This window comes from Dactylosporangium sp. NPDC049525 (assembly GCF_040676755.1).
Lineage (GTDB): Bacteria > Actinomycetota > Actinomycetes > Mycobacteriales > Micromonosporaceae > Dactylosporangium.
The window spans coordinates 170871-227092 of sequence record NZ_JBFAPO010000006.1 but is presented as its reverse complement, the minus strand read 5'-3'; the positions used below and the strand labels follow the sequence as shown (position 1 = coordinate 227092).

The 56222-nt window shown below is 72.6% G+C and carries 53 protein-coding genes and 1 pseudogene (2 of these 54 cut by a window edge); 29 read left to right on the top strand and 25 right to left on the bottom strand.

The genetic code is table 11. From position 1 onward, the window contains the following. Window positions 1-96, bottom strand: the start of a protein-coding gene (locus AB0K00_RS12910; RefSeq protein ID WP_363519481.1) for a DNA recombination protein RmuC. Its footprint begins 1101 nt before the window's first position; only the first 96 of its 1197 coding nucleotides appear in the window; its start codon is at window positions 94-96; its stop codon lies beyond the left edge, outside the window. A gap of 39 nt (window positions 97-135) precedes the next feature. On the opposite strand from AB0K00_RS12910, the gene AB0K00_RS12905 reads away from it, so the two are divergent. After that, entirely contained in the window at window positions 136-900 is a 765-nt protein-coding gene (locus AB0K00_RS12905; protein WP_363519479.1) for a hypothetical protein, read from the top strand. A 29-nt stretch (window positions 901-929) separates the two neighbouring features. On the opposite strand, the gene AB0K00_RS12900 is transcribed toward AB0K00_RS12905, so the two are convergent. From AB0K00_RS12900 to AB0K00_RS12890, 3 genes are all read right to left on the bottom strand, one after another. Continuing rightward, window positions 930-2870, bottom strand: coding sequence for a tetratricopeptide repeat protein (locus tag AB0K00_RS12900; RefSeq protein ID WP_363519477.1), 1941 nt, complete (start codon window positions 2868-2870; stop codon window positions 930-932). A 155-nt stretch (window positions 2871-3025) separates the two neighbouring features. After that, the gene (locus AB0K00_RS12895; protein WP_363519474.1) at window positions 3026-3511 is read right to left on the bottom strand and encodes a methylated-DNA--[protein]-cysteine S-methyltransferase; all 486 of its coding nucleotides are present in this window, start codon (window positions 3509-3511) and stop codon (window positions 3026-3028) included. Further along, complete coding sequence (locus AB0K00_RS12890) at window positions 3511-4908, bottom strand: AlkA N-terminal domain-containing protein (protein ID WP_363519471.1); 1398 nt, start codon at window positions 4906-4908, stop codon at window positions 3511-3513. The genes AB0K00_RS12895 and AB0K00_RS12890 overlap by 1 nt, the downstream gene beginning before the upstream one ends. A 192-nt stretch (window positions 4909-5100) precedes the next feature. Here AB0K00_RS12890 and AB0K00_RS12885 point away from each other — a divergent pair, with 192 nt between their 5' ends. Further along, the gene (locus tag AB0K00_RS12885) at window positions 5101-5661 is read left to right on the top strand and encodes a hypothetical protein (protein ID WP_363519469.1); all 561 of its coding nucleotides are present in this window, start codon (window positions 5101-5103) and stop codon (window positions 5659-5661) included. 66 nt (window positions 5662-5727) lie between these two features. Here the strand turns inward: AB0K00_RS12885 and AB0K00_RS12880 are convergent, their stop codons facing one another. Then, entirely contained in the window at window positions 5728-6540 is an 813-nt protein-coding gene (locus AB0K00_RS12880; protein ID WP_363519467.1) for an AAC(3) family N-acetyltransferase, read from the bottom strand. A gap of 33 nt (window positions 6541-6573) precedes the next feature. Here AB0K00_RS12880 and AB0K00_RS12875 point away from each other — a divergent pair, with 33 nt between their 5' ends. Next, window positions 6574-7404 (top strand): sugar phosphate isomerase/epimerase family protein, encoded by an 831-nt coding sequence (locus tag AB0K00_RS12875; protein ID WP_363519465.1) that lies wholly within the window; start codon window positions 6574-6576, stop codon window positions 7402-7404. Here AB0K00_RS12875 and AB0K00_RS12870 read toward each other — a convergent pair. The 3 genes and pseudogenes from AB0K00_RS12870 to AB0K00_RS12860 all read right to left on the bottom strand — a co-directional run. Then, window positions 7391-8275, bottom strand: a complete 885-nt coding sequence (locus AB0K00_RS12870) for a hypothetical protein (protein ID WP_363519463.1) — start codon at window positions 8273-8275, stop codon at window positions 7391-7393. The two genes, AB0K00_RS12875 and AB0K00_RS12870, sit on opposite strands and share 14 nt — an antisense overlap. 85 nt (window positions 8276-8360) lie before the next feature. Next, complete coding sequence (locus tag AB0K00_RS12865) at window positions 8361-8846, bottom strand: SigE family RNA polymerase sigma factor (RefSeq protein ID WP_363519461.1); 486 nt, start codon at window positions 8844-8846, stop codon at window positions 8361-8363. Window positions 8847-8848: 2 nt separating this feature from the next. Further along, a pseudogene (locus AB0K00_RS12860) lies at window positions 8849-9127 on the bottom strand (hypothetical protein); the annotation flags it as partial. A 367-nt stretch (window positions 9128-9494) separates the two neighbouring features. On the opposite strand from AB0K00_RS12860, the gene AB0K00_RS12855 reads away from it, so the two are divergent. Beyond that, window positions 9495-10667 carry an endonuclease/exonuclease/phosphatase family protein gene (locus tag AB0K00_RS12855; RefSeq protein WP_363519457.1) on the top strand — a complete coding sequence of 391 codons (1173 nt, stop codon included), beginning with the start codon at window positions 9495-9497 and terminating at the stop codon, window positions 10665-10667. A gap of 9 nt (window positions 10668-10676) precedes the next feature. Beyond that, the gene (gene ychF, locus AB0K00_RS12850) at window positions 10677-11762 is read left to right on the top strand and encodes a redox-regulated ATPase YchF (RefSeq protein ID WP_363519454.1); all 1086 of its coding nucleotides are present in this window, start codon (window positions 10677-10679) and stop codon (window positions 11760-11762) included. Between the two features lie 86 nt (window positions 11763-11848). Here the strand turns inward: ychF and AB0K00_RS12845 are convergent, their stop codons facing one another. Beyond that, entirely contained in the window at window positions 11849-12160 is a 312-nt protein-coding gene (locus tag AB0K00_RS12845) for a 4a-hydroxytetrahydrobiopterin dehydratase (protein ID WP_327006267.1), read from the bottom strand. Window positions 12161-12366: 206 nt separating this feature from the next. On the opposite strand from AB0K00_RS12845, the gene AB0K00_RS12840 reads away from it, so the two are divergent. Then, a complete protein-coding gene (locus tag AB0K00_RS12840) occupies window positions 12367-12765 on the top strand; it encodes a (deoxy)nucleoside triphosphate pyrophosphohydrolase (protein ID WP_363519687.1) in 399 nt (132 codons plus the stop codon). After that, on the top strand, window positions 12762-13265 hold the full coding sequence (locus AB0K00_RS12835) for a DUF1990 domain-containing protein (protein WP_363519451.1): 504 nt from the start codon (window positions 12762-12764) through the stop codon (window positions 13263-13265). Before AB0K00_RS12840 ends, AB0K00_RS12835 begins: the two co-directional genes overlap by 4 nt. A gap of 22 nt (window positions 13266-13287) precedes the next feature. Here AB0K00_RS12835 and AB0K00_RS12830 read toward each other — a convergent pair whose 3' ends face one another. The 6 genes from AB0K00_RS12830 to AB0K00_RS12805 form a co-directional block, all read right to left on the bottom strand. Further along, entirely contained in the window at window positions 13288-14313 is a 1026-nt protein-coding gene (locus AB0K00_RS12830) for a succinate dehydrogenase/fumarate reductase iron-sulfur subunit (protein WP_363519448.1), read from the bottom strand. Then, the gene (locus tag AB0K00_RS12825; RefSeq protein WP_363519446.1) at window positions 14313-16178 is read right to left on the bottom strand and encodes a fumarate reductase/succinate dehydrogenase flavoprotein subunit; all 1866 of its coding nucleotides are present in this window, start codon (window positions 16176-16178) and stop codon (window positions 14313-14315) included. The genes AB0K00_RS12830 and AB0K00_RS12825 overlap by 1 nt, the downstream gene beginning before the upstream one ends. An 11-nt stretch (window positions 16179-16189) precedes the next feature. Further along, entirely contained in the window at window positions 16190-17014 is an 825-nt protein-coding gene (locus tag AB0K00_RS12820) for a hypothetical protein (RefSeq protein ID WP_363519444.1), read from the bottom strand. Window positions 17015-17100: 86 nt separating this feature from the next. Further along, the gene (locus AB0K00_RS12815) at window positions 17101-18474 is read right to left on the bottom strand and encodes a metallopeptidase TldD-related protein (protein WP_363519441.1); all 1374 of its coding nucleotides are present in this window, start codon (window positions 18472-18474) and stop codon (window positions 17101-17103) included. Between the two features lie 329 nt (window positions 18475-18803). Beyond that, on the bottom strand, window positions 18804-20240 hold the full coding sequence (locus tag AB0K00_RS12810; protein WP_363519439.1) for a TldD/PmbA family protein: 1437 nt from the start codon (window positions 20238-20240) through the stop codon (window positions 18804-18806). Window positions 20241-20293: 53 nt separating this feature from the next. Beyond that, window positions 20294-20578, bottom strand: coding sequence for a 4a-hydroxytetrahydrobiopterin dehydratase (locus AB0K00_RS12805; RefSeq protein ID WP_363519437.1), 285 nt, complete (start codon window positions 20576-20578; stop codon window positions 20294-20296). A 35-nt stretch (window positions 20579-20613) separates the two neighbouring features. Here AB0K00_RS12805 and AB0K00_RS12800 point away from each other — a divergent pair, with 35 nt between their 5' ends. After that, window positions 20614-21456 (top strand): hypothetical protein, encoded by an 843-nt coding sequence (locus tag AB0K00_RS12800; protein ID WP_363519436.1) that lies wholly within the window; start codon window positions 20614-20616, stop codon window positions 21454-21456. On the opposite strand, the gene AB0K00_RS12795 is transcribed toward AB0K00_RS12800, so the two are convergent. Further along, window positions 21434-23530, bottom strand: coding sequence for a prolyl oligopeptidase family serine peptidase (locus AB0K00_RS12795; RefSeq protein WP_363519433.1), 2097 nt, complete (start codon window positions 23528-23530; stop codon window positions 21434-21436). The two genes, AB0K00_RS12800 and AB0K00_RS12795, sit on opposite strands and share 23 nt — an antisense overlap. Before the next feature lie 93 nt (window positions 23531-23623). On the opposite strand from AB0K00_RS12795, the gene mshB reads away from it, so the two are divergent. The 3 genes from mshB (at window position 23624) to AB0K00_RS12780 (ending at window position 25928) form a co-directional block, all read left to right on the top strand. Then, on the top strand, window positions 23624-24523 hold the full coding sequence (gene mshB / locus AB0K00_RS12790) for an N-acetyl-1-D-myo-inositol-2-amino-2-deoxy-alpha-D-glucopyranoside deacetylase (RefSeq protein ID WP_363519430.1): 900 nt from the start codon (window positions 23624-23626) through the stop codon (window positions 24521-24523). Window positions 24524-24798: 275 nt separating this feature from the next. Then, window positions 24799-25395, top strand: coding sequence for a hypothetical protein (locus AB0K00_RS12785; protein WP_363519428.1), 597 nt, complete (start codon window positions 24799-24801; stop codon window positions 25393-25395). Window positions 25396-25463: 68 nt separating this feature from the next. Further along, window positions 25464-25928, top strand: a complete 465-nt coding sequence (locus AB0K00_RS12780; RefSeq protein WP_363519425.1) for a hypothetical protein — start codon at window positions 25464-25466, stop codon at window positions 25926-25928. Here AB0K00_RS12780 and AB0K00_RS12775 read toward each other — a convergent pair. After that, window positions 25925-26896 (bottom strand): GNAT family N-acetyltransferase, encoded by a 972-nt coding sequence (locus AB0K00_RS12775; RefSeq protein WP_363519423.1) that lies wholly within the window; start codon window positions 26894-26896, stop codon window positions 25925-25927. The two genes, AB0K00_RS12780 and AB0K00_RS12775, sit on opposite strands and share 4 nt — an antisense overlap. A 106-nt stretch (window positions 26897-27002) precedes the next feature. On the opposite strand from AB0K00_RS12775, the gene fdxA reads away from it, so the two are divergent. Together fdxA and dapC are read left to right on the top strand one after the other, a co-directional pair. After that, window positions 27003-27329, top strand: coding sequence for a ferredoxin (gene fdxA / locus AB0K00_RS12770; RefSeq protein WP_363519420.1), 327 nt, complete (start codon window positions 27003-27005; stop codon window positions 27327-27329). A 5-nt stretch (window positions 27330-27334) separates the two neighbouring features. Then, complete coding sequence (gene dapC, locus AB0K00_RS12765; protein WP_363519684.1) at window positions 27335-28438, top strand: succinyldiaminopimelate transaminase; 1104 nt, start codon at window positions 27335-27337, stop codon at window positions 28436-28438. Window positions 28439-28479: 41 nt separating this feature from the next. Here dapC and dapD read toward each other — a convergent pair whose 3' ends face one another. Then, entirely contained in the window at window positions 28480-29418 is a 939-nt protein-coding gene (gene dapD / locus AB0K00_RS12760; protein ID WP_363519417.1) for a 2,3,4,5-tetrahydropyridine-2,6-dicarboxylate N-succinyltransferase, read from the bottom strand. Window positions 29419-29451: 33 nt separating this feature from the next. Here dapD and dapE point away from each other — a divergent pair, with 33 nt between their 5' ends. Next, window positions 29452-30519: a succinyl-diaminopimelate desuccinylase gene (gene dapE, locus AB0K00_RS12755; RefSeq protein WP_363519414.1), complete on the top strand. Its 1068-nt coding sequence runs from the start codon at window positions 29452-29454 to the stop codon at window positions 30517-30519. A 252-nt stretch (window positions 30520-30771) separates the two neighbouring features. Here the strand turns inward: dapE and AB0K00_RS12750 are convergent, their stop codons facing one another. Next, a complete protein-coding gene (locus tag AB0K00_RS12750; RefSeq protein WP_363519412.1) occupies window positions 30772-31569 on the bottom strand; it encodes a DUF3152 domain-containing protein in 798 nt (265 codons plus the stop codon). Window positions 31570-31608: 39 nt separating this feature from the next. On the opposite strand from AB0K00_RS12750, the gene AB0K00_RS12745 reads away from it, so the two are divergent. The 10 genes from AB0K00_RS12745 to nudC all read left to right on the top strand — a co-directional run bounded on the left by AB0K00_RS12745 (window position 31609) and on the right by nudC (window position 45823). Next, window positions 31609-32403: a TIGR00730 family Rossman fold protein gene (locus AB0K00_RS12745; RefSeq protein WP_363519409.1), complete on the top strand. Its 795-nt coding sequence runs from the start codon at window positions 31609-31611 to the stop codon at window positions 32401-32403. After that, on the top strand, window positions 32403-32969 hold the full coding sequence (locus AB0K00_RS12740) for a TIGR00730 family Rossman fold protein (RefSeq protein ID WP_363519406.1): 567 nt from the start codon (window positions 32403-32405) through the stop codon (window positions 32967-32969). Before AB0K00_RS12745 ends, AB0K00_RS12740 begins: the two co-directional genes overlap by 1 nt. 12 nt (window positions 32970-32981) lie before the next feature. Then, window positions 32982-36179, top strand: coding sequence for an ATP-dependent DNA helicase (locus AB0K00_RS12735; RefSeq protein WP_363519403.1), 3198 nt, complete (start codon window positions 32982-32984; stop codon window positions 36177-36179). Continuing rightward, window positions 36176-39697 carry a UvrD-helicase domain-containing protein gene (locus AB0K00_RS12730; RefSeq protein WP_363519401.1) on the top strand — a complete coding sequence of 1174 codons (3522 nt, stop codon included), beginning with the start codon at window positions 36176-36178 and terminating at the stop codon, window positions 39695-39697. The genes AB0K00_RS12735 and AB0K00_RS12730 overlap by 4 nt, the downstream gene beginning before the upstream one ends. A gap of 149 nt (window positions 39698-39846) precedes the next feature. Beyond that, window positions 39847-40008, top strand: coding sequence for a hypothetical protein (locus AB0K00_RS12725; RefSeq protein ID WP_363519399.1), 162 nt, complete (start codon window positions 39847-39849; stop codon window positions 40006-40008). A gap of 45 nt (window positions 40009-40053) precedes the next feature. Further along, complete coding sequence (locus AB0K00_RS12720) at window positions 40054-41025, top strand: hypothetical protein (protein WP_363519396.1); 972 nt, start codon at window positions 40054-40056, stop codon at window positions 41023-41025. A 57-nt stretch (window positions 41026-41082) separates the two neighbouring features. Beyond that, window positions 41083-42258 (top strand): S8 family serine peptidase, encoded by a 1176-nt coding sequence (locus tag AB0K00_RS12715; protein WP_363519394.1) that lies wholly within the window; start codon window positions 41083-41085, stop codon window positions 42256-42258. A gap of 30 nt (window positions 42259-42288) precedes the next feature. Further along, window positions 42289-43584, top strand: a complete 1296-nt coding sequence (locus tag AB0K00_RS12710; RefSeq protein ID WP_363519681.1) for a pitrilysin family protein — start codon at window positions 42289-42291, stop codon at window positions 43582-43584. After that, the gene (locus AB0K00_RS12705; RefSeq protein ID WP_363519392.1) at window positions 43581-44912 is read left to right on the top strand and encodes a pitrilysin family protein; all 1332 of its coding nucleotides are present in this window, start codon (window positions 43581-43583) and stop codon (window positions 44910-44912) included. The genes AB0K00_RS12710 and AB0K00_RS12705 overlap by 4 nt, the downstream gene beginning before the upstream one ends. Continuing rightward, window positions 44909-45823 (top strand): NAD(+) diphosphatase, encoded by a 915-nt coding sequence (gene nudC / locus AB0K00_RS12700; RefSeq protein ID WP_363519389.1) that lies wholly within the window; start codon window positions 44909-44911, stop codon window positions 45821-45823. Before AB0K00_RS12705 ends, nudC begins: the two co-directional genes overlap by 4 nt. Here nudC and AB0K00_RS12695 read toward each other — a convergent pair. Further along, the gene (locus AB0K00_RS12695; RefSeq protein ID WP_363519386.1) at window positions 45804-46412 is read right to left on the bottom strand and encodes a hypothetical protein; all 609 of its coding nucleotides are present in this window, start codon (window positions 46410-46412) and stop codon (window positions 45804-45806) included. The genes nudC and AB0K00_RS12695 overlap by 20 nt on opposite strands. Window positions 46413-46451: 39 nt before the next feature. Next, complete coding sequence (locus tag AB0K00_RS12690; RefSeq protein ID WP_363519384.1) at window positions 46452-46697, bottom strand: mycoredoxin; 246 nt, start codon at window positions 46695-46697, stop codon at window positions 46452-46454. A 76-nt stretch (window positions 46698-46773) separates the two neighbouring features. On the opposite strand from AB0K00_RS12690, the gene AB0K00_RS12685 reads away from it, so the two are divergent. The 3 genes from AB0K00_RS12685 to AB0K00_RS12675 all read left to right on the top strand — a co-directional run bounded on the left by AB0K00_RS12685 (window position 46774) and on the right by AB0K00_RS12675 (window position 50156). Next, entirely contained in the window at window positions 46774-48870 is a 2097-nt protein-coding gene (locus AB0K00_RS12685) for an ATP-dependent DNA helicase UvrD2 (protein ID WP_363519381.1), read from the top strand. Window positions 48871-49009: 139 nt separating this feature from the next. Then, on the top strand, window positions 49010-49654 hold the full coding sequence (locus AB0K00_RS12680; RefSeq protein WP_363519378.1) for a hypothetical protein: 645 nt from the start codon (window positions 49010-49012) through the stop codon (window positions 49652-49654). A 118-nt stretch (window positions 49655-49772) separates the two neighbouring features. After that, window positions 49773-50156 carry a WhiB family transcriptional regulator gene (locus tag AB0K00_RS12675; protein ID WP_363519376.1) on the top strand — a complete coding sequence of 128 codons (384 nt, stop codon included), beginning with the start codon at window positions 49773-49775 and terminating at the stop codon, window positions 50154-50156. A gap of 304 nt (window positions 50157-50460) precedes the next feature. On the opposite strand, the gene AB0K00_RS12670 is transcribed toward AB0K00_RS12675, so the two are convergent. The 3 genes from AB0K00_RS12670 to AB0K00_RS12660 all read right to left on the bottom strand — a co-directional run bounded on the left by AB0K00_RS12670 (window position 50461) and on the right by AB0K00_RS12660 (window position 53303). Beyond that, complete coding sequence (locus AB0K00_RS12670) at window positions 50461-51813, bottom strand: AarF/ABC1/UbiB kinase family protein (RefSeq protein WP_363519374.1); 1353 nt, start codon at window positions 51811-51813, stop codon at window positions 50461-50463. A 9-nt stretch (window positions 51814-51822) separates the two neighbouring features. Then, window positions 51823-52890, bottom strand: a complete 1068-nt coding sequence (locus AB0K00_RS12665) for a TOMM precursor leader peptide-binding protein (RefSeq protein ID WP_363519371.1) — start codon at window positions 52888-52890, stop codon at window positions 51823-51825. 260 nt (window positions 52891-53150) lie between these two features. Then, a complete protein-coding gene (locus AB0K00_RS12660) occupies window positions 53151-53303 on the bottom strand; it encodes a DUF5679 domain-containing protein (protein ID WP_190251171.1) in 153 nt (50 codons plus the stop codon). Between the two features lie 377 nt (window positions 53304-53680). On the opposite strand from AB0K00_RS12660, the gene AB0K00_RS12655 reads away from it, so the two are divergent. Further along, entirely contained in the window at window positions 53681-54205 is a 525-nt protein-coding gene (locus AB0K00_RS12655) for a M48 family metallopeptidase (RefSeq protein WP_363519368.1), read from the top strand. Further along, complete coding sequence (locus tag AB0K00_RS12650) at window positions 54202-54804, top strand: hypothetical protein (RefSeq protein WP_363519365.1); 603 nt, start codon at window positions 54202-54204, stop codon at window positions 54802-54804. Before AB0K00_RS12655 ends, AB0K00_RS12650 begins: the two co-directional genes overlap by 4 nt. Before the next feature lie 216 nt (window positions 54805-55020). On the opposite strand, the gene AB0K00_RS12645 is transcribed toward AB0K00_RS12650, so the two are convergent. Continuing rightward, window positions 55021-56222: the 3' portion of a zinc-dependent metalloprotease gene (locus tag AB0K00_RS12645; RefSeq protein WP_363519363.1), read on the bottom strand. Its footprint extends 217 nt past the window's final position; only the last 1202 of its 1419 coding nucleotides appear in the window; its start codon lies off the right edge, out of view; it ends in the stop codon at window positions 55021-55023.

Below are 56222 nucleotides of genomic sequence, written 5' to 3'. Positions count from 1 at the left end.
CGCCCGCGACCGCGCGGCGAACCAGCCGAGCGCGGTGCCGGCGGCGAGGCCGATGAGGAGGCCGAGGATCAGGAGGAGTTCCACGGGTATCAGCATGCACGAGGGGTGTGACAGAAAATGGGTACCGTCGAAGCCATGGGAACCTGGATCGTCCTCATCGTGCTCGTGCTGGCCGTGGTGGCAGTCGGCGCAGTGGTCGTCTCGACACGCAGGAAGCGCGAGCTCTCCGACGCCCGCGAGGACGCCTTGCGCTGGTACGAGCGGCTCGGCGGCCAGGTGATGAACCTCTCCGGCGACGCACCCGCGGTCCGGCAGGCGCTCGCCGATGCCGGGGAGCGCTACACCGCCGCCGGCGCGCAGCTGGAGCGCTCGACGTCGGTGAAGCAGTACGAACTCGTCCGGGAGACGGCGCTGGAAGGGCTCGCGTACGCGCGGGCGGCCCGGGTGGCGCTCGGCATCGACCCGGGCCCGGACCTGCCGCCGCTCGCCGGGGCCCGCGCCGGGCAGCTCACCAGGGAGCGCGAGGTCGACGTGCAGGGGCACCGCTTCCGGGCCGGACCGCAGCCGGGGGACGCCACGCCGTACTACTACCCGGGCGGGCAGGTCGCCGGGCGGGGCGTGCCGGCGGGCTGGTATTCGGAGCCGTGGTGGAAGACGGCACTGGTCGCCGGCGCATGGGGGGTCGGCTCGCTGCTGGTGTTCGACGCGCTGTTCAGCCCGTCATGGGGCGACTCCGGCTACGACGCGGGCTACAACGCCGGCTTCGACCAGGGCTACGACGAAGGCACCGACGCCGACCAGAGCGGCGACGGTGGAGATCCCGGAGATGGCGGGGACGGCGGAGACACAGGCGACGCAGGATTCGGAGACGCCGGCGGTGACTTCGGAGGCGACTTCTAGAAAAGGGGCGACTCCTAGAAAGGCAGGCGTCAGTACCGGCTGCCCTGCGCCCCTCGCGCCGCCCGCTCTGCGAGCGCCAGGTCCGACGCCGCCGCCCGCGCGAACGGGCTGCTCGCCCCCAGCAGCTGCGCGTACACCGACTGCGCCGCCCGGTACTCGGTCACGGCCTCGTCCAGGCGCCCCAGATCATGCAGGACGCTCGCCAGCCGGTGCCGGGACACGGCAGTGTCCAGATGCACCGGCCCCAGCAGGTGCAGCCGGCTGCCCAGCACCGCCCGGTGCTCCGACTCGGCCTCCGGCAGCCGACCCGCGTGGTGCAGCGCCGAGGCGAGGAGGCTGCGGCTCATCAGCGTGTCGCGGTGTTCGGGGCCGAGCAGCCGGGCCCGGGCCCGCATGACCGTACTGTGCTCGTCGATCGCCCGGTCGAGCTCGCCCATGTCCTGGTACACCTTGGCGAGGTTGCTCCGGCTGATCAGCGTCTCCTGGTGGTTACTGCCGAGCACCCTGGTCCGCGCCTCGAGGACCCGCTGGTGCTCGCCCTCGGAGCGGGTCAGGTCGCCGAGCTGGTGGTAGATCGTGGCGAGGTGGCTGCGGCTGGTCAGCGTGTCGGGGTGGTCCTCGCCGAGGATGCGCATCCGGGCGGTGAGGACCTCGTCGCACTCGACCAGCGCCTCGGCCAGCCGGTCAAGGTCGCGCAGCACGGTGGCGTGCTGGTCGCGGGCCGTGAGCGTGTCGGGGTGGTCCCAGCCGAGGGCGTGCGCGCGGGCGTCGACGATCTCGCCGTACGCGTCCTTCGCCTCCTGCAACTGGCCGCGCCAGTGCAGGTCGGTCGCCCGCTGCCAGGTCGCCGAGTCGTCGTAGACGCGCGGGGCGGGGGAGGGGCGGCGGCGCGGCTCCGGCGTCGGCCACTCGATCGGGTCGGGCTCGGGCTCCGGTTCGGGCCTGGCGTGCTGCAGCTCGCGCTGCGCCGGGATCGAGGTCGTGGCGGGTCCGAAGACGGGCGCGGCGGCACCGAAGGCGGGCCCGGGCGCCGGCGGCCGCATCACCGGCGGCCGCGGCGGCGCGGGCGGGGGCGGGGCGGGCTGGCGGGGCGGCTCGGGACGGGACGGGATGCGCACGGACTGCTGCGGTTCGAAGATCTCGTCGTCCACGTACGGGTCGGGCTCCGGCTCGAACGAGTCCGGCGAGAACCGTTCGGGCACGAACCGGTCCGCGGGCACGGTCGGGGCCGGCCCGTTGGCGGCGGGCGACAGCACGACCTCGGGCACGTCGATCGGCGATTCGAGGCCGCGGCGGCGCAGTTCGCGCTTGAGGGAGACGATCGCGTCGGAGATGCCGTCGCTGTGGTCGCCGATCCGCCACGCGACGGCGATCACCGGCCGGTCCAGGGCGATGCTCAGCTGCCGCACCGAGCTCAGGATCGAGTCGTCGGGCGAGGCGTTGACGATGACCAGCGCGGCCTGGAACGCGGCGGTCTGGCCGACCAGCAGCGCCTGGTAGGTGCTCTGCATGCGGGCGATGGAGAAGCCGGTGCCGGCCCGGATGTCGACGATGATGTGCGACTCGGACATCGCGATCGGGCCGAGGAAGTAGCCGAAGACGGGCTGGAGTTTCTGCCCTTCGCGCCCGGCCGCCTCATACAGCGCGGCGTTCGCCGCCTCGTGATACGCAATCGCCTGCGGGGCATGACCGCGGATGAGCTGCACGAAGCGGTCGTAGGCACCCTCGGCGTCGCCGTCGAGCTGGGCCTTGCCGGCGGAGGCGAGCCGCTCCTCCCGGTCGGCGGAGCGGACCACGATCGTGCCCCCGGACAGGCCCGCGAGCCCGACCAGGACGCCGGCCGCCACGAGGGCGGCGGCGCCTGCGGTGCTGCGGAACTGCATCGTGGTGAGCACGCCCAGCGCGACCAGGGCCAGCCCGACGAACACGACGGTGAATCGGGTCTGGCTACTCCATCGTCCGCCAGTCATCGGTCCTCTTCTACGCGATGTTCGCGATGATGCAAGCCCGCAGCAACGAAAAAGATCCGCAGCGTGACAAGAATCCTCCCACGAATGAACCAGTCCACGGTAGATCGCGTCCGTGAACCCCGCCATTCATGTAGTGGGGAATGTAAAACTGTCAATTACGCGACAGAACGCTCGTGGGCGAGCAGCCACTGCTTGACGGGCAGTCCCCAGCGGAAGCCGCCGAGCGTCCCGTCGGTGCGCAGTACGCGGTGGCACGGCACGAACAGGGCGGCCGCGTTGCGGGCGCAGGCCTGCGCCGCCGCGCGGATCGCCGGCGGCCGACCGGCCAGCGACGCGAACTCCCGGTATGTCACCGGGGTTCCGGCGGGCACGGTGCGGAGCACGTCCCAGGCGTGCGTCAGGAACTCCCCGCCGCCACGCTGGGCCACCGGCACGGCGTCGATCGCGTGCAGGTCACCGTCCATGTAGGACAGCGCCGCCTTGCTCGCGTCGCCGACGTCCGGGACCTCGCGCAGGGACGCCACGTCGACAAAGGGCGCCAGCCCGGCAATCGAGGTGAAGCCGCTGGCCAGTACCGCACCGTCGCCGTCAACGACGATCGTCAATGGTCCCGCGGGCGTGGAAGTGGTCGAGTACAACATCAGAAACTCCTCCAGAGTCGGATCACGGCGTAGGAACGCCAGGGCCGCCAGCGCTCTGCGTGCGCGGCCAGTGAACGAGGGTCGTCGGGCAGGCCGAGGGCGCGCGCGCCGCGCAGCACCCCCAGGTCCGTGGGCAGGAACGCGTCGGGGTCGCCGAGGGCGCGCATCGCCGTGTACTGGGCCGTCCAGTCGCCGATGCCGGGCACCTCCTTGAGCCGGTCGGTGGTCTCGTCGCGGTCGCCGCTGCCGTCCAGGTACAGCTCACCGGAGGCGACCGCGGAGGCCAGCGCGCGCAACGTGCGCCGTCGCGCGACCGGCATCGCGAACGCTTCGTCCGGCAGCTCGAGCAGCTCCTCAGCGGTCGGGAAGGTCGCACCGGTGACCAGCTTGCGCAGCACGGACCGGGCGGCCGCGACCGAGATCTGCTGCCCGACCACCGCGCGCACGGCGATCTCGAAGCCGTCGGTGGCGCGCGGCACCCGTACCCCGGCCTCCTTCAACACCATCGGCGCCAGGAACGTGTCCTCACCCAGCACGGCGTCGACGGCCGCAGGGTCGGCGTCCAGATCGAACAGCCGCCGGCAGCGGGCCACCGCGGGCGCCAGGTCGCGCAGGTCTGCCAGGCGCAGCGTGGCCGCGACGTGACCGTCACCGGGCCGCAGGACGACCGTCCCGGCACCGTGTGGCAGGCGGAGGTTGCGCTGGTACGAGTCGCCCTCCCGCCCGTCGATACCGTCGATCGCCCGGTCACCGAGGAACGACAGCAGCGCCTCGGCGTGCAGCGGCGCGCGGAACGGCAGCCGTACCGACACCACCCCCGGGTCCTGTTCCGGCTGCGTGCGCCGCACCCGCAGGTCCGACGGCGTGCGGCCGTAGATCTCCCGGATCGTGTCGTTGAACTGGCGGACGCTGCCGAACCCGGCCGCGAACGCGATCTCGGCGAGGCCGAGGCGGGTCGTCTCGATCAGCACCCGGGCCGTCTGCGCGCGCTGCGCCCTCGCGAGCGCGAGCGGGCCGGCGCCGACCTCCGAGGTCAGCATCCGGTGCAGGTGGCGTTCGGTGTACCCGAGCCGCCCGGCCAGCCCCGGCACGCCGCCGCGGTCGACGACCCCGTCGGCGATCAGGCGCATCGCCCGGCCGACCACGTCGCCGCGCACATCCCAGGCCGGCGAGCCCGGCGCCGCGTCCGGCCGGCAGCGCAGGCAGGCCCGGAACCCCTCCCGCTGCGCCGCCGCCGCGGTCGGCAGGAAGCGCACGTTCTCCGCCTTCGGCACGATCGCCGGGCACGACGGCCGGCAATAGATCCTCGTCGACTTGACCGCCGTGACGAAGACCCCGTCGAACCGCGCGTCGCGGCTGGTCGCCGCCCTGCGGCAGGTATCGAAGTCCAGTTCCATGCCTCCTATCCTGCCTCGCAGGTCGGCCCCTCGGCTGGCGGCTTTCGGACCTGGGTGTCGAGGCGTCGGCGGCGGTGTCCGGTTCCTGACCGCCCGCTGGCACGTTTGCGGGATTCAGCCGATCGGAGGGTTGTCTAAGTTGGTCTCACCAGCGAGAAACAAACGGCCCCCAGCCGAGATGGAGATAGCCCCATGAGTGAGTACGACACCGACGCGACCGCCGGCACCGGCGAAGCCGACTACGCCGACCAGGGCGCCGACGCAGGCTACGGCGAGTCCGAGATCATCACGCTGCAGGGCCAGGACGGCTCGACGATCTACGCCGTCGACGTCGACCACGACGGTGACGCCGAGGCCGCCGGCTACGACAAGGACAACGACGGCCAGCTCGAGGAGATCGCGCTCGACACCGACAACGACGGCACCCTCGAGACCAGGATGGTCGACCTGGACGGCGACGGCACGTTCGACGCCGTGCTCACCGACACCGACGGCGACGGGGTCACCGACGTCGCGGCCCTGGACGCCAACGGCGACGGCATCGTCGACCGCGTGGTCGCCGACACCGACGGCGACGGCCTCATCGACACCGACGTCAAGGACACGGACTTCGACGGCGTCGCGGACTCCGTCTCCCAGGACACCGACGCGGACGGCGACAGCGACGTGACCGTCACCGACACCGACGGCGACGGGACGTTCGAGACGGTCCGTTACGACGACCCGACCACCAACCCGCTCGCGCAGGCCTGACCTCGCACCGCGTCGCACGGATCGAGCCCGGCAGACCCGATCAGGGGGTCGGCCGGGCTCGCCCGTTCACTGCTGGTGGCGGCGCGACAGCCACGTCGCGCCGAAGTCGACCAGCGCCCGCTGGCGCATCAGCCGCGCCGTGCCCGACCCGACCGGCCCGACCCGCTCCAGCCCCGTGATCGCCGCGAAATCCTTGCCGAGCGGCTCGAACAGCGACGTGTCGTCGGCCAGCTCCACGTATTCGACCCAGCGCCGCTCGCCGTCGACCAGTATTGGCGAGCCCTGCCGCAGCTGCGTCTTCGGCCCGGCCGCGCGGTACTCCGCGAGGTGCAGCGACGTGTTGTTGTCGTGCCCGACGCCCAGCAGCAGCACCCAGGCGTCCGCCTCGTAGAGCCGCGCGAGCGGGGAACCCTCGCCGAGCCCGTTGTCCAGCGTGTGACCCGCGACGATGCGCTCGGCGTCCGGCCCGCACGCGGCGAACGACACCGTCGGATGCGTGCTGCGCAGTACACCCGGAAAATGGCGGAAACATTCGACGACGGCACCCATGAAATAGGTCGGCGTGGTCCGTGGATCGAAGGCCGGGGTCTCGGCTCGGATGACGTCCCACCAGGACTGCGGCACCGCCGGGTTGCCCCAGTCGGCCGGCTCGGTGAGCTGCCGCGAATGCGTCGGCATGACCAGCGTGCCGCCGGCGCCGACCGCCTCCAGCAGCGCGGTCACGACCGCCTGCGCGCCGCCGGCGACCCAGCCGAGCTGCGACAGCGACGCGTGGGCGATGACGGTCGCGCCGGTCGGCAGGCCCAGGGTGGCCAGCTGCGCGACCATGCCGCGGACGGTGCCCGGCACGGCCGCCCTGGCGACGGCGTCCTCCTCCACAACGGGCACTCTATCCGGTGAATACTGTTCGTCATGGTCGAGTGGGTACTGTCCGGGTTCGGCGATGAGATCGACGATGATCCACGCGTGCAGTTCGCGGTGCTGCAGGCGCTCGGCGCCTCGCACGTCGAGGTCCGCAGCGCCTGGGGGGTGAACGTGGCCGACTTCGACACCGAGCTGACCACGCGCCTGGCCACGGTGCTCACGGACCGGGGCATGGCGGTGTCGGCGGTCGCGTCCCCGATCGGCAAGACCGACGTCTACGGCGACGCCGACGTCGAACTGGCCCGGCTCCGCGCGGTCATCGCGCTGACGCAGCGGCTGCAGAGCCGCTACGTGCGGATCTTCTCCTTCTACCGGCCGGCCGGCGTCGACGTCGCGGCGACCCGGGACACCGTGCTGCGGCGGCTGCGGGCGTTCGCCGACCTCGCCGAACGCGAGCAGGTGGTGCTCGTCCACGAGAACGAGAAGGACATCTACGGCGACGTGCCGGACCGCGTGCTGGACCTGATCGAGTCGGTCGGCTCGCCGGCGCTGCGGGTGGCCTGGGACAACGCCAACTTCGTGCAGGTCGGCGTCCGCCCGTTCAGCGACGGCTACGCGATGTTGCGGCCGCACCTGGAGTACCTCCAGGTCAAGGACGCGAGGTTCGCCGACGGTGCGGTCGTGCCGGCCGGGGAGGGCGACGGCGAGCTGCGGCAGACCGTGACGGCGCTGCGCGAGGACGGCTGGACCGGCTATGCGTCCCTCGAGCCGCACCTCGCCGACCCCGCCGACCCGGCCAGGACCGGCCCCGCGGGCTTCGGCCGGGCCGCGCGGGCGTTCGCGGCCCTGACCGCCGGCGCCGGGATCACGTTGCGCTGATCACCAGGTCCGGGTCCACGGCGAGCTGGATCATCTGGTCGAGCGTGATCGGCAGGTCGGCGCGGCTCCCCGAGCGGAAGACGCTGAAGTTGCGCACCTCGATGGTGATCCCGGTGCCGTCTGCCGTGGTGACGTCGATCCGGGCGATCTTCTTGGCGCCGTCGACCTGGAAGCGCGGCATGGCGACGATCTTCTCGCCGTGCGGCCCGGTCCGGATCTCGCACTCGGCCTTGTCGGTGGCCTCACCGGGACAGTCCTGGAACTGGCCGATGCCGGAGCCGGCCCGCAACGGCAGGCCGTTGACGTCGACGGTGCCGATCGGCTTGCCCACGCTGATGACGACGCTGCTGACGCCCTGCCCGTCCTGCAGGTCCGGCCCGACGCTGAAATAGCCGGAGTAGCGGTTGTCCGGCCCGGGCGAGATGTTGAACTCGAACGGGCCGGTGACCTTGCCGTTGACCGGCGTGTCGAGGAACGTGGTGCCCTTCGGCGCGACCGGGCGCAGGCGCCGCTCGAACGCGGCGCTGAGCCTGGCGACCTGCGCGGCGTTCCACGTCTCGGCCGGGACGCCGGGGGTCGCGGTGGTGCCGTAGCCCGGTATCGGCGACATCTCCACGCTCGGTGCCGCCGTCGCCGTGCCGCGCGACGGCTTCCGGCTGGTCGGCGGGTCGGGGATCCCGGCCCGGTCCGGCGGTGCCGTGCCCACCAGGACCGCGACCACGGTCAGCGCCGCGGCGACGGCCGTCCCGGCGCCCGCCGCGGCCAGCCGGCGCCTGACCCGCCCGCCGCGCACGATCCTGTCGACGTCGACCCGTGACGGCGGGCCGGCCTCGGCGTCGATCGCCGCATCGAACCGCGCCCGCATGCTCATGCCGTCACCTCCGCTGCGCTCCGGCGCCGGCCTGAGCTGAAACTGTGCCCATGATGAGCGGCCCCTCCGCTGCGCTCCGGACCGCTCATGCCTCCTCCTTCACCGCACGCAGCGCCGTCAGACCCTTGGCGGCCTGGCTCTTCACCGTGCCGGTGGTGATGCCGAGCAGGTCCGCGGTCTGCTCCACGGACAGGTCGCAGTAGTAGCGCAGCACCACGACCGCGCGGCGCCCCGCCGGCAGGCGCTGCAGCAGGTCCATGAGGTCCTGCCGGTCCTCGACCCCCGACGCGTCGACGTGGACCCGGGCGTCGGCCTGGTCGGGCAGCACGTCGAACGGGTCCTCGCGGTGCCACGGCCGCCGCCGCTCGTCGAGCCAGGCGTTGGTCAGCACGCCGCGGGCGTAGGCGGCTGGGTTGTCGGCGGCGCTCACCCGGCGCCAGTGCCGGAACAGCTTCGTCAGGGTGATCGACACGAGGTCGTCGGCGGCGTACCAGTCGCGGCACAGCAGATACGCGGTCCGGCGCAGCTGGTCGCCTTGTGCGGCGACGAACGCGCGGAACTCGGCCTCCATACCTAGGACGACGACAAGGGAGGCGTCGCGGGTTGCCGCTGCCGGGCGAGCAGCCCGGCGAGGTGGACCTCGATGCCCTCACGGAGGCTCTCCGGAAACGTGACCTCGGCCGGCGGATAGCCCATCTCGGCCGTGACCTGCGCGACCGCCGGCGTCGGCCGGACATACGGCCAGAGCCCGGCGACGATGACGAACACCGCGCCGGCGAAGTGCGTGGCCGACGCCTCCGAGAGCTCGGGCACCCGGCCCCGGACGATCGCGGCGAGCCGCTGGGAGTTGGCGGTCGCCCGGCGCGACCGTCACCGACCTGCAGGTCACCGGCCCGACCCGGGGCGGCTCGAAGGCCCGCGGCGCCCGCGCCCTGAATGCGGTCACCCGGCGCATTCCCGGGTTCTGGCAGCAGGTCGACACCGGCATCCTGCCCGCGCTGCACGCCGCGACCAGCCCCGACGCGCTCGGCGGCGGCTACTACGGCCCGAGCGGCTACGGCGAGCTGACCGGCGCCCCGGCACCCGCGAAGATCCCGGCCGCCGCGCTGCGCGAGGACGACGCCCGCCGGCTGTGGGCGGTGTCGGAACGGTTGACCGGCGTCGGTATTGCCGTGTAGCCGACTGTGGTTTCGCGAGGTCGTTGCTACGGTCCGTAGTCATGCGGCTCGCGACGTACAACGTGGAGAACCTGTTCGCCCGGGCCCGGGCCCTCGATCCGGTCGACCCGGGGAAGGGACAGCCGGCGCTGTCCGCGTACGAGGAGTTCAACCGGATCGCGGCCCACCCGGTCTACTCCGACGAGGACAAGGCCGCGATGCTCGCCGCCCTGGAGACCCTGCGGGTGTTCGTCCGGACCCGCGCCGGCCGGCGGGCCAACCCGGACCTGTTCGGCAACGCGTTCGCGGTGCTCCGGGAGAACAAGGGCGACTTCCTGGCCGCGCCCGCCAACGCCGAACCTCACATCGTCGCCACCGGCCGGGCGTCCTGGAACGGCTGGGTCGACCTCATCGTCGACCCCGTCGACGAGCTCTCGACCCGCATGACCGCCCGGGTCGTCGCCGACGTCGGCGCCGACGTGCTGTGCGTCGTGGAGGCCGAGAGCCGCCCGTCGCTGGTGAAGTTCAACGACGAACTGCTCGGCCACCGCTACGACCACGCCATGCTCGTGGACGGCAACGACCCCCGCGGCATCGACGTCGGCCTCTTCTGCGTCGCCGGGATCGAGATCGACTGGGTCCGCAGCCACGTCGACGTGCCCGACCCCGCCTCCGACCGGCGCCTGTTCAGCCGCGACTGCCCCGTGTACCGGCTGCTCCTGCCGGGCGGTGCCGAGCTGTACATGGTGCTGAACCACCTGAAGAGCCAGTCGTTCACCAGCGGCGACCCGGATCCGCTGCGGACCCGCCAGGCGACCGAGGTCCGCGCCGTCTACGACCGGCTCCGCGCCGCCGGTGCTGAGTTCGTCGCGGTCGTCGGCGACTTCAACAAGCGCCCCGACCACGCCTCCCTGCGCCCCCTGCTCGGCCCGGACTCGCCGCTGGTCGACGCCTACTCCCTGGACGCGTTCTCCGGCCTGTTCGACCCGCTCGACGTCAACCGCGAGCGGCCCGGCAGCTTCCAGTCATGCACGATCGGCAACCGCCTCGACTACATCCTGCTCTCGCCGGAGCTCGCCGCGCGGGTCACCGACGGCGGGGTCTTCCGGCGCGGGCTGTGGGGGACGCCGTCCAACGTCAAGCGGCCGAAGCTGTGGGACGCGTACCCCGAGATCACCGGCGCCAGGCACGCCGCGTCCGACCACGGTGCGGTCTGGGTCGAGGTTGACCTGTAGCTTTTACGCGTGGCACTCAGCATCGGGATCGTCGGCCTGCCCAACGTCGGCAAGAGCACCCTGTTCAACGCGCTCACGAAGGGCGACGCGCTCGCCGCGAACTACCCGTTCGCGACCATCGAGCCCAACGTCGGCGTCGTCGGCCTCCCCGACCAGCGCCTCGCCCGGCTCGCCGAGCTGCACGACTCGCAGAAGATCATCCCGGCGCCGGTGTCCTTCGTCGACATCGCAGGCCTGGTGCGCGGCGCGTCCAAGGGCCAGGGCCGCGGCAACGCGTTCCTGGCCAACATCCGCGACGCCTCCGCGATCTGCCAGGTCGTGCGCGCCTTCGCCGACCCCAACGTGGTCCACGTCGACGGCAAGATCTCCCCGTCCGACGACATCGAGACCATCAACACCGAGCTGCTGCTCGCCGACCTGCAGACGATCGAGAAGGCGCTGCCCCGGCTGGAGAAGGAAGCGAAGGTCCAGAAGCACCGCGCCGGCGTCGCCACCGCCGCGAAGGCCGCGGCCGAGCTGCTCAACGGCGGCACCACGCTCTATGCGGGCGCCTCGAAGGCGGGCATCGACATCGCGGACCTGCAGGACCTGCACCTGCTCACCGCGAAGCCGTTCCTGTATGTCTTCAACGTCGACGAGGCCGGTCTCGCCGACCCCGCGTTCCTGGACGAGCTGCGCGCGCTGGTCGCCCCCGCCGAGGCCATCTTCCTGGACGCCAAGATCGAGTCGGAGCTCACCGACCTGGACGAGGCGGAGGCCCTGGAGCTCCTGGAGTCCATCGGCCAGCTGGAGCCGGGCCTGCACCAGCTGATCCGGATCGGGTTCCGCACCCTCGGCCTGCAGACGTATCTCACCGCCGGCCCGAAGGAGACCAGGGCCTGGACGATCCCGATCGGCGCGACCGCACCCGAGGCGGCGGGGGTCATCCACTCGGACTTCCAGCGCGGCTTCATCAAGGCCGAGGTGGTCAGCTTCGACGACCTGATGGCCGCCGGCTCGCAGAACGCCGCGAAGGCCGCCGGCAAGGTCCGTATCGAGGGCAAGGACTACGTCATGCAGGACGGCGACGTGGTCGAGTTCCGCTTCAACGTCTAGCGGGAAGCAGCCCGTCCAGATCAATCGTCAGTCGGGCAATGCGGTCACGGCCGTCACCGTAGCGGTCGGTGACGGCAGTGTTGCAATCAGGCGGCGCCGGCGATGATGGTGCGGTAGAGGTCCTCGATCCGGGCGGCCAAGGTAACCTCGCCGGGCGACAAGTCCGACATGCCCGGCACCCGCAGGCGGATCTGGGTGCGGCCGTCGAGGCGGCGCACGTCCGGACGCACCTGGAGGGCGTCGGCGACGATCTTCATACGCTCTGTGAGTGCCGCATGCTGGGAATCGTCCAGGTGCAGCGTCCGGCGAATTTCTTCGCCGTCGTGCGTCCAGCCTTGCAATAAGGCCAGCGCATCGCTGAGATAATCACGGTGCTGTTCGCTCCGCCGGGCCCGCATAACGACCTACCCTCCCGCGGCATCGTTGCCGGCTTGTGGCCGTTTCGAAGCCTGCCCGTCATCAACGGTGACTGCAAGTCTCCTGTGCGACTGGTGGATCTGTCCACGGCCACATTTCCCTCGTCTGGTGAACAACAGGGCAGAGCCCGCCACCGGAACTTCATTTCGATCTGGCACCCTGGTTGCCCGTGCAGACCGAACGGTTGATGCCAAGGATCATCGTCGGAGCCGCGATCATCTCGAATGGTCGCGTCCTGGCCTGTGAGCGCGCGTTACCGCCCGAAATGGCCGGTAGATGGGAGTTTCCAGGAGGGAAGGTGGACCCCGGGGAGACCGAGGAACAGGCGCTGGTCCGCGAGTGCCAGGAAGAGCTCGGTGTCGACGTCGAGGTAGGTGTCCGGGTCGGCGGCGACATTATGATGCTCGACGGCGCTGCGATCCTCAAGGTTTACCTTGCGCGACTGGTGAACGGGGCGACGCCCGTACCGCTGGAACACAGCGACATCAGATGGCTCGCCGGTGACGAGCTCGACACCGTCCCGTGGCTGCCGGCCGACGCGCCGATCGTGGTGGCGCTCCAGCCGTTGCTACCTTCGACCGCGTGACCGTCACCTACCCCGAGGTCGGGGCGACCCGTGAGGGCCCCCTACCGCCCGGCTACCTGCACGTGACACGCCGGGTGAGGGTCGGGCAAGGGCACGAGGCGTTCGCCGCCGCAGCGGCCGCCCTGGCCCGCTGGCACCCTCAGCGCGGTGCCGGCCTGCGGCTGCGCAGCGACGCCGACCGGGTCGCGCTCGGCGGGCGGTTCTCGACTGGGATCGGCGTCGGGCCGCTGCGGCTGTGGGTGCCGTGCCTGATCGTGTGGATCGTCGACGAGCCGGAGCGGTACGGGTTCGGCTTCGGCACGCTGCCCGGGCACGTGGAGACCGGCGAGGAGTCGTTCCTGCTGACCGTCGAGCCGGGGGGCGAGGTGTGGTTCGAGATCAGGGCGTTCAGCCGCCCGGCGAAGTGGTGGGTCCGCCTCGGCAACCCCGTCGCGAAGCTGGTCCAGTCGCGGGTCACCGACCGGTACGCCAAGGCCATGCAGAAGGCGCCCCTCGGATGAGGGGCGCCCTGCGGTTCCTTGCCTAGTGGCCGTCCCCGGACGGGGCCGACGGGTGCTGGTAGCGCAGCTGCTCCGGCGGCAGCGGGAACACCTGGTCGTCGCCGAACGGCGAGCCGGCCGCCGCCCGGTCCAGGGTGAGCTCCGCCACCACGAGCTTGCCGTCGGCGCCCAGCGGCGGCTCCAGCGGCACGGGGCCTTCCTGGTGCCAGTTGCTGCCGGTGTCCGCGACCGCGAGATCGCCCGATGCGGTCTTGGCGCTGGTCACGGCGTGCGCCGGGACGGGCTGCTCGTCCAGCTGGTCACGACGGAAGATCTTGCGTCCGAGCCAGGTCACCGGGTCGTACCTCCGATCGACAACACGTTCCTTCATCGGGATGATCGCATTGTCCGTGATTTTGATGTGCTCGGGGCAGACCTCGGTGCAGCACTTGGTGATGTTGCAGTAGCCCAGACCCTGCTCCGCCTGCGCGAGCTCCTTGCGGTCGTCGCGGGCGTCGAGGGGGTGCATGTCCAGCTCGGCGGCCCGGATGAAGAACCGGGGCCCGGAGAACGCGGCCTTGTTCTCGTCGTGGTCACGGATCACGTGGCACACGTTCTGGCACAGGAAGCATTCGATGCACTTGCGGAACTCCTGCGAGCGCTCCACGTCGACCTGCTGCATCCGGTACTCACCGGGTGCCACGCCCGCCGGCGGCGCGAACGCGGGCAGCTCGCGGGCCTTCTGGTAGTTGAAGTTGACGTTCGTGACCAGGTCGCGGATCACCGGGAACGTCCGCAGCGGCGTGACCGTGACGGTCTCCGCCTCCTCGAACGTCGACATCCGGGTCATGCAGCCCAGCCGCGGCTTGCCGTTGATCTCCATCGAGCAGGAGCCGCACTTGCCGGCCTTGCAGTTCCACCGCACGGCCAGGTCGGGCGTCTGCGTCGCCTGCAGCCGGTGGATGACGTCGAGCACGACCTCGCCCTCGTTGACCTCGACCTGGAAGTCCTCCAGCGAGCCGCCGGTGTCGTCGCCGCGCCAGACGCGGAAGTGGCGTTTGGTACCCATCACAGCTCCTCGTCGGTCATGTACTTGGCGAGCTCGGTCTGGTCGAACAGCCCCTGCAGTTCCGGACGCATGACCGGCAGCGGCTTGTGCTCCAGGCGGACGTCCTCACCGTCCAGCGAGCAGACCAGGTTCACCTTGCGCCACTTCGGGTCCATCTTCGGGAAGTCCTCGCGGGTGTGGCCGCCACGCGACTCGGTGCGCTCCAGCGCCGCCTTCGCGGTGCACTCGGACACCACCAGCATGTTGCGCAGGTCCAGCGCGAGGTGCCAGCCCGGGTTGTACTTCCGCCCGCCGCCCACGCCGACCTTCTTGACCCGCTCCTTGAGCTCGGCCAGCCGCGTGATCGACTCCCGCAGCTCGCCCTCACGCCGGATGATGCCGACCAGGACGCCCATGATCTCCTGCAGCTCGTGGTGCAGGGTGTACGGGTTCTCCCCGGCGTCCGCCCGCGCCAGCGGGGCGAGGGCGGTCTCGACGGCCGCCTCGACGGCCGCGGCGGACGGCTTGCGCCGGCCGATCTTCTCGGCGTGCGCGGCCGCGTGCTCACCGGCCCGCTTGCCGAACACCAGCAGGTCCGACAGCGAGTTGCCGCCGAGCCGGTTGGAGCCGTGCATGCCGCCGGAGACCTCACCGGCCGCGAACAGCCCGGCCACCGCGGCCGCGGTCGTGTCGGCGTCGACCTCGACGCCACCCATCACGTAGTGACAGGTCGGTCCGACCTCCATCGGGGCGGCGGTGATGTCGACGTCGGCCAGCTCCTTGAACTGGTGGTACATCGACGGCAGCCGCTTGCGGATCTGCTCGGCCGGCAGCCGGCTGGCGATGTCGAGCAGCACGCCGCCCGCCTTCGTGCCCCGGCCCTCCTTGACCTCGCTGTTGATCGCGCGGGCGACCTCGTCGCGGGGCAGCAGCTCCGGGGGGCGCCGGTTGTTGTCCGGGTCGGAGTACCAGCGGTCCGCCTCCTCCTCGGTCTCCGCGTACTGCTTGCGGAAGACGTCGGGGACGTAGTCGAACATGAACCGCTTGCCCTCGGTGTTGCGCAGCACGCCACCGTCACCGCGGACCGACTCGGTGACCAGGATGCCCTTGACCGACGGCGGCCAGACCATGCCGGTGGGGTGGAACTGCAGGAACTCCATGTTGATCAGCGTCGCGCCGGTACGCAGGGCGAGTGCGTGGCCGTCGCCGGTGTACTCCCAGGAGTTCGAGGTCACCTTGTAGGACTTGCCGACGCCGCCGGTCGCGAGCACGACAGCGGCGCTCTCGAACAGCACGAAGTCGCCGGACTCGCGGTAGTAGCCGAACGCACCGGACACCGCGCCGTCCTCGACGAACAGCTCCGTGATCGTGCACTCCTGGAAGACCCGGATCCGGGCCTCATAGTCGCCGTGCGTGGCGAAGTCCTCCTGCTGCAGCGACACGATCTTCTGCTGCAGCGTGCGGATCAGCTCCAGGCCGGTGCGGTCGCCGACGTGCGCGAGCCGCGGATACTCGTGCCCGCCGAAGTTACGCTGGCTGATCTTGCCGTCCTTGGTGCGGTCGAACAGCGCGCCGTAGGTCTCCAGCTCCCAGATGCGGTCCGGGGCCTCCTTGGCGTGCAGCTCCGCCATCCGGAAGTTGTTGAGGAACTTCCCGCCGCGCATCGTGTCGCGGAAGTGGACCTGCCAGTTGTCCTTCGAGTTGACGTTGCCCATCGCCGCCGCCGCGCCGCCCTCGGCCATGACGGTGTGCGCCTTGCCGAACAGCGACTTGGAGATGATGGCGGTCTTCTTGCCGGCGAGCCGAGCCTCGATCGCGGCGCGCAGCCCGGCGCCGCCGGCGCCGATGACCACGACGTCGTAGGTGTGTCGCTCGATGTTCGTCATCGGATGTGTCCCTAGTTGAAGAACCGGAAGTCGGTGATCCATTCGGCCGAGACCGCCATGACATAGGCGTCGGCGATGATCACCGAGAAGAGTGATGCCCACGCGTACTGCTGGTGCTTGGCGTTGAGCTTCGACACCAGGCCCCACGCGCGGTAGCGCACCGGGTGCTTCGAGAAGTGCTTGAGCCGACCGCCGACGATGTTGCGGCAGGAGTGGCAGCCCAGCGTGTATGCCCAGATCAGCACCGCGTTGACGGCGAGGATCAGCGTGCCGACCCCCATGCCGATGCCGCCGTCCTTGCCGTGCCAGGCGATGACGGCGTCATAGGTCAGGACCGAGCCGACCAGGATCGCGGCGTAGAAGAAGTACCGGTGGATGTTCTGGAAGATCAGCGGGAAGCGGGTCTCACCGGAGTAGGTCTTGTGACCGTCCGGGACCGCGCACGCCGGCGGCGACAGCCAGAACGAGCGGTAGTACGCCTTGCGGTAGTAGTAGCAGGTCAAACGGAACCCCCCGGGCAGCACCAGGATGATCATCGCCGGTGACATCCAGGACGGCAGCTGCGGGATCGGCTGGCCGAGGAAGTGGCTCGACCCTTCGACGCAGCTCTTCGTCAGACAGGGGGAGTAGAACGGCGCCAGGTAGTGCTCGGCGTCGGCCCAGTAGTAGTTGTTCATGATGGCGCGGACCAGGCCGTAGACCACGAAGGCCCCGAGGCCGAGGAACACCAGCAGCGGCTGCAGCCACCACCGGTCCGTCCGCAACGTTTTCTCGCTGATCGCTGCGCGGGGCCCCGCGCCCGAGGCTGACCGAAGCCTGGCCGGCGTGGTCGTCATGGTGATTGCTCCCTGGACGGGCCGATGTACCGATCTGTGGTCGGTGCACACGTTACGCGCGGTGCCGCCCGGCCTGGTGATCGCCCTCACCCAGACGCGCCACCCGTGTAATTCCAGGAGGCGAGCCGCAGCGCCGGAGCGCACGTGCCGGACTCCGCCCAGGGCCCCGGCAGCTCGACCGCGCGCGGTCCGACACCCAGCACCGCGCCCGGCGCCAGGGCCTGCGGATAGGACTGGGTGAAGCGGAAGTTGCGCACCGGCGTGGTCACCACACCGTCCTCGATGAGCCACACCCCGTTGCGGGTCAGCCCGGTCACGACCAGCGTGCGCGGGTCCAGCACCCGGGTGTAGTGGTTGTCGGTCACCAGCAGCCCCCGCTCGACCCCGCTGACCAGCGCCGCCACCCCCGAGTCCGCGGCCGGCCCGTCGACCTCGACCGGCGCCGGCCCGTCGTGCGCGAGCAGCCGCAGGCTGGCCGGCACCGCGCCGAAGCTCGCCCCGCCCGGGATCGCGTGGCCCGTCGAGGCCGCGTCCCCCTTCGCCGCCGTGCGCCGGTCGTGCACCACCGCGCTGGACACGCCCGCGTCGACCAGCACCACCCGCTGCCGCGGGGTGCCCTCCACGTCGAACGGCAGCGCCGTCGAGTCGGCCGCCGCGGCGTCCTCGACCAGCGTCACCGCCGGGTCGAACTGCGCCGCGCCCAGCTCCAGGAACGACTGCCGGTCCTGCAGCATCTTCGCGTTGAACCCGTAGATCGCGAGCATCTGCAGCACGTCCGCGACCGCGGTCGGCTCCAGGACCACCTCATAGCGCCCCGGCGGCAGCTCCACCGGGTCCGCGCCGGCCCGCGCCTTCGCCGCCGCCCGCGCCCCGAGCACCGCGCCGTCGATATCGGCGAGCCGGGTCGAGGCCAGCCTGGCCAGGCCGTCGGACGTGGCGGTCCGCGCGATGCCGTCCATCGCCGCGGCGGTCCGGCCGCCGCGCACGTGCTGGCCGGCGGAATTGACATAGACGACCCGGGTCGCCGAGGTGCGGCAATAGCCCGCGACCTCCAGCCCGGCCGCCTGGTCGACGAACGCCCGCACCCTGGCGGCCCGTTCGTCCGGCGCCGCCGCCGCGGTCGCCTCGTCGACGTTGCCCCCGAACGACGTGGGCGCCTTCGGCGCCAGGCCCGGCCACGTCGGGTCGGCCGGCGCGAGGCGCATCGAGGCCACCGTGCGGCGCACGAAGTCCTCCACGGCGTCGGTCACGGTGGTCGACGCGGTCGCGGTCCTGCCGTCGGCGTGCAGCCGCAGCCGCACCGTGGTGATCTCGTCGGCGACGTTCTGGTGGATGTAGGAGTTGGCGAACCGCGTCAGCGACAGCGCCGCCCGCTCGACCACCACCTCCGCCTCGACACCGTCGTCGACCAGCTTCAGCACCTGCGCCGCGAGATCAGTCTCGTTACCGGCCTCGCTCATGCCGCCTCCTCCGCTTCGCTCCGGCGTCGGCCTGAGCTACCCCTGTGCCCCTGATGAGCGGCCACTCCGCTGCGCTCCGGACCGCTCATGCCGCCTCCTCCGCTTCGCTCCGGCGTCGCCCTGAGCTGAACCTGTGCCCCTGGTGAACGGTCTCTCCGCTGCGCTCCGGACCGTTCACGCCGCCTCCTCCGCCGCGCTCCGGCGTCGGCCTGAGCTACCCCTGTGCTCCTGGTGAACGGCCTCTCCGCTGCGCTCCGGACCGCTCGTGCCGCCCTCTCCGCACCGCTGCGGACCGCTCACGCCGACTCCTCCGCTGAGCTCCGGGCCGCTCATCCACGGACCCCCACCCGGACGTTCTGGAACCGGGCCGCGGCCGCCGGATGGCCGGTGTGCCCGATCTGACCCGGCTGGCCCTTGCCGCAGTTGGGTGTGCCCCACGCGGTCATCTCGGAACCCAGCATGTCCATCGATCCCCAGAACCGCGGCCCGATGCCCGTGTAGGTCGGGTTGCGCAGCATCCGGCCAAGCTTGCCGTCCTTGATCTCCCAGCCGATCTCGCAGCCGAACTGGAAGTTGAGCCGCTTGTCGTCGATCGACCAGGACCGGTTGAAGTCCATCAGCACGCCGTCGGCGGTCGCGGCGATCATCTCCTCCAGGCTGTGCGGCCCAGGTGTCAGCCCGACGTTGGTCATCCGCACCATCGGCAGCCGCGCCCAGCCGTCGGCGCGCACGCTGCCGGCGTAGTCGAGGCCGGCGACCGCGGCCGAGTCCCGCCCGGCCAGGGTGCCGACCCAGATCCCGTCCTTCACCGCATAGCGCGGCGCGGCCGGGGTGCCCTCGTCGTCATACCCGAACGACCCCAGCGCGCCGGGGATCGTCGGGTCGATCGTGATGTTCATCAGCTCGGAGCCGTAGCGCAGCTGGTTGAGCTTCGCCAGGTCGAGCCAGCTGGTCCCGGCGAACGCCGCCTCCCAGCCCAGGATCCGGTCCAGCTCGATCGCATGCCCGACCGACTCGTGGATCTGCAGCGCCATCTGCTCGCTGCCCAGGATCAGCGTCGTCTCGCCCGCCGGGCACAGCGGCGCCGTGAGCAGCGCCCGCGCCTCGTCGGCGATCCGCGCGGCGTGCGCCGTCAGGTCCAGCTCGTCGACGAGCTCCCAGCCCCTGGTCCCATACTGCCCGCGATAGGACGGATAGGAGCGCCGCTGGGTCTCGCCGTCGCCGATCACCGTCGCCGAGATCCCCGCACCCGACTCACGGATGTGCTGGTCGATGCGGTGCCCCTGCGACGACACGAACCATTTCCGGGTGTCCCAGATCTGGTAGATCCCCTCGGCGATGTCGGCGCCGCCCTTGTGCGCCTCCGCCGTCGCGCCCGTCAGCAGGTCGCCCTTGGTCGACAGGGCCACACCGAGGGGGTCGACCTCGCAGGCGCTCGCCCACGAGTCCGTGCGCGCCTCCACCTCGACCAGGTCCACCGCCGGCGCCGGCACGCTCGCGGACGCCCGCGCGATCGCGGTGGCCCGCTCGCCGGCCCGCCGCGCCGCGTCCCGCCCCAGGTCGGGCACCGCGAAGAAACCCCAGCTCGACCCGACCAGTGCCCGGACGCCGACCCCGGCGTCCTCGGACTGGCTCAGGTCCTCGATCTCACCGTTGCGTGCGCTCATCGACTCGGACCGCCGGTGCATCACGCGCGCGTCGGCATACCGGGCCCCGGCGGCCAGTGCCGCCTCGACCGCCGCGCTCGCCACGTCGAAGTGGGTCATGGTTGGACCCTACCGACCGGGTACGACATTCGGACCCTTTGTCCGAGCGCGTCCTACCCGATCAACTCGTTGATCTGGCGGGCGAGGGCGATGTCCTTCCCGGTCACCCCACCGGCGCTGTGGGTGCTGAGCCGGAACGTCACCGTCCGCCACCGGATGTCGATGTCGGGGTGGTGGTCGGCCTGTTCGGCCACGTGCGCCACCTCCGCCACCAGCCGGATGCCGTCGAGGAACGTCTCCGCGGTCACGGACCGTTCGATACCTTCGACGTCGCCGGCCCACCCGCTCAGGTGAGCGAGAGCGGTTGCCACCTCGTCGCTGCCGAGCACTGCTGTCATGCCGGAAACGCTACCGCTTCCAGTACAAAGGGAGCATGTCCATCGCAGGTGTCACCCGTGAGCTCCTCGTGCGCTACCTCGACCTGTGGGTGCCGGGCGCGGTGCACTCGCCGCACGGGGCGACGTTCCTGCAGGCGTCGGCGACAGAGCTGGACGGCGACGTCGCGGAGGCGGCGCTGCGGGCCTGCGCGGAGTTCGGTGACCGCCTCGCCCGCCGGCGGCTGACGCTGCTGTTCGTGGCACCCGAGGTCGCCGACGTGCAGCGGCGGCTCGACGCGGTACAGCGGGAGCTCAGGACACCACCCGAGCTGTCGCTGCACGTCATGCCCGGGTCGGCGGCGGTGATGCTCAAAGCGCTCGGCGCCCACTCCGGACCGCTGCTGTCCATGATCGACGGGATCGACCCGGCCGTCGTCGCGGCCGGCAAGCCCGCCGAGGTGCTCACCGTCGACGTCCCGCGGGAGCAGCTGGGCGCCTTCGAGCTCACCGCCGCCGTGACGCTGGTGGAGGGCGACCACGAGCGGACCATCGGGTTCGGCACCCGGTCGGCGAAGAACCTCGAGGCGTTCAAGAACGAGATGTGGGCACTCGACGAGTACGCCGGCGTGCGGTACCGCGACCCCAACGACCCAGAAGGTCACCTCATGGACATCACCCTCCAGCCGAACCCGGGCGCGCTGCGGCGGGAGCTGCTGGCCTTCCTGGGCAACGGCCCGCGGACCGTCACGGAACTGCGGCGTTACGCGCTCACGGAGACGGTCTACCGCGCCGCCGACGCGGTCAAGGTCGTCACCGCGCTGCTGCAGGGCGGCGCGGTGACCAGGGAGCCGAGGGACGGCCGCCTCGGCGGCGACGTCACGATACGGATCGCCGGATGAAGTCCAGCTCGATGCGCAGCAGCTTCTCGGCGAGCCCACCGGCGGCCATGTGGGTGGCGCCGGTCAGCGGGATCATCGAGTGCGGGCGGCCCGAGCCGAGCAGCGCCGCCGACAGCCGCAGGGTGTGCGCGGCGACCACGTTGTCGTCGACGAGCCCGTGCACGAGCAGCATCGGGCGGGCCTCCTCGGGCCGCACCGGCGGCTCCGCCGCCAGCTCGACCAGCGAGTTGTGGCTGTACACCTCCGGCGCGTCCGCGGGCAGCCCCAGGTAACGCTCGGTGTATGCGGTGTCATACAGCGTCCAGTCGGTGACCGGGGCGCCGACGACCGCGCAGTGGTAGACGTCCGGGCGGCGCAGGACCGCGAGCGCGGACAGCCAGCCACCGAAGGACCAGCCGCGGATCGCGACCCGGTCCAGGTCCAGGTCGGGGTGCTTCTCCGCGAGCGCCTGCAGCGCGTCGACCTGGTCGGTGAGGATCACGTCGGAGAAGCGGCGGTGGATCGCCTTCTCGAAGCCCGGCGACACGCCCGGCGTGCCCCGGTTGTCGATCGTGACGACCGCGAACCCGGCGTCGGCCCACCACTGCTTCTCCAACCAGCGGGCGCGCGCGGCGATGACCTCCTGGTGGCCGGGGCCGCCGTAGATCGCCACGAGGACCGGCAGCTTCCGCCCGGCGACGTGCCCGCGCGGGTAGAGCACCGCGGTCGGCAACCCCCGGTCCGTGACCCGCTCCAGCGCGGGTCTCGGCGCGAAGGGCGGGGTCGCGGCCAGCGACGGGATGGTCCCGATCACCGTGTCGTCGTGGCGGATGGTGTACTGCCACCCGGCGTGCTCGAGGGTCTGCGACCCGATCACCACGGTGCTGCCGGCGGCGTGCGCGACGTGCCAGCCGGGTTCGGCCGTCAGCCGCGTGGCCTGCGCGCCGGCGTGCGAGACCGGGATGCGGAACACGTGCTGCTCGCTGGGTTCACCCTCGCTGGCCTCGACGACGAGGTCGGCGCCGAGCCGTCCGGCGACGCGCCGCACGTACAGGTTGGGCGGGGTCAGCAGGCTGCCGTCGGCGAACAGGCAGCGCGAGTCGTAGCCGTCGTGGGCCAGCTCACCGCCGACGAGCACCCGGCCGTCGGCGAGGTGCTGCGGGGTGCCGGGGACCGGCTCGACCCAGCGCGGGTCGGCGAGCTCGGCGTGCACCTGCGTCTCCCCGGTCCGCGGGTCGACCGCGATCACCAGGCCGTGCTGCTGGAGGCGGCGCAGCACGGTGAGCAGCGGCCCGCCCTGCTCCGTCCAGGAGGCGTCCACCAGGTACGGGTACGTCTCCCGGTCCCAGTGCACGTCCACCCAGCCGCCGTCCAGGTCGAGCACGTGCAGCGTGACCTTCGCGTTGGTGGCGCCGGCGTGCGGATACGCCACCGTGGTCGGCGGCTGCTCCGGCTGCGACGGGTCGTGCAGGTGCCAGCGGGGCACCCTCGACTCGTCGACGCGCGCGGTGAGGATGCTGCGGCCGTCGGGCGCCCACCAGTACCCCCGGAAGCGGTGGAACTCCTCGGCGCCGATGAACTCCGCCAGGCCCCAGGTCACCCCCTCCTCGCCGGCGAGGACCGCGTCGGTGCCGTCGGGCTCGATGACGCGCAGCGCCCCGCCGGTCACATACGCCACCCGGCGGCCCGCCGGGTCCGGTCGCGGGTCGACGGCGGGGCCGGCGGTGTGCAGCTCCGTGAGGTCCCCGGTCAGCAGGTCGACGCGGAACAACCGGCCACCGAGCGGGAAGACAGCCATCACGCCGGCGGCGTCCATCGCATACGACCCGATCCCGCCCGCCGAGAGCCGCAGCCGCTCCCGCAGCGCCCGCTCCGCCGGGGGCAGGTCGACGTCGTCGGTCAGCAGCGCCGCGGGGTCGGCGAGGCGGCGTTCTGCCCTGGTCGCCACGTCGTAGACCCACAGCGCGTCGCTGCCGTCCTCAGGCCCGGACGAGCGCAGGAACACCACCCGCGCACCGTCGGAGGTCACCGTCACAGCGCGGGGCGCACCGTAGGAGAAGCGTCGGGTGCGCGCGGCCAACTCCGGATAGTCCACCCCGGAATGTTTACCCGAACCGGCGCGATTGTCATGTTCCGCGGGCGCCGCGCCGCGGGGGAACTGTCGGACCCACGTCGTAGAGTTGGCGCTGTGAGTGCTCGGAGCATCCTTTTCGTCCACGCGCACCCCGACGACGAGTCGATGGGGACCGGCGCGACGATGGCCCATTACGCGGCCGCCGGCGCGCACGTCACCCTGGTCACCTGCACCCTCGGCGAGGAGGGCGAGATCCACCGGCCCGAGCTGGCCGGGCTCGCCGCGGGCGCCGCCGACCAGCTCGGTGGTTACCGCATCGCGGAGCTGGAGGAGGCGTGCCGCCGGCTCGGGGTCACCGACCACCGGTTCCTCGGCGGCGCGGGGCGCTATCGCGACTCCGGGATGATGGGCACCGCGCCCAACGAGCACCCCCGCGCGTTCTGGGGCGCCGACCTGGACGCCGCCGCGACCGAGCTGCTCGACGTGATCCGCGAGGTCCGCCCGCAGGTCGCGGTCACCTACGACCCCAACGGCTTCTACGGTCACCCCGACCACATCCAGGCACACCGGGTGCTGATGCGGGCGGTGGAGCTGGCCGACGCGGAGGGGATCGCGCCCGCGAAGGTCTATTGGACCGCGGTGCCGCGCAGCGTCCTGGAGGCGGGGATGGCGGAGTTCCGCGACTCGTCCGACAACCCGTTCGCCGACGTGGAGAAGCCCGAGGACCTGCCGTTCGGCACCGCCGACCACGAGATCGCGGCGCGGCTGGACGGGCACGAGTTCGCCGAGGAGAAGACCGCCGCGCTGCGCGCCCACGCCACGCAGATCCCGCCGTCGTCGTGGCTGTTCGCGATCGCGGGCAACTTCGGCGCCGAGTTCATGGGCGTGGAGTATTACCAGCTTGCCCGCGGGGTCAAGGGGCCCGGCGTGGGTCCGCACGGCTGGGAGGAGGACCTCTTCGCCGGCCTCGACGTCGAAGCGGCCGCCCCGCAGTTGGAGGCCGCGGCATCGTGACGAAGCGCAAAGCAGGGACCGCGCCGCGGGCCGGGGGGCCGGTGACGGCCGTGGACGGTGCCGCGGTCGTGACGGCGTCCGGTGCCGAGGTCGCGACGCCGGCTTCCAATGCGTCGGCTTCCGGAGCGGCGTCTTCCGGGACATCGGCTTCCAAGCCGGCGGCTTCCGAGGCGGCGGCTTCCGGCGCGTCGGCCTCAGCTTCCGGGGCGTCGGCCTCGACGTCGGCTTCCGGGCCGGCGGATGCGGCGTCGGCTTCGGGGGCGGATGCGACGTCGGTGGAGGCGGTCGCCGGGTCCGCCGCCGGGTCTTCCGCGGTGCCGGACACGGCCGGCGACGCGGATCGCTACGCGCCCGACACCGGGTTTGCCGTCCCGGGCGTGGCGGCGGCCGATGCGCGCAAGCCGCACCAGCCCGGCGGGCCGCTCGACATCACGATCACGATCGGCGGCCTGGTCGTCGCCGTCCTCCTCGCCGTGGCCCTCGCCGTCTTCGAGGCGTTCCTCGCCCCGCTGCACGTTTCCGACCTCGGGCTGTCCGACACCGGCAAGGGCAACCTGCGGATCCCGCTCGCCCTGATCCTGGCGCTGGTGACCAACCCGCTGCTCGGCTGGTTCGCGTTCACGACGAGCGGCCGGCGGTTCGCGGCGCTGCTGCCCGCCGGCGCCTGGTGCGTCGTGTGGATCCTCGCCGCCGGCCGCACCACCGAAGGTGACCTGCTCATCACCAATGACAACTGGGTCGGGCTGCTGACCCTGTTCTGCGGTCCGCTCGCGTTCGCGATCGGCATCTACGTGTCCGCGCTGCGCCACCGGGTCGCGGCCACAGCGAACTCCAAGGCAACCCCTCTTGCGCCACAGAGCGTGGACAGGTAGACACGTTCCCGCACCGTCCGTGACCCTGGGCGGCGCGCGACGGGCGAGGACACCAGCGGAGGCGTGGGATGAAGGAGCGGTGGCTGCCGGTCGGCCTCGTCGCGGGGGCACTCTTCCTCGTCAACGTCGTCGCCCGGCTGGTCGTGCGGTTCGCCGCCGGCAATGACGACGACAAGCAGGTCACCATCGGTCTGTGGGCGCTGTTCGCGGTCGGCGCGGTGATGATCCCCGTCGGGTTCTGGTATGCGCGGCGGCACCCGATGCTCCGTGTGGTGGCCGACCTCGGCATGGCCGTCGTCGCCGCATGCATCCTCGCGGTGCTGATCGGCCCGTTCGTTTCGGGGGCCACCCCGTTCGGCAGTGGGGTCGGCCTGGTCTTCCGCCAGTTCTTCTACTTCGTCGGGCTGTCCGCCATCGGCGCCGTCCTGGGTGTCCTCGCGCTGATGACGTTCGGTCTCGACTACCGGTCGCAGTCCTGGAAGCGGTACATCGACCGGACCAGCACCAAGCCCCGCCGCGTCGTTCGCCGCTAGCCGGCGGCCAGGTATCGCGTCTGGTAGGCGTGGTGCGTGGTGAAGCCGAGCTTCTCGTAGAGGGCGACCGCCCCCGCGTTGCGCTGCTCGACCTGCAGGTAGGCGTCGGTGGCGCCGGCTGCGGCGCCCCATGCGACGAGCGCGGCGATGACCCGCCGGGCCAGCCCCTGCCGCCGGGCGTGCTCCTCGGTGCCGATCAGCGCCAGCCCCAGCCAGCGGCCCTCGGGGTCGGCGACGCAGCCCCGGCCGGTCGCGAGCAGCGCGCCCTCAGGCGGTGCGCCCTCGGGCGGTGCGGCGTCGCGCAGGGTGGCGAAGCGCACCTGTGGCACGCCGGTGAGGACCCCGAGCGCGGACGCGGGCAGCGGGCCCTTCCGGCCGCCGACCGCGGCCAGCCACTGCGGCGACGGTGCGGTGGCGAGGGAGACCTGGTCGTCCTCGCCGGCGGCCAGGTCGCTCAGCCGGGCCGTCATGACGAGCGTCAGCGGCATCGCCGTCCAGCCGCGCCGCTCCAGTTCGGCGTCGACGCGCTGGAAGAGCGGCACCGGCACGCTCATCGCCGGGAGGAGGCCGCGGTCCTGGTACCACTGCGTGACCGCGTCCACGGCCTCGGGCAGCGGCAGGTCCGGGTCGCCGACCGGCAGCGCGGAGTTGCCCCGCATGGTCCAGCCGTCGGTGGCGCGCAGGATCCAGTCGCCGAGCCGGTCGCGTTCGCGGGCGGGCCAGCCGGCCGCCGCGGCGACCTCGAGCGCCTCGGTGGGGGTGAGGCGCCGCCGGTCCGGCACCTGCTTGGCCCGGTGGATCTCAGCCGTTGGAACCCGGACCGCACCGCTGCGTGCACGCACTGTGAGATGTGTCTCGGTCACCTCGACGAGGTGGCCCAGAATGTCCGAGTACACGGGCCGATCGTCGCGAAGTCCCACGATGCGGCGCACTACGACCCGACTTCCCACATGCTGTGGACCGAGCACGCTGCACCTCCAGCGAAGCGGGATACTAGGCTCGTACCGCCGCGGTAGGGATGCGGCGGGGTTCGCCAACCACGTTGGCAGCCTCAGGCGCGAAAGAGGGCGACCCGTGACATACATCATCGCCGAACCTTGCGTGGATCTGCTCGACAAGGCGTGCATCGAGGAGTGCCCTGTCGACTGCATCTACGAGGGCAACCGCATGCTTTACATCCACCCGGATGAGTGCGTCGACTGTGGTGCCTGCGAGCCGGTGTGCCCGGTCGAGGCGATCTTCTACGAGGACGACGTCCCGGAGAAGTGGAAAGACTTCACCGGCGCCAACTACACGTTCTTCGACGACCTGGGTTCGCCCGGTGGCGCGTCGAAGGTCGGCAAGATCGAGAAGGACGCGACGTTCGTCGCGGGCCTGCCGCCGCAGGAGCACGACCACTGACCGGCATCGTCCCGCCCGGAGCCCGGCGCGCGCTCGCTGCCGGGCTGCCGGACTTTCCGTGGGACCGGCTGGAGCCGGCGAAGGCGGCGGCGGCCCGGCATCCGGGCGGCCTCGTCGACCTGTCGATCGGCACACCCGTCGATCCGGTGCCCGCGGCGATCCGTGCTGCCCTCACCGAAGCGTCGGACTCGCCGGGCTATCCGCTGACGGCGGGCAAGCCGCGGCTGCGGGCCGCGATCCGCGACTGGGTGACCCGATGGTGCGCGCCGGCGGGCGACGACTTCGGCGTGCTGCCGACGATCGGCTCGAAGGAGCTGGTCGCGTGGCTGCCGACGCTGCTCGGCCTCGGCCCCGGCGACACCGTGGTCATCCCGCCGGTCTGCTACCCGACCTATGAGGTCGGTGTGCAGCTCAGCGGCGCGACCGCGGTCCGCTCCGACTCGCTCACGTCACTCGGCCCGGCGCGGGTCCGCCTCGTGTGGGTCAACTCGCCGTCCAACCCGACGGGTCGCGTGCTGCCACCCGCCCACCTGCGCAAGGTCGTCGACTGGGCCCGCGAGCGCGGCGCGGTCGTGGCCAGCGACGAGTGCTACCTGCCGCTGCCGTGGGAGGCCGAGCCGGTCTCGATCCTGTCGGTCTGCGACGGCCGCTTCGACAACGTCCTCGCGGTGCACTCGCTGTCGAAGCGCTCCAACCTGGCCGGCTACCGGGCCGGGTTCGTCGCCGGCGACCCCGCCCTGGTCGACGAGCTGCTCGCGGTGCGCAAGCACGCCGGCATGATCGTCCCCGCCCCGGTCCAGGCCGCGATGGTCGCCGCGCTCGCCGACGAGGACCACGTCCAGCAGCAGCGTGACCGGTATGCCGCGCGCAGGGTCACCCTGCGCAACGCGTTCGAGGGTGCCGGCTTCACCGTCGAGCATTCGGAGGCCGGCCTGTACCTGTGGCTGACCCGCGGCGAGGACTCCTGGGACACGGTGGCCTGGCTCGCCGACCGCGGCATCCTGACCGCCCCCGGCGCGTTCTACGGACCCGACGGTCACCGGCACGTCAGGGCAGCCCTGACCGCCAGCGACGAGCGCATCACCGAAGCCGCCAAACGCCTGAGCTGAAAGGCGGCGGGCGCAGGCCCGCCGCCGGAAAGCCAGGAACGTCAGTTCGCGTGCAGGGCGGCGTTGAGCTCGATGCCGCGGCCCGCCCGCTCGCGGACCTCCAGCCGGCCCGAGACCGAGTTGCGGATGAACAGCAGGTTGGGCACGCCGGACAGCTCGCGGGCCTTGACGACGGAGCCGTCCGGCAGGGTGAGCTTCGCGCCGGCCGTGATGTAGCAGCCCGCCTCCACGACGCAGTCGTCGCCGAGCGAGATGCCGATGCCCGCGTTGGCGCCCAGCAGGCAGCGCTCGCCGAGGCGGATGATCTCCTTGCCGCCGCCGGACAGGGTGCCCATGATCGAGGAGCCGCCGCCGACGTCCGTGCCGTCGCCGACGACGACGCCGGCGGAGATGCGGCCCTCGACCATCGAGGTGCCGAGGGTGCCGGCGTTGAAGTTGACGAAACCCTCGTGCATGACGGTGGTGCCGGAGGCGAGGTACGCACCCAGGCGGACCCGGTCGGCGTCGGCGATGCGTACCCCGGACGGCGTGACGTAGTCGACCATCCGCGGGAACTTGTCGATGCCGAAGACGTTGAGCCGCCGCCCGGCGAGGCGCTCGGCCAGGCGGAGCTCGTCGACCTGCTCCGGCAGGCAGGGGCCGGCCGACGTCCACGCCACGTTGGCGAGCAGGCCGAACTGCCCGTCGAGGTTGGCCTGGTGCGGCTGGATCAGCCGGTGGGAGAGCAGGTGCAGCCGCAGGTACACGTCGGCGGTGGACGCCGGGGCGTCGCCGAGCGAGCCGATCTCGACCTGGACCACCTCGACGGACAGCGAGGGCAGCGGGCCGGCGGAGGGGATGTCCACGACGGGCGGCAGGGCCGGCAGCGTGCCGAGGCCGAGCTGACCGGCGGGGAACCAAGTGTCCAGCACCTGCCCCGAGGCGGTCACGGTGGCCAGGCCAAGTCCCCAGGCGGGGGAGTCGATGTAGGCGGTCGTCACGTGGTCGAACGCTACCGCATCTAGGGTATGGGCATGCTTTCCCGTGACGTGCTCGCCGATCCCGTCGCCCTGACCCGCGCCCTGGTCGACATCGAGTCGGTGTCCGGCAACGAGGCGGACATCGCCGACCAGGTGCAGCACGCGCTGAGCGGCACGGCGCTGAAGGTGGAGCGGTTCGGGCACACGCTCGTCGCGCGCACCGAGCTGGGCCGCCCGCAGCGGGTCGTGCTCGCCGGGCACCTGGACACGGTGCCGCTCAACGCCAACTGGCCGTCGCGGACCGAGGGCAACCTGCTGCACGGCTGCGGCACGGCGGACATGAAATCGGGCACCGCGATCGCGTTGCACCTGGCCGTCACCGAGGCCGAGCCGCGCCACGACGTCACCTACGTCTTCTACGAGTGCGAAGAGGTCGACTCGGCGCGCAACGGGTTGAAGATCCTCGCCGACAGCCGGCCGGGGCTGCTGACGGACGCGTCGTTCGCGCTGCTGCTGGAGCCGACGCACGGGCTCGTCGAGGCCGGCTGCCAGGGCACCCTACGGGTCCTGGCGCGCACCAGCGGCCGGCGGGCGCACTCGGCCCGCTCGTGGCTCGGCGACAACGCGATCCACAAGGCCGCGCCTGTCCTGCAGCGCCTGCTGGCGTATGAGCCGCGCACGGTCACCATCGACGGGTGCGAGTTCCGCGAAGGGCTCAACGCGGTCAGGATCAGCGGCGGGGTCGCCGGCAACGTCATCCCCGACGAGTGCGTGGTCGAGGTCAACTTCAGGTTCGCGCCGGACCGCTCGGAGGAGCAGGCCACGGCGCACGTGCGGGACGTGCTCGCGGGCTTCGACCTGGAGGTCGTCGACTCGGCACCGGGTGCGCTGCCGGGCCTGGACGCGCCGCCGGCCAGGGAGTTCCTCGCCGCGATCGGCCGGCCGCCGCGCGCGAAGCTCGGCTGGACCGACGTCGCCAGGTTCGCCGCCCTCGGCGTCCCGGCGCTCAACTACGGCCCGGGCGACCCGAACCTCGCCCACAAGCAGGACGAGCACGTCGAGATCGACAAGATCGTCGAGGGCGCCGACGTGGTGCGGCGCTGGCTCACCAAGGGGCCGTAACCGACCTCAGCGCTCGTGCGTTGATGGTTCCGGAGGCTCGAGCTGCGGACCCATCGCGGCCAGCATGCGGCGCACCGCGAGGACCTCACGGATCCGCCGGTTCATCTGCCGCCTGCGACGGTCGTGCTCCGCACGTGTCATACCGGTCACCCCCTACACCTTGCCGTCCGGTATATCGGGTACGACGCGATGACACCGGCAAACGTTGCCGTCTGCACCTGATTTCTCACCGAAGCGCGACGTTCGGGTTAATCATCTGGGTGCCGCGGGTCCCGTCACGTAGGTGCGCCCGTCGGGGTAGGGCCACGGGTTCTGCGCGCACCCTTCCAGGCCGAACGTCTGCCGGGCCATGACCGGTGCCGGCGCGCCCTTGCGGGGGCACACCACGTGCCCGTTGCCGAGGAAGTGCCCGACCTCGTGGTTGACGACCATGTCGCGGTAGTCGGCGAGCCTCGGGTACCAGGCCACGCCGAGCTGCCACCGTTTCAGGTTGATGATCACGTCCCGCCCGCCGCGGCAGGAGACCTCGCCACGGGTGCGCACCCCCCGTTTTGCGCACATCGTGTCGGTCGTGCCGGGCGTCGCCAGGTGCACGGTCAGCTCGCTCGGCTGCCCGGCGGGCACTCGTTGGAAGGAGACCCGGCCGCCCGCGATCCAGCTTCTCGGGTCCGCGAGGGTCCGGTGTACGGCCAGCGCGAACTCCTCCGCGTCGACTCCCGATCCCTGCTCGGCCGCGACGGTGTAGCGCACCAGGCGCCCGGCGGTGCCGGCCCGCTCGCCGCCGGTGCCGCTGTAGGTGAACTGCCCGTTGCCGCGGGCCGGGACCACCGGCACCGCCGGCGAGGACGGCACGGGCGACGGGGACGGCGACAACGACGGCGACGGTGACGGCGAGGCGGAGGGCGACAGCGACGGCGACGGCGGGCCCGCCGGAGGTGCCGCCTGCGAGCCGGTCGTCGCGGTGGGGGTGCCCAAGCCATACCAGACCCCGACAACGCCGACAGCCAGGACGGCCGCCAGCGCGGCCACCAGCCCCCGACGCCGCCCCATGGCTGCATTGCATCACGAGATCCACGTACCGTGGGGGCCATGACCGAGGGCAAGACCAGCCAGCCGCCGGAGCGGCACCGCGGGCCGGTGACGCTGCGCCGCGACTCGATTCCGCTGAGCACCGCCGACCAGCGGCTGCTCGACTCGCACCTGCGCAGCGAGTGGAAGACGAAGGACGCCTGGCGGGCGCTGCGGATCCTGAGCGAGTTCGTCGAGGGCTTCGACACCCTTGCGGACCTGCCGCCGTCCGTGAGCGTCTTCGGCTCGGCCCGCAGCAAGGCCGACAGCCCCGAGTGGAAGCTCGGCGAGGACCTCGGCGCGGCCCTCGCCAGGGCCGGCTACGCGGTCATCACCGGCGGCGGGCCCGGGGTCATGGAGGCGGCCAACAAAGGCGCCGCGGAGGCCGGCGGGCTGTCGGTCGGGCTCGGCATCGAGCTGCCGTTCGAGCAGGGCCTCAACGAGTATGTCGAGCTCGGCATCGACTTCCGGTACTTCTTCGCCCGCAAGACGATGTTCGTCAAGTACGCGCAGGCGTTCGTGGTCCTGCCGGGCGGGTTCGGCACGCTCGACGAGCTGTTCGAGGCGGTGACCCTGGTGCAGACCAAGAAGGTCACCCGTTTCCCGGTGGTGCTGATGGGCACCGCCTACTGGCGCGGCCTGGTCGACTGGATCCGCGACACCATGCAGGCCGACGGCAAGATCGGCCCCGAGGACCTCAGCCTGCTGTTCCTCACCGACGACGTCGACGAGGCCGTCCGGCACATCGCGGCGGCCGGCGCGGACGACGTCGAGGCCGCCTCCGCCCGTCGCACCGCCCGCGAGGCGAGCGGCTGATGGCGGCGATCGGCGTGTTCTGCGCCTCCTCCCAGCGGCTCGACCGGCGCTGGCTCGACCTCGCGCACGACCTCGGCCTCGAGATCGGCCGGCGCGGCCACGAGCTGGTCTCCGGCGGCGGCTGCGTCGGCATGATGGGTGCCGTCGCCGACGGCACCCGCGACGGCGGCGGCCGCACGTATGGCGTGATCCCCCAGTCGCTGGTCGACCTGGAAGTGGCCGACACCAAGTCCGACGAGCTCGTCGTCACCGACGGCATGGCGTCGCGCAAGACGCTGATGATCGAGAAGGCGGACGCGTTCGTGGTCCTGCCCGGCGGGCTCGGCACCCTCGACGAGCTGTTCGAGGTGTGGACGACCGCCATGCTCGACCTGCACCGCAAGCCGGTGCTGCTGTTCGACGCCGACGGCTTCTACGCCGGGCTGCTCGAATGGCTGCGCGGCCTGGCCGCCCAGGAGTTCGTCCGCCCGTCGGCGCTGTCGATGCTGCTGGTGTCCCGCGACGTGGGGGAGTCACTCGACCTGCTGGAAGCGAGCCTCCTCGGAGGAACTGTCGGACGGTCGTGATTGCATAGCGGCGTGACCGCGACCGCTTCCCCCCACTCGGCCCGGCGAGGCGGCTACCGCCTCGTCCGGCGGCCGGGTCCGGCGGCCGTCCCGGTCGACACGGATCCGTGGCAGCGCCTCGTCGTGGAGCACCGGTCCGGGCCGCTGCTCGTCGTCGGCGGACCCGGCACCGGCAAGACGACCACGCTCGTCGAGGCGGTCGCCGCGCGGGTCGCCGACGGGGTCGACCCGGAGCGGATCCTGGTCCTGACGTTCGGCCGGCGCGGCGCGGTGCGGCTGCGGGACCGCATCGAGGCCCGGCTCGGCCGCGCGGCGGGGCTGCGCACCACCGCCGAGCCGATGGTGCGCACCTTCCACGGCTATGCGTTCGGGCTGCTGCGCCGCGCCGCCGTCGAGCGGGGCGAGGCGTCGCCGCGGCTGCTCACCGGCCCCGAGCAGGACCTGGTCATCCGCGAGCTGCTGCAGGGGTCGCGGGCGCCGTGGCCGGAGTCGCTGCGCGGCGCGCTCGGCACCCGCGCGTTCGCCACGGAGCTGCGCGACCTGCTGCTGCGCGCCGTCGAGCGGGGCGTCGGCCCGCAGGGCCTGGCCCGGCTCGCGGCCGTGCACCACCGGCCCGACTGGGCCGCCGCGGCCCGGTTCTTCGAGGAATATCTGCAGGTCCTCGCCCTGCGCGACGCCACCAGCCGCGGCGCGGTCGCCTATGACTACGCCGAGCTGGTGCGGGCCGCCGCCGGGCTGCTGGTCGACGAGCCCGACGTCCTGGCCACCGAGCGGCGCCGGATCGAGTGCGTCTATCTCGACGAGCTGCCCGACACCGATCCCGCCCAGATCGAGCTGCTGGACCTGATCGCCGGGGCGGGCGCGCATCTGGTCGCGTTCGCCGACCCGGACTCCTCGACGTTCGCCTTCCGCGGCGCCGACCCCGGCATCGTCGGCGACTTCCCCGACCGGTTCCGCACCGTCGGTGGACGCCCCGCACCGCAGGTCACGCTCCCGCACTCGCGGCGGCTCGGCGAGGGGCTGCTCGCGCCGACCCGCCGGATCGCCGCCCGGCTGCGCGGCCCCGCCCGGCACCGGCTGCTGGAGCCGCAACGCCCCGGCGGCACCGTGGAGACCGCGACGTTCGGCTCCGAGACGACCGAGGCGGCGTTCCTGGCCCACCGGCTGCGCGAGGCGCACCTGCTGCGCGGCGTGCCGTGGTCCCGGATGGCGGTCGTGGTGCGCTCCACCGCCCGGCAGCTGGCCCCGTTGCAGCGGGCGCTGCACGCCGCGGGCGTGCCGACCGTCACCGAGTCCGAGGACCTGCCGCTGCACCTCCAGCCGGCGATCGCGCCGCTGCTGCTGCTCCTGCGCTGCGCCCTCGACGACGCCCGGCTCGACGAGGACGCCGCGATCGCGCTGCTGCACTCCCCGCTCGGCGGCGCCGACCCCCTGGCGGAGCGGCGCCTCCGGCAGGGCCTGCGGGCCCTCGCACTCGCCGCCGGGGACCGGCGGCCGTCCGGGGTGCTGCTCCTGCGGGCCCTGCGCCGGCCCGGCGAGCTGGCCATGATCGAGCGCCGGTGGGCGGCGCCGGCCCGCACCGTCGGGCAGCTGCTGCAGGCCGTCCGCGACGCGGCGGCCCGGCCGGGCGCCACCGCCGAGGAGGTGCTGTGGGCCGCCTGGCAGGGCAGCGGCCTCGCCGAGCGGTGGGCGGCGCTGAGCAGCCGGGGCGGCCACCGCGGCGCCGCCGCCGACCGCGACCTGGACGCGGTCGTGTCGCTGTTCGACGCGGCGGCCCGCTTCACCGACCGGCTCCCCGGCGCCGGCACCGCCGTCTTCCTCGACCACGTCGAGGGCCAGGACCTGCCCGCGGACTCCCTCGCCCCGTCCGCCGACCGCGGCGAGGCGGTCCGCATCCTGACCGCGCACGCCGCCAAGGGCCTCGAGTGGGACGTCGTCGCCGTCGCCGGCGTGCAGGAGGGCGTCTGGCCCGACCTGCGGCTGCGCGGCAGCGTCCTGGGTTCCGAGCTGCTCGTCGAGGTCCTCGCCGGCCGCACCATGGAGACGATCGGCCGGCTGTCGGCGCTGCTGGACGAGGAGCGCCGGCTCTTCTACGTCGCCGTCAGCAGGGCCCGCGAGCAGGTCCTCGTCACCGCGGTCGCCTCCGGCGACGGCGAGGAGCAGCCGAGCCGGTTCCTGACGGAGCTGAGCAACGCCGACCCCGACCCGGACCCGGGCGCGGAGCTCGACGGCGCCGTCGTCTTCGAGCCGCCCCGCGCGCTGACCCTGCCGACGCTCGTCGCCGAGCTGCGGGTCGCGCTCATCGACCCCGACGCCACCGACCAGCGCCGCGCCGCGGCCGCCGCGATCCTCGCCCAGCTCGCCGCCCAGGGCGTGCCGGGCGCCGACCCGGCCAGCTGGTGGGGGCTGTCGCCGCTGTCGGACGACCGGCCCCTCGTCGACCCCGGCGAGGCGGTGACCGTGACCCCGTCCACGGTGGAGATCGTCGACCGGTGCAGCCTGCGCTGGCTCCTGGAGCGGCACGGCGGGAAGCTGGCGCCGTCGCCGGAGCAGTCGATCGGCAACCTCGTGCACGCCGCCGCGATGCTCGCCTCCGACGCCAGCGCCGACCGCGCGCAGCTCGTCGCCTATGTCGCCGACCGCTTCGACGCGATCGAGCTGTCCGCGCGCTGGCTCGCCGGCCGCGAGCGGGACCGGGCCGAGACCATGCTCGACAAGCTCATCGGCTGGCTCGCCGGCAACCCGCGCCGGCTGGTCGCGATCGAGCAGGACTTCCTCGTGGAGCTCGCCGACCCCGACGCCCCGGTCGAGATCAAGGGCCGCGTCGACCGGCTCGAGCTCGACGAGCAGGGCCGGCTCGTCGTCGTGGACCTCAAGACCGGCAAGTCCATCCCCGCCAACGCCAACCTCGCCGAGCATCCGCAGCTCGCGGCATACCAGGCGGCGATCGAACTCGGCGCATTCGACGAGTCGACCGTCTCCGGCGGCGCGTCGCTGGTCCAGCTCGGCGGCGAGACCGGCGCCGCCCGCGAGCAGGTCCAGCCGCCGCTCGGCGAGGCCGGCGACCCCAACTGGGCGCAGGCCCTGGTCAGGAAGACCGCCAAGACGATGGCGGCCTCGACGTTCAACGCCGTCGTCAACAACAAGTGCCGGGTCTGCCCGGTCAAGACCTCCTGCCCCGTGTCGGGCAAGGGGCGGCACGTCACATGACCGTGCGATACACCCCGGTCGAGCTGGCGAAGCTGCTGCGCCAGCCGGCGCCGACCCCGCAGCAGGCGGCCGTCATCGCCGCGCCGGTCGAGCCGCTGCTCGTGGTGGCCGGCGCCGGCTCCGGCAAGACCGAGACGATGGCCGCCCGGGTCGTCTGGCTCGTCGCCAACGGCCACGCCCGCCCGGAGCAGATCCTCGGCCTCACGTTCACCCGCAAGGCCGCCGGCGAGCTGTCGCACCGCATCCGGCAGCGGCTCGGGCAGCTGGTCCGCCGGCTCGGCCGGGACGACCTGATCGCGGGTGAGCCGACCGTGGCCACCTACCACTCCTATGCCGCCCGGGTCGTCCGCGAGCATGGTGTACGGGCCGGCTTCGAACCCTCCACGCGCCTGCTCACCGAGGCCGCCTGCTGGCAGCTCGCCGACGCCGTGGTCCGCGGCTACGACGGCGACATGACGGCCGTGTCGTCGGCGCCGTCGACCGTCGTCGACGCGGTCCTGCACCTCGCCGGCGACCTCGCCGAGCACCTGCGCCGGCCCGAGGACGTCGCCGGGTGGACCGGCCGGTTCTTCGCCGAGGTCAGCGGCAAGACCGGCAAGATGGCCAAACCGGTGCGGGATGTGCTGTCCCGCCAGCAGGCCCGGCTCCAGCTGCTGCCGCTGATCCGGCAGTACCAGGAGAAGAAGGCGCTGCTGGAGGCGATGGACTTCGGCGACCAGCTGTCCAGGGCGGCCCGCGTCGCGCTCGCCCATCCCGAGGTCGGCACCGTCGAGCGGGACCGGTTCCGGGTGGTGCTGCTGGACGAGTACCAGGACACCAGCCACGCCCAGGTGGTGCTGCTGCGCTCGCTGTTCGGCGGCGGCCACCCCGTGACCGCCGTCGGCGACCCCTGCCAGTCCATCTACGGGTGGCGCGGCGCCTCCGCGGGCACCCTGGAGCGGTTCCCGGCCGAGTTCCCGACGGTCGCCGGGGCTTCGGCGACCGAGCTGACCCTGACCACCAGCTGGCGCAACCGCCCCGAGATCCTCGACGTCGCCAACACCCTCTCCGCGCCGCTGCGCGCCCACGGTGCCCGCGTCGCCGAGCTCGCCCCCGCCGACGTGCTGGCCGAGCCCGCGTCGACCGCGACCGTGCACTGCGCGCTGCTGGACACCTATGCCGACGAGGCCGCCTGGATCGCCGACCGGATCGTCGCGTCCTGGCGGCTGGCGGCGAAGGCGGCGCCGGAGACGTTCCCGCTCGACATCCCCGTCGACGACCGGCCCACGACCGCGGTGCTCGTGCGGACCCGCGCGCAGATCCCGGCCCTGGAGAACGCGCTGCGCTCCCGTGGCCTGCCGGTCGAGGTCGTCGGCCTGGGCGGCCTGCTGGACACGCCCGAGGTCCGTGACGTCGTCAGCGTCCTGCGGGTCCTCGCCGACCCGGCCGAGGGCGCGGCGCTGCTGCGCATCCTGACCGGCCCGCGGTGGCGGATCGGGCCCCGTGACCTGGTCGCCCTGTATCGCCGGGCCCGCACCCTCGCCACTGCCCGCCGGGCCGGCCCGGCGGACGACGAGCCCGCCCTCGCCGACCGGCTCGACGAGGCCGTCCTGGTCGAGGCCCTCGACGACCTCGGCGACCCGGCGGCGTACTCCGAGCCCGGGTTCGCCCGTTTCGCCGCGCTCGGCACGGAGCTGCGCCGCCTGCGCTGGCGGCTGGACCAGCCGCTGCCGGACCTGGTCGCCGACATCGAGCGGGCCACCGGCCTGGACGTGGAGGTCGCCGCCCGTCCCGGCGACGCCGGCCTGGCCCGGGGGCACCTCGACGCGTTCAGCAACATCGCGGCCCGCTTCGCCACCGAGTCCGAGGGCGCGACCCTCGGCGCGTTCCTGGCGTTCCTCGCCGCCGCGGAGAACGAGGAGCGCGGCCTCGCACCGGGCGAGGTCGAGGTCGTCTCGGGCGCGGTGCAGATCCTGACCGCGCACGCCGCCAAGGGCCTCGAATGGGACGTGGTGTCGGTCGCCGGCCTCTGCGTCGACGTGTTCCCGGGCGCGAGCAACGCCGGCGACCACTGGCTGCGCGGCCTCGGCGTCCTGCCGTTCCCGCTGCGCGGCGACAGCGACGGGCTGCCGGTCCTGGACCTGTCCTCGGCGGACGACGTCAAGGGCGTGGTCCGGCGTCTGGAGGTCTTCACCGCCGACTGGCGCGAGCACGACGTGCGCGAGGAGCGGCGGCTGGCCTATGTCGCCGTCACCCGCCCCCGCCGGCTGCTGCTGGCCAGCGGATACTGGTGGGGCGACGGCATCAAGCGGGCCCGCGGCGCGTCGATCTTCCTGGAGGAGATCCGGGAGCGCTGCGCGTCCGGCGCCGGCGTGGTCGACGCGTGGGCCGCCGCACCCGCCCCCGACGCGCAGAACCCGACGGGGGACAACGTCCCGAGCGCGAGCTGGCCCGCCGACCCGCTCGGCGCGCGCCGCCCGCTGCTGGAGGCCGCCGCCGCGATGGTCCGCGAGGCCGCCGCCGCCCTCGCGCCACCGACCACCCCCGCCGTGCCGGACGAGCTGGCGGCCCCGGACGAGCTGGTCGCGCTGGACGCCCCTGCCGCGCCGGCCGAGCTGGTCGCGCCGGACGCCGCTGCCGTGCCGGACGCTCCTGTCGTGCCGGGCGCCGCTGTCGTGCCGGGCGCCGCTGTCGTGCCGGGCGCCGCTGTCGTGCCGGATGAGGTCGCGGCGGCGGGTGAGGCGGTCGTGGGGCCGCCGGCGTCGCCGGCGCCGGTGGGGGCCGCCCCGCTGGGCGCGCCCGGCGGGCGGATCGAGTGGCCCGACGAGGTGCTGCGGGACGGCTCCGGAAGCCGGTGGGCGGCCGAGGCCGACCTGCTCCTCGCCGAGCGGGCCCGGCTCACCCCGCAGCTCAACGCCCCGGTCGAGGTCGCGCTGCCAGGGCACCTGTCGGTGTCGCAGCTGGTCGCATTGCGCCGCGACCCGCAACGGCTGGCCCGGTCGCTGCGCCGGCCGTTGCCGTCGCGACCGGACCCATACGCCCGCCGCGGGACCGCGTTCCACCACTGGCTGGAGCAGCGGTTCAAGGCCGAGCGCCTGATCGACCTCGACGAGCTGCCCGGCGCCGCCGACGAGGGCGCCGCGCCCGACGAGGCCCTGGCAGACCTCCAGGCGCGGTTCCTCGCGGGGGAGTGGGCCGACCGGGTGCCGCTGGACGTCGAGGTGCCGTTCGCGTCCGTCGTCGCCGGCGTGGTGGTGCGCGGTCGCATGGACGCCGTGTACGCGTACCCCGACGGCCGCTTCGACGTCGTGGACTGGAAGACCGGCGCCCGGCCGGCCGGCGTCGACGCCGTTGCCGCGGCCGTGCAGCTCGCCGCGTACCGGCTGGCCTGGTCGGAGCTGAAAGGGGTGCCGCTGGAGCTGGTCGGCGCGGCGTTCTTCTATGTGCGCGACGGCGTCACGGTCCGCCCGGCCGACCTGCTCGACCAGGAGGGCCTCCTCGCGCTGATCGCCACCCTGCCCGGCGCGGCCACCGCCTGATCACGCGGCCACCGCCTGATCACGCGGCCACCGCCTGATCAACAGCAAGGTCGCGTCAAGCTTCCGACACCTCGCTGTCCACGGAACCACGCCGTCCTCGAAGCTGTCCAAAGGGCATGCGGACGGGCATGCGAGGGGAAGTGCGCAGGATGCAGACAGCGCCGACGCGCGAGGTCGCACTGGTGGTCGGGGTGGCGACCGCCGGGGTGCTGGCCGCGGCCCTGATCGTTATCGGGCCGGTGGCCGCCGCCGATGCCCCGAGATATCCGCAGGTCACCGACGTCCGGACGCCGGTGCACCCGCAGCCGTAGTGGTTTTTGGCAGACTGGCCTCGGGCTGCGACACTTGCTCCTGAGATGACCGAGCAGCATTCACCGTGGGCTCAGCCGGACACGCAGGTCGTGCTGGCGCCCGTCGGGCCGGCGCCGACGATTCAGCGCACGGCCGAGCCGCCGCGCGCCGCGCCCGGCTACCGGTCGGGCCGGGTCTCCGGGATCGGCGTGCCGCCGATCGTGCCGCCGCCGTCATGGCCGTCCGGTGGCGGTGGTGGCGACGACGACGACGACCCGGTCAAACGCAACAAGCGCATCCTGAAGCTGCTCAGCGCCGGTGCCGTCGCGGTCGTCGCGATCGGCCTGGTCGTCATCCTCGTGTCACTGATGACCGGCAACGCCACCACGCCGGGCGGCCTGTTCGACCGCCGGGCCGAGGGCCCCAGCGATACCCGCCCGGAGCTGGCCCGCCGCTGCCCACCGCCGACCATCCCGCCCGAGGCTCCCCCCGGTGGCGCCGAGGTGCCGGCCGGCCCGCGGACCAGCGACCCGGAGGCCGGGATCTCCTACAAGGAGTACGGCGCTCCCTGGCAGCCGTGGGACGCCGCCTGGGTCGACCAGGGTGAGCTGAAGGTCACCTACCGGATCGGCCAGCACTTCATCACCGAGCCGAACTACAACGGCAACAGCGACTACCACGCGACGATCCTGTCCGGCCACGTCCCGGCCGCGGTCAACGACGGCATGGTGCTCGACCTCAAGTGCGTCGGCGACCAGATCGCCGCCGACGTGCGGATCAGCTTCTACCCGAAGAGCAACCAGCTGGAGCAGATCTCCGCCAAGGACCTGACCCTCGGCGGCCGCCCGGCCCGCCTGCTGAAGTTCCGCCTGCACTTCTCCCAGGCCGGCCTGAAGGCGAAGAGCGAACTGGTGTCGATCGCCCTCATCGACCTCGGCAAACCCGAGGCCGCCATCCTGTACGTGTCGATTCCCGACACCCACCGCCAGTTCGACTACATCGCCGACGAGGCCCCCGAGTCCGTCCGCCCGTTGTAGTGCGTGCTGCTGAACAGCCGACTGGCGCGGGTTGCGTCGATCCGTCACGCTAGCGCGATGAAAAAGGCCGCACTGGTTGTCGGAGTCGTGCTCGCGCTCGTTCCGGTGAGCCCGGCGTTCGCGGACGGCATCCGTGACGATCAGTGGCACCTGCAGTACCTGCGGGTGAGCGAGGCGAACGAGAAGACCCGCGGCGAGGGTGTCACCGTCGCCATCGTCGACAACGGGGTGGACCGCAACCACATCGACCTGACCGCGAGCGTGCTCCCGGCGATCTACACCAACGGCTCGCTCACCGCACCGGGTGACCCCGACGGCCACGGGACCGCGCTCGCCGGCCTGATCGCCGGTCAGGGCCACGGCGCCAACCGGCAGAACGGCGTGCTGGGCATCGCGCCGGGCGCGGACATCCTGCCGGTGGTCCTCGGCAGCCCGGCGACGCCCGACCCGACCGGTGTGCGCACCGTCACCCCCGACCAGCTGGCCGAGGGCATCGAGCTGGCCACGGTACGCGGCGCGAAGGTCATCGTCGTCGGCTACTCGGTGGGCGGCAGCGAGCGGCTCGCGCAGGCGGTGCGGGAGGCGCAGGCCGCCGACGCGATCATCGTCGCCGCCGACGGCAACCGGGCCGGTGAGGCGTTCGAGCCCTACCCGGCGGCCTACGACGGGGTCCTCGCCGCGGTCCCGCTGTCGCACGCCGGCGACGTGCTGGTCACCTCCGACAGTGGCCGCCGGCTCGGGTTCGGCGTGCCCGGCGAGGAGATCATGACCACCAACACCGGCGGCGGCTACCGTGTCGACGCCGGCAGCGCCGCCGCGGGTGAGCTGGCCGCGGTTGTGGCGCTGGTGCGCGCGGCGTACCCGAAGCTGCCCGCCGACGAGATCGTCAACCGGCTGTCGGTCACCGCCGTGGACGCCGGCGCGAAGGGCGTCGACCCGGAGTTCGGCGTCGGCCGCGTCGACCTGGTGCCGGCGCTGACCAGGGTGATCCCCCTCGCCCACCCGCCGGCGCCGTCGGCCGTGCCGTCACCGTCCGCCGCCGCGTCGGCGACGGTCGCGCCCCCCGCCGCCGGGCCGGTCGTGGCCAGGTCACGGGGCAGGCTCGGGTGGCTGCTGAGCCTGCCGCTGGTCGCGTTCATCGGGGTGCTGCTCTGGTACGCGTTGCGTGCCGAACATCGGCTCCGCCGCTCCGAGTCGACAGTCGCCTCGGGCGAACAGCGCGCGACGGGATAGATTCGGTGGGTGCCTCGTCGTAGTCCCGCTGTGCGGATCCCCGCGTCCAAGTATCCCGTCGAGCGCCTCACCCTCCCCAACGGCTTGCGGGTGGTGCTCACGCCCGACCGGGCCGCACCCGTCGTCGGCGTCGCGGTCGTCTATGACGTCGGCATCCGTTCCGAGCCGCAGGGCCGCACCGGCTTCGCCCACCTGTTCGAGCACCTGATGTTCCAGGGCTCGGAGAGCCTGGAGAAGCTGGCCCACTTCCGTTACGTGCAGGGCTCCGGCGGCACGTTCAACGGCTCGACCCACTTCGACTACACCGACTACTACGAGACGTTGCCGTCCAACGCGCTGGAGCGGGCACTGTTCCTCGAGGCCGACCGGATGCGCTCACCCCGCCTGACCGAGGAGAACCTGCGCAACCAGGTCGACGTGGTCAAGGAGGAGATCCGGGTCAACGTGCTCAACCGGCCGTATGGCGGGTTCCCGTGGCTGCGGCTGCCGCCGGTCATGTTCGACACGTTCGCCAACGCCCATGACGGCTACGGCTCCTTCGACGACCTGGAGTCCGCGACCGTCGCCGACGCCGCCGACTTCTTCGACCGCTACTACGCCTGTGGCAACGCGGTCCTCGCGGTGTCCGGCGACTTCGACGTGGCGACCGCGACCGCGCTGATCGAGCGGCACTTCGGTGACGTGCCCGCCCGTCCGGCGCCGGCCCGCCCCGACTTCACCGAGCCGGACCTGACCGCGGAGCGCCGCTCGTCCTACGAGGACCGGCTGGCCCCGCTGCCGGCGGTCGCCGCGGCGTGGCGGGTGCCGGACCCGATCAACGACCTCGAGGCGTACCTGCCGTATGTGGTCCTGGCCGAGGTCCTCACCGACGGCGACGCGTCCCGCCTGGTGGAGCGCCTGGTCCTGCGGGACCGGACGGTGACCAGCGTCGGTGGCTATGTCGGCTTCATGGGCGAGCCGTTCGCGGTGCGCGACCCCACCGCCCTGGTCCTGCAGGCGCACCTGCCCCCCGGCGGCGACGTCGACAAGGTCCTGCGCACCGTCGAGGAGGAGTGCCAGCGCATCGCCACCGACGGCCTCACCCCCGACGAGCTCAGCCGCACCCAGGCCCGCATGGCCACGCACCTGCTGCGCGACACCGACGCGGTGCTCGGGCGCTCGCTGCAGATGGCCGTGCTGGAGCAGCAGCGCGGCGAGCCCGAGCTGCTCAACCAGCTCCACACCCTGATCGGTGGGGTCACCGAGGAGCAGATCATCGCCGCGGCGGCCGAGCTGGTCCCGTCGCGCCGCGCCGCGGTCGAGGTCATTGCCGGAGGAGCCAAGTGACTGCCGAAACCCTCCTGCGCACCGTGCCGGTGCTGGGGCCGAACCGCCCGCTGAAGCTGCCCAAGACCGTCGAGCGGACCCTCGACAACGGCCTGACCGTGATCGCGCTGCGGCGCGCGTCGGTGCCGCTGGTGGAGGTCCGGCTGCGGGTGCCGTTCGCGAAGGCGCACCTCGCCCGTGCCGCGCTGCTGACCCAGACGGTGCTGTCCGGCACCACCGCGATGTCGACCGTCGACATCGCCGCCGAGCTGCAGAAAGTCGGCGGCGGGCTGTCCGCCGGCGCCGACCCGGACCGGCTGCTGATCTCCGGCAACGCCCTGGTCGGCGGCCTGGACCGGCTGCTGGACCTGCTCGCCGAGGTGCTCACCGACGCCAACTACCCGGCCGAGGAGGTCAGCACCGAGCGGGCCCGCCTGGTCGACCGGATCCGGGTCGCGCAGAGCCAGCCGAGCCACCTCGCGCGGGCCGCGCTGCTGAAGCGGATGTATGGCAAACACCCGTACGCCATTCAGACCCCGGCACCGGAGCAGGTCGAGGCGGTCACGCCCGGCACGCTGCGGACCCTGCACGCCGAGCGGCTGCACCCGGCCGGTGCGACCCTGGTCATCGTCGGTGACCTCGCGCCGGAGAAGGCGATCGCCGCCGCCGAGCGGATGCTGTCGAAGTGGGACGGCGCCGGTTCGGCGGTGGAGCTGCCGCCGACCCCGGAGCTGAAGCCGGGGCCGTTGACGCTCGTCGACCGGCCCGGTTCCGTGCAGTCCTCGCTGCGCCTGGCGCTGCCCGCGGTGTCCCGCCGGCACCCCGACCACGCCGCGTTGCAGCTGGCCAACCTCGTCTTCGGCGGCTACTTCTCCTCCCGCTGGGTGGAGAACATCCGCGAGGACAAGGGCTACACGTATGGCCCGCACTCCCTCGTCGAGCACGCCGTCGCCGGTTCGTCGCTGGTCGTCGCCGCCGAGGTGGCCACCGGCGTGACCGGTCCGGCGCTGCTGGAGACGCTGTACGAGCTCGGCCGGCTGGCCAGCCTCCCGCCGAAGGAGGACGAGCTGGAGCAGGCCCGCCAGTATGCGCTCGGCACCCTCCAGCTGGGCATGTCCACGCAGGCCGGGCTGGCCGGGCTGGTCTCCACGTATGCCGGCTTCGGGCTGCGCCTGGACTACCTGGCCGAGCACGCCACCCGGCTGGCCCGCGTCAGCCGGGACGACGTGGCGGCCGCGGCCGCGCAGTACCTCGCGCCGTCCCGGGTCGCCGCCGTGGTCCTCGGCGACGCGGCCCTGATCGAGAAGCCCCTGGCCGCACTGACGGCCGTCACCAGAGCGGCGTCATGACCGATGTGTCCGCTGCCCGGCCCGGCCCTCCGCTCGCGCGGGGTGTGCTGGACCGGGCGGCGCACCGCCGCACCGACGCCGACTGGCTCGCCGAGGCCTGGACCCGCTCCCGCGTGGTCGTCGTCGACGACGGGCACGTCCTGGTCCGCGGCGACGACCCGCCGGATCTGGTGCTGATCGACCCGGTCGACGCGCCGCAGGGCGAGCGGTTCTTCCTCGGCGAGGACACCGACGGCAGCGTCTATTTCGCGGTCGCCGCCGACGTGACGGTGCTGCCCGGCACGCGACGGGCCAACCTGCGCCAGATCGGGCACGCGCTGCCGGACCTGCCGGCCGGGTTGTTCATCACCGCCGTCGGGCTGGCCAACTGGCACTCGCGGCACCCGTACAGCCCCCTCAGCGGCAAACTGACGGTCCCGGCGCAGGCAGGGTGGGTGCGGACCACCGAGGACGGCACCGAGACGCTCTGGCCGCGCACGGACCCCGCGGTGATCATGCTGGTGCACGACGGCGTCGAGGGACCCGACGGGTGCTGCCTGCTGGGCTGCAACGCACAGTGGCCGGCGGCCGGCGGGATCCGGCGTTACTCGACGCTCGCCGGGTTCGTCGAGCCCGGGGAGTCCGCGGAGATGGCGGTCGCCCGGGAGGTCCTGGAAGAGGTCGGCGTCGTCGTCGACGACGTCACCTACGTGGCGAGCCAGCCCTGGCCGTTCCCCGGCTCGCTGATGCTCGGCTTCCACGCCACGGCGCAGGTCGGCGCGCCGATCGAGGTCGACACCGAGGAGATCCTCGAAGGCCGCTGGTTCTCCCGCACGGAGATCGCCGGTGTGCTGCACGGCGACTCACGCGCCTTCGGCCTGCCGTTCCCCGCGTCGATCGCGCACTACCTGATCACCGAGTGGCTCGGCTGACCGCTTCGCGGTGCCATTGTCCGCACCAGCGGTCGAGGACCCCGGCGGCGTGCGCCGGGGTCACCTCGCGGATGTCATGGTCGGTCTTGTGCGCCCCGAAGGCCTGCGTCGGGTGCCAGTCCAGGTCGCGCCACAGCGCCTCCTCGGTCACCTGACCGGCCGGGTCGACCGACCGGCGCAGCAGCGACAGCGGCGCCTCCGGCGTCGAGTCGCCGTCGAGGCGGACGAAGTAGGTGATGGACACCCGCGGCCCGGGCGGCGGGCCGGCCCGCCAGGCCGTCAGCGCGTCCTCGGTCAGCCTGGTGTCCGGCTCGGGCGCGGGCGCGCGGAAGTCGCTGCGCTGCATCTGCCCCAGGAAGTCCGGCTCAGGGGCGAGCCCGTGGTCGAGGACCTCGGCGACGAACCGCTCCGGCCACAGCCACAACCCGTCGGTGTGCAGCACGCCTGGGCCGTGGCCGATCGTCGTGCCGCCGGACAGATAGTCGGCGATGCGCCGCCGGCGCGCCGGGTCGGCCACCCTCGGCCGCTCCGGCGCGTGGTAGCTGCGTGGTCCCCGGGCGCCGACGGCGAAGTCGCGAGCAACCCGCATGCCGGCCACCGTAATGAGCCGGCGGCGTCGTGTGAAGGGTCAGCTACGCACCGCGTTGGCCAGCTGCGCCTTCACCTGGACGATCGTCGGGTTCGTCAGGGCCGTGCCGTCGTCGAACTTCAAGGTCGGGACGGTCTGGTTGCCGCCGTTGACGCTCTCGACGAACTTCGCCGCGGCCGGGTCCTGTTCGATGTCGACGACCTGGTACTGGATGCCTTCGCGGTCCATCTGCGACTTCAATCGGTGGCAGTAGCCGCACCACGTGGTCGAGTACATCGTCAGCATCGGGTCGTCTCCTCCGTCGGGCTCTCGGTAGGTACTTCGGCGGAAACGTCGTACCCGGCTGGAATGATGCCTACCTGTGGCGGACTCCTCAAACCCACTCACCGGACTTGACCCGGAGCAGGCGGCCGTGGTCACCGCTCCGGCCGGGCCCCTGTGCATCCTCGCGGGCGCCGGCACGGGCAAGACCAGGGCGATCACCCATCGCATCGCCCACCGGGTCCGCTCCGGGCACGTGCGGGCCCAGCACGTCCTGGCCGTCACGTTCACCGCCCGGGCCGCCGCGGAGATGCGGGCCCGCATCGGCCAGCTCGGCGCCGGCGGCGTCCAGGCCCGCACGTTCCACGCCGCGGCGCTGCGCCAGGTCCGCTATTTCGCGCCGCGGCTCTTCTCCGGCCGGGAGATGCCCGAGCTGCTGGACAGCAAGGCCCGCATGGTCGGCCTCGCCGCCACCCGGGTCGGCATCAAGATCGACGGCACCGGCGCCCGCGACCTCGCCGGTGAGATCGAGTGGGCCAAGTCGTCGCTGATCGAGCCGGCCGACTATGCGGTCGCGGCGGCCAAGGCGCTGCGCGAGCCGCCGTTCGACGCGGCCAAGGTCGGCGAGGTCTACGCCGCCTATGAGCGGGTCAAGCGGGCGCAGGGCGTGATCGACTTCGAGGACATGATCCGGGCCGCGATCTGGGCCATGGAGGAGCACGAGGACGTCGCGGAGCAGATCCGCTCGCAGTATCGGCACTTCGTCGTCGACGAGTATCAGGACGTCAACCCGATGCAGCAACGGCTGCTGGATTCCTGGCTCGGCGACCGCGACGACCTGACCGTCGTCGGCGACGCGAGCCAGACGATCTACTCGTTCACCGGCGCCAGCGCGTCCTATCTCGTCGACTTCAAGCGCCGCCACCCCGACGCGACCGTCGTGCGGCTGATCCGTGACTACCGGTCCACCCCGCAGGTCGTCGGCCTCGCCAACACCGTGATCGGCCAGGCCCGCGGCGAGCTGGCCCGGCTGCGGCTCGAGCTGGTCGGCCAGCGCCCGCCGGGTCCCGAGCCGACCGTGCGCTCCTTCCCCGACGAGCCGCAGGAGGCCGCCGCCGTCGCCGCCCGCTGTCGCGAGCTGATCGCCGGCGGCACGCCCGCGGAGGAGATCGCGGTGCTGTTCCGGGTCAACGCCCAGTCCGAGGCCTATCAGGAGGCCCTGGCCGAGGCCGGGGTGCCCTATGTGGTGCACGGCGCCGAGCGGTTCTTCGAGCGGGTCGAGGTCCGGCAGGCGATGCACGCGCTGCGGGCGGCGACCCGGTCCCTCGACGCCACCGCGCCCCTCGCGGAGTCGGTCGGCAAGGCCCTGGAGGGCGTCGGCTGGCGGCCCGCCGAGACCCCCGCCGGCGGCGCCGCCCGGGAGAAGTGGGAGGCGGTGGCGGCGCTCGTCGCGCTCGCCGAGAGCATGCCGACGCTCACCCTCGAGGCGTTCAACGAGGAGCTGGCCCGCCGCGCGGCGCTGCAGCACGTGCCGACCGTCGCCGGGGTCACCCTTTCGTCGCTGCACTCCGCCAAGGGCCTGGAATGGGACGCGGTGTTCCTGGTCGGCCTCGCCGAGGGCACAATGCCCGTCATTCACGCCCGCACGCCCGACGCGGTCGAGGAGGAGCGGCGGCTGCTCTATGTCGGCGTCACCCGGGCCCGGCACACGCTGTGGCTGTCCTATGCGGCGGCCCGCGCCCCCGGCGGCCGTCCCCGGCGGGCCAGCCGGTTCGTGCCCGTCCTGGAGCCCGGGCGCGCGTCGCAGCACGGCTTCGGCAAGAGCATCGGCAAGACGGAGGTGGTGGCCCGGGTGCGGCGCACCGTCGCCATCTCCTGCCGGGTCTGCGGCGCCGGGCTGCTCAGCGGCCCGGAGCGCAAGCTGGGCCGGTGCACCGACTGCCCGGCCGACCGCGACGAGGAGCTGCTGGCCCGGCTGCTGGACTGGCGCGCCCGGCTCGCCGCCGTGCAGAAGGTCCCGGCATTCGTCGTATTCACCGATGTCACGCTCGCCGCGATCGCCGAGCGGCGCCCGGGCCGCCGCGAGGAGCTCGCCGTGATCGCCGGGATCGGCCCTCGCAAGCTGGGGCTCTATGGCGACGACGTGCTCGCGCTGGTGTCCGGCACGACCGTCGAAGACCTCGTCGGCAGCGACTGATTTCGATGCGCAAAAAAGTGACAAGAACTTTTCCCGGAAATTCGGTTGCCCTAGTCTGAAGGGGCGACATAGCCTGCGAACACGAACGCCGGGGACCCGGCAGTCGACCCATGACGAGTGTGGAGAGAAGGTGCGACCCGTGAAGCTCTATATCTCAGCCGAGCTACAGCCGGTGTTGCGCGCCCTCTGCGCCCCGTCCCTGGTTTCGGCACGCCGTGTTTCGCCGCCGTCAGTTTCGGTTCAGTGGCAGGAGTCCGCCATCAGAGGCGCCTTCGCGGGCGTCGCTGCCGCGCCTGCCCCGGCCCGCAAACTGTCCGCCGCTCAGATGTCGACCGCTTCCCTGATCCCGACCGTTGCCTCCGCTCCGGCTGCTGCCCCGATCGCGTCCTTCGCGGTCACGGGTGGCGTCGCGGCCCTGGGCGGCGTCGAGGTTCCGGGCGGCGTCGAAGTCCAGGGCGGCACGGCGACCGGCGTCTCCAGGGCCGGTGTCTCCGCGACCGGTGCGTTCCAGATCGACCTGCGGGTCGACATGGACGCCGATCGCGTCGGCGGCACCGTCCAGCATGTCGGCACCGAGCAGGCCAGCACCACCGAGCAGTTCAGCACGACTGCGCGCGTCCGCATCGTTGAGCAGGTCCCCGCCGTTGGCGTGGCGCTGCTCGACCGGCGGGAAGTCCAGGTTCAGGGGACCAGTGGGCTCACCGCGAACGACAAGCACGACCTGACGGCTCCGAAGCCCAACGGCGGAGTCCGCGGCACACCACCTCGAGGCAGGCCGGTCTAACAGACCGACCAACCGGCTCACCTCGAGGCCGCGGAACCCGACACCGGGATCCGCGGCCTCAGTTATTTGCACCGACGATCACCACCAAACGATCGAGAAACAGAAAGGGGTGACCGGGATGAGCCTGGCCTTGGCATCGCGCGATGTGCGCGTTGAGTCGGGTGTCGACGAGCGTCTCCTTGTCGCTGCGCGAGGCGTGAAGTCCGACCTGCCGTGCCGCACCTTCGACCCGGACCTGTGGTTCGCTGACTCGCCGGCCGAGCTCGAGCTGGCCAAGTCGCTCTGCGTGGAGTGCCCTCTGCGCGTCGAGTGCCTTGCCGGCGCGATCGAGCGCGCCGAGCCCTGGGGTGTCTGGGGTGGCGAGATCTTCGAGCGCGGTGCGGTGGTTCCGCGGAAGCGTCCGCGGGGTCGTCCGCGCAAGGAGGACGTCGCTCGCGACGCCGTCCTGCGGGTTGAGGTCGCCGCTCGGACCGCTGCGGTCGCCGCAAGTGTGGCGGCCTGACATGAGTGCACATCCGTTGCCAGCCAGCCGAGGTCTGCGCGCCGCGCAGCCGACCCGGCTTCAACTCACCGACGTTCGCACCATTCCTATGAGGAGCATGGCCGTGTCTTTGCAACTACTCCACGAAGCACTTTCACGAGCGCGAATGCGTCAGCCTCAGGCTGACCGTCACTCTGAGGCTTCTTCGTCCGCCCGTCAGATCGCGATGCGCGCCCGCCGTGAGCAGGAGCGTCAGCTGAGCCGACACTGATCCGACCCGCAGGAAAGGGGACGGGCCTCCCGATCGGGAGGCCCGCCCTCTGCGTTACTCCGCCTTGCGCCGGCGCGGTTTCTTCGCCAGTTCCTTCGGCTCCGCGAAGCCCGGCAGCCACTGTTCGATGATCTCCCGGTAGGGCGCCTCCGCCTCCAGCTGGCACAGCACGCCGATCGAGCCGAGCGTCACCCGGTGGGTCAGCATGTAGGACGGCGGCAGGTTGAGCTGGCGGCTCATCGCATAGGCCGGGCTCTTCGGGTTGGCGAGCCGGCCCGCCTCCGCGCGCAGCCACGCCCGGCTGAACCGGAACTTCGGCTCCGCGACCGGGTCCAGCATCGGCCTGATGTAGCCCAGCACCGCCGCCGCGTCGATCTTCGCGTCCCGCTTGACGAACCCCTCGTCCTGCAGGCCGGCGAGGACCGCGTCGGCGTCGCCGGCGAGGGCGAGCCGGGTCAGCCGGCCGATCACCTCGGGATGCCCGCCGGGCAGCCGGGCGACCGCACCGAAGTCGAGCACCCCCAGCCGGCCGTCGGGCAGCATCCGGAAGTTGCCCGGGTGCGGGTCGGCGTGCAGCAGCTCCACCCTGGCGGGGGCGGAGAAGTGCAGCAGCGCCATCCGGGTGCCGGCGGCGTCGCGCTCCTCGACCGTGCCGGACGCGATGATCGTCGACAGGGGCATGCCCTCGATCCACTCCGTGACGAGGACCCGGGGCGAGGATTTGAGGACCTGCGGCACGCAGATGTCCGGGTCGCCGTCGAACGCGGCCGCGAACGCCCGCTGCGAGGCCGCCTCCAGCTCATAGTCCAGCTCCTCGGTGACCCGGTCGCGGATCTCCTGGACGAGGGGCTTTACGTCGAGGCCCGGCTGGATCGCCTTGAACAGCCCGGCGAACCGGGCCATCTGGTTGAGGTCGGACCGCAACGCCTCACCGGCGCCCGGATACTGCACCTTCACCGCCACGTCGCGGCCGTCGGCCCAGATCGCGCGGTGGACCTGGCCGATGCTGGCGGCGGCGGCCGGTTTGTCGTCGAACTCCTTGAACAGCTCCCGCCAGTCCTCGCCCAGGGACTCGCGCAGCACCTTGTGCACGCTGGCGGCCGGCAGCGGCGGCGCGGCCTCCTGCAGCTTCGTCAGCGCCGCCCGATACGGCCCGGCGAGGTCCTCCGGCAGTGCCGCCTCGAAGACGGACAACGCCTGTCCCATCTTCATCGCACCGCCCTTGAGCTGCCCGAGGACGCTGAACAGGTGCTCGGCGGTGCGGCGTTGGACATCGGCGGACACCACATCGGCGGCCATGCCCGTCACGCGCTTGCCAAGGCCGAGCGCGGCCCGCCCGGCCAGCCCGAGAGGAAGCGACGCCAGTCGTGCGGTGCGGGCGACGGCGCCCCTGGGGATCTCGGTCACACGTCATTCTTACCCGTTCATGGCGGTACGACGACGGCGACGGCAGTCACAGCGGGGATGCGCCACCCATTCCCGCCGCCTCAACTCGCCGGCGCGGGGGATCTCGACGATCGCCGCCTCGGTCCGCGGCACCGTCCCGTCGAGGAACGCGAGCACCTCGTCGGCGGCGAACGCGACCCCCGCGAGCGCCGTCGCCGACGCGCACGGCTCCCCGTCGCCGGGTGGCGCCGTGGCCAGCTGTGCGGCGAGCACCGGCCAGATCGGGTCACGGTCGCGCCGGTGCAGCTCCAGGCATGCGCGGCAGGGGGAGCCGCTGGGGCGTACCAGCGGACCGACGAGCACCGTGCCGAGCCGCACCGTCAGCTCCAGCCGCGGCAGGCCGGTCAGCCGCAGCCCCCGCCTGGCGAGCGCGGGCGGGTGCCGGTCACCGACGCGCACGACGAGGTCGACGGTGTCCATCCGGGCCGTGGTCAGGTCCGCTCCAGGGGCGAACCTCGCGACGGCGTTGCCGGTGGCGACCGCCCGCGACACCCCCACGTCGTCGACGTGCAGGCCGCCGACCAGGACGTCCGCGACGCCGGTGACACCGTCGACGACCGGGTCGACGTGACCGACCCCGCTGGCGGCGAGCAGGGCCGCGAGCGGAGCCAGCAGCGGACCGTCGCCGGCGATGACGACGCGGGAGGCGTACCGGCGGCGCAGCACGTCAGCGGGGACGTCATGGCCGCCCGGGACCTCGGTGCGCAGCCGCAGCGCGATCGCGGCGGCCTCGACGCTCAGCCGGCGGTGCACCCGCTCGGGCAGCCCCACCGGGACCAGCGCGTGCGCGGCGACGACCAGCCCGACGTCCCGCAGGGTCTGCACGAGGCTGAGCACCTCCGCCGCGGCGAGCCCGAGCGCCTCACCGGCGGCGAGGACCGCGGGCTCGGTGTGCGCGCCGTCCAGCAGGTCCAGCACCCGGGCCAGCTCCGGCCGGCGCAGGTGCAGCACGACGGCGCCGGCGGGGTCGGTGCCGAGCTGGACGGTGGACGCGTCCCGCCAGAGGCGGCGCAGGTTCGGCAGGAGTGTCGGTCGCATGACCGGCGAGACTGCCACCGGCGCGGACTCCGGCCGGGGTGGTTGTCCACAGGGATATCCACCGCCGGCCGGACTTGTCCACAGCCAGCCGCCGAGTTGTCCACAGCGAAAGGCGCAAACGCTTCATACCGCGCGGGCCAACCTTGCTGCTCTAGCGCGACGATCTCGGGGCTCACGCGCCGGGCGGGGGGCGGCGAGGAGCCTGATGTGTACGGCCCGGTTCCTTTGTCTGCGTCTCAGGCCGTGCCTGCCTGCGTGTCTCAGGCCTTACCGAGGATCCGGTTGACCGTCGTGCCGCAGACCGGGCAGGCGCCCTTGGCCATCTTCATGCCCGTCTTCGAGATCGCGATCTCGCCCTCGAAGTCCCGCTTCTCCTTGCACTTGACGCAGTAGCCGTTGTACGTCTCGGCCACGATGCCCTCCTCATCTCGGTCCGGTGCCCTTGCGCGCACCGGTGCTGACCAGCTAGGTCGACGTGGTGAGTGTGCCTTGTCGGACACTCGGGGAAAGTGCGGTAAGACGGGACACGCCGAGCGTAATCGGAAGATCTTCCTCTAACCGCACGCTACACACTATGCACAGGCTGGGGATAACTGTGTGGGCAACGGTGTGGGTTGCTGTGGATGAAATGCCGCCGAGTGGCCCCACCAGGGCCGACAACCGGTGGAATCTTTCCGGCGAGCCGCCACGAATGGGTGACATACGGGCGCCCTCCGCGAGATTGGCCCTTGCGGAGGGATGGCCGTTTCCGGCTAGCGTTCCTCCGTGAGCGGTACCCTGAGGGGCCGGCATGACACGTAAGCCGGTCATCGAGGTGCGGCGCAGCAAGCGCCGCCGTCGCACGGTGTCCGCTTACCGTGATGGTGAGCGGGTCGTCGTGCTGATCCCCGCGCAGTTCTCCCGAGCGGAGGAGCGCGAGTGGGTCGATCGAATGCTGGAGCGGCTCGCTGTCCGCGAGCAACGGGCCAGGCGCACCGACACCGAGCTGACGGCCCGCGCCCAACGGCTGGCCGCCCGCTACCTGCCCGATCACCCCAACGCCGCCCGTCCGACCAGCGTGCGCTGGGTGCAGAATCAGAACGGGCGCTGGGGGTCGTGCACGCCGGCAGACGGTACCATCCGGATCTCGCACCGGGTCCAGGAGATGCCCGACTGGGTGATCGACTACGTGCTGCTGCACGAGCTGTCACACCTGGTCATCCCCAACCACAGCGCCGCCTTCTGGGCGCTCGTCGGCCGCTATCCGAAGTCGGAGCGGGCGCGGGGGTATCTTGAGGGGGTGTCAGCGGCCGCAGGTCTTGGGATCACTGAATGACCGTCCCGGCTGTCTCCGCGGCGGTGATCGTGCTGCTCGTGCCCACCCCCTGGTCGCCGCCCGGCATCGACCCGGCCTCGTGGCGCGCCGCGCTCGCCGAGGACGTCGTCGACCTGGTCGCCCCGCTGCCGCTGATCCAGCCGGCCATCGCCGCGCTCGCCGCCGACCTGCCGCTCGCCTCGAAGATCGCGTGGCCGAGCATGCCGCAGTATGAGCTGCCCTCACTGTCGATCCGCGCCGCCCTCGAAGCGGCCGCCGCCGATGGTCACGAGCGCGCCGTCGTCCTCATGGCCGACGCCCCCGACCTCCCGGCGATGCTGATCGGCAAGATGATCCGCCCGCTGTCCACCCGGACCGTCGCGGTGGCGCCCGCCGCCGGTGGCGGGCTGCTGGGCCTGGCGACCCGCCTGCCGGTGCCGTCCTGGCTGCCCGACCTCGACCCGGAGACCGGCGACGTGGTGACCGCCCGCCGCCCCGCCCCGGAGCCGACGATGGTGGCAGCCGCGCCGGGCTGGCACCGCCTGCGCAGCCCCGAGGACCTGCGTCACCTGGACATGGGTCTCGACGGCTGGGACGCCACCCGCTCCCTGCTCTCCTGACCGCCACCCTGGCTGCCGCGACACCGGGTAACCTGTCCGACACGGACGGGCAACTCGCGGTGGCGGATGTGGGCAGCGTAAACTACGCAGAGCGACGCGGCCGGAGATCAATTTCCATCGGTGGGGTAGGGTCGCGATGAACCTGCCCGGCGCCCCGGACCGGGTGGCCGTGCAATCACCCGGCCACCCCGGCGAGCGCCCGCCCCGGGCGAGCGGCTATTCCTTCGGGGCGTCGCCCTCTTCCTTCGGCGGGTCGCCCTTCGGCGGGTCGCCCTTCGGCGGGTCGCCGGTCTCGTCGTTGAAGCCGAGGTCGCTGTCGTTGAAGCCGAGGTCGCTCAGGTCCAGCTGCGTCCGGGCGAACAGGTCCGGATCCGCGAACGCCTCCTCGTCCGGCAGGAGGTCGGGGTGGTCCCAGAGCGCGTCGCGGCCCGCGACGCCGCGGTGCTCGGCCAGGGCCGCCCACAGGGCCGTCGCCTCGCGGAGGCGGCGGGGGCGCAGCTCGAGGCCGACCAGGGCGGCGAAGGTCTGCTCGGCCGGCCCGCCCGCGGCCCGGCGGCGCCGGAAGGCCTCGGAGAGGCGGATCACGTCGGGGAGCCGGTCGCCGGCGGCGCGGTCGACGACGTGGCAGACCCAGCCCTCGATGAGGGCGAGCGCGGTCTCCAGCCGGGCGAGAGCGGCCCGCTGCTGCGGCGTGTCCTCGGGCGTGAAGATGCCCTCCAGGACGAGCTCCTGCGGGTCGCTGCCGAGGGTCGCCGGGTCGATGCGGCTCATCGCCTCCTCGATCGCCTCGCGGTCGACGTGGATGCCGGCGGCATACGCCTCGACGGCGGCGAAGACGTGGCTGCGCAACCACGGGACGTGGCCGAAGAGCCGCTGGTGGGCGGCCTCGCGCAGGGCGACATAGAGGCGCACCTGGTCGTCGGGGATCTCCAGGCCGCGGCCGTATTCGGCGATGTTGGCCGGGACGAGCGCGGCGGTGCCGGCGGTGCCGAGGGGCAGGCCGATGTCGCCGGCGGAGAGGACCTCGGCGGCGAGCGAGCCCAGCGCCGTGCCCAGCTGGCCGCCGAGCAGGGCGCTGCCGAGCGAGGCGACCATGGAGGTCATGGGGCCCATCTGGGCGCGCATCTCCTCCGGCACCAGCTCCGTCATCGCCGAGACCATGCGGGCGGCGACCGGGTCGCAGAGCTTGCGCCAGACGGGCAGCGTCGTGTTGAGCCACTCGCCCCGGCTCCAGGCGGCGGTCGCGCGAACCCCGGAGGGCAGCGCCGACTCCGGGTCGAGCCACAGGTCCGCCAGGCGGAGCGCCTCGACGACCGCGGCCCGCTCGGCCGGCGTGACCGACGGGTCACCGACGGGCTTCGCCGCGTCGGGATCGTCTGTGTTCGCTGGTGGCGTAACCACGGTGCCGGGCATCGCGA

Coding starts and splice junctions, on each gene's coding strand:
- AB0K00_RS12690 (WP_363519384.1), bottom strand. CDS start 46,697: ATGCTGACGATGTACTCGACCACGTGGTGCGGCTACTGCCACCGATTG.
- AB0K00_RS12715 (WP_363519394.1), top strand. CDS start 41,083: ATGAAAAAGGCCGCACTGGTTGTCGGAGTCGTGCTCGCGCTCGTTCCG.
- AB0K00_RS12855 (WP_363519457.1), top strand. CDS start 9,495: ATGCGGCTCGCGACGTACAACGTGGAGAACCTGTTCGCCCGGGCCCGG.
- AB0K00_RS12885 (WP_363519469.1), top strand. CDS start 5,101: ATGAGTGAGTACGACACCGACGCGACCGCCGGCACCGGCGAAGCCGAC.
- AB0K00_RS12655 (WP_363519368.1), top strand. CDS start 53,681: ATGACACGTAAGCCGGTCATCGAGGTGCGGCGCAGCAAGCGCCGCCGT.
- AB0K00_RS12665 (WP_363519371.1), bottom strand. CDS start 52,890: ATGCGACCGACACTCCTGCCGAACCTGCGCCGCCTCTGGCGGGACGCG.
- AB0K00_RS12905 (WP_363519479.1), top strand. CDS start 136: ATGGGAACCTGGATCGTCCTCATCGTGCTCGTGCTGGCCGTGGTGGCA.
- AB0K00_RS12780 (WP_363519425.1), top strand. CDS start 25,464: ATGAAGGAGCGGTGGCTGCCGGTCGGCCTCGTCGCGGGGGCACTCTTC.
- AB0K00_RS12820 (WP_363519444.1), bottom strand. CDS start 17,014: ATGACGACCACGCCGGCCAGGCTTCGGTCAGCCTCGGGCGCGGGGCCC.
- AB0K00_RS12650 (WP_363519365.1), top strand. CDS start 54,202: ATGACCGTCCCGGCTGTCTCCGCGGCGGTGATCGTGCTGCTCGTGCCC.
- AB0K00_RS12865 (WP_363519461.1), bottom strand. CDS start 8,846: ATGGAGGCCGAGTTCCGCGCGTTCGTCGCCGCACAAGGCGACCAGCTG.
- AB0K00_RS12750 (WP_363519412.1), bottom strand. CDS start 31,569: ATGGGGCGGCGTCGGGGGCTGGTGGCCGCGCTGGCGGCCGTCCTGGCT.
- AB0K00_RS12890 (WP_363519471.1), bottom strand. CDS start 4,908: ATGGAACTGGACTTCGATACCTGCCGCAGGGCGGCGACCAGCCGCGAC.
- AB0K00_RS12810 (WP_363519439.1), bottom strand. CDS start 20,240: ATGACCCACTTCGACGTGGCGAGCGCGGCGGTCGAGGCGGCACTGGCC.
- AB0K00_RS12725 (WP_363519399.1), top strand. CDS start 39,847: ATGCAGACAGCGCCGACGCGCGAGGTCGCACTGGTGGTCGGGGTGGCG.
- AB0K00_RS12895 (WP_363519474.1), bottom strand. CDS start 3,511: ATGTTGTACTCGACCACTTCCACGCCCGCGGGACCATTGACGATCGTC.
- AB0K00_RS12875 (WP_363519465.1), top strand. CDS start 6,574: ATGGTCGAGTGGGTACTGTCCGGGTTCGGCGATGAGATCGACGATGAT.
- AB0K00_RS12805 (WP_363519437.1), bottom strand. CDS start 20,578: ATGACAGCAGTGCTCGGCAGCGACGAGGTGGCAACCGCTCTCGCTCAC.
- AB0K00_RS12740 (WP_363519406.1), top strand. CDS start 32,403: ATGGCGGCGATCGGCGTGTTCTGCGCCTCCTCCCAGCGGCTCGACCGG.
- AB0K00_RS12845 (WP_327006267.1), bottom strand. CDS start 12,160: ATGCGGGCCCGGCGGAGCGAACAGCACCGTGATTATCTCAGCGATGCG.
- AB0K00_RS12730 (WP_363519401.1), top strand. CDS start 36,176: ATGACCGTGCGATACACCCCGGTCGAGCTGGCGAAGCTGCTGCGCCAG.
- AB0K00_RS12900 (WP_363519477.1), bottom strand. CDS start 2,870: ATGACTGGCGGACGATGGAGTAGCCAGACCCGATTCACCGTCGTGTTC.
- AB0K00_RS12825 (WP_363519446.1), bottom strand. CDS start 16,178: ATGACGAACATCGAGCGACACACCTACGACGTCGTGGTCATCGGCGCC.
- AB0K00_RS12840 (WP_363519687.1), top strand. CDS start 12,367: ATGCCAAGGATCATCGTCGGAGCCGCGATCATCTCGAATGGTCGCGTC.
- AB0K00_RS12800 (WP_363519436.1), top strand. CDS start 20,614: ATGTCCATCGCAGGTGTCACCCGTGAGCTCCTCGTGCGCTACCTCGAC.
- AB0K00_RS12675 (WP_363519376.1), top strand. CDS start 49,773: ATGAGCCTGGCCTTGGCATCGCGCGATGTGCGCGTTGAGTCGGGTGTC.
- AB0K00_RS12830 (WP_363519448.1), bottom strand. CDS start 14,313: ATGGGTACCAAACGCCACTTCCGCGTCTGGCGCGGCGACGACACCGGC.
- AB0K00_RS12695 (WP_363519386.1), bottom strand. CDS start 46,412: ATGCGGGTTGCTCGCGACTTCGCCGTCGGCGCCCGGGGACCACGCAGC.
- AB0K00_RS12870 (WP_363519463.1), bottom strand. CDS start 8,275: ATGAGCATGCGGGCGCGGTTCGATGCGGCGATCGACGCCGAGGCCGGC.
- nudC (WP_363519389.1), top strand. CDS start 44,909: ATGACCGATGTGTCCGCTGCCCGGCCCGGCCCTCCGCTCGCGCGGGGT.
- AB0K00_RS12720 (WP_363519396.1), top strand. CDS start 40,054: ATGACCGAGCAGCATTCACCGTGGGCTCAGCCGGACACGCAGGTCGTG.
- dapE (WP_363519414.1), top strand. CDS start 29,452: ATGCTTTCCCGTGACGTGCTCGCCGATCCCGTCGCCCTGACCCGCGCC.
- AB0K00_RS12815 (WP_363519441.1), bottom strand. CDS start 18,474: ATGAGCGAGGCCGGTAACGAGACTGATCTCGCGGCGCAGGTGCTGAAG.
- AB0K00_RS12745 (WP_363519409.1), top strand. CDS start 31,609: ATGACCGAGGGCAAGACCAGCCAGCCGCCGGAGCGGCACCGCGGGCCG.